This is a genomic window from Arthrobacter sp. Y3221159, from assembly GCF_059089885.1.
This window is the reverse complement of record NZ_JBNHFC010000003.1, coordinates 168414-222106: the sequence shown is the minus strand read 5'-3', so window position 1 is coordinate 222106 and position 53693 is coordinate 168414. Positions and strand designations below refer to the sequence as shown.

General features: G+C 65.8%; 62 protein-coding genes and 3 tRNA genes (2 of these 65 cut by a window edge). 44 read left to right on the top strand and 21 right to left on the bottom strand.

Features of this window, described 5'->3' with window-relative positions; all coding sequences use genetic code 11:
• Window positions 1-191, bottom strand: the 5' end (the start) of a protein-coding gene (locus AC5RT3_RS05200) for a metallopeptidase family protein (protein WP_494010922.1). 238 nt of this gene lie to the left of the window's left edge; 191 of the gene's 429 nt are visible here — the first part of the coding sequence; it begins with the start codon at window positions 189-191; its stop codon lies off the left edge, out of view.
• Between the two features lie 9 nt (window positions 192-200).
• The gene (locus tag AC5RT3_RS05195; RefSeq protein WP_494052158.1) at window positions 201-1193 is read right to left on the bottom strand and encodes a DMT family transporter; all 993 of its coding nucleotides are present in this window, start codon (window positions 1191-1193) and stop codon (window positions 201-203) included.
• A 126-nt stretch (window positions 1194-1319) separates the two neighbouring features.
• On the opposite strand from AC5RT3_RS05195, the gene AC5RT3_RS05190 reads away from it, so the two are divergent.
• Window positions 1320-2003: a DsbA family protein gene (locus AC5RT3_RS05190; protein WP_494052157.1), complete on the top strand. Its 684-nt coding sequence runs from the start codon at window positions 1320-1322 to the stop codon at window positions 2001-2003.
• Window positions 2004-2045: 42 nt separating this feature from the next.
• Here AC5RT3_RS05190 and AC5RT3_RS05185 read toward each other — a convergent pair whose 3' ends face one another.
• Complete coding sequence (locus AC5RT3_RS05185; RefSeq protein ID WP_494123653.1) at window positions 2046-3089, bottom strand: PHP domain-containing protein; 1044 nt, start codon at window positions 3087-3089, stop codon at window positions 2046-2048.
• A 164-nt stretch (window positions 3090-3253) separates the two neighbouring features.
• Here AC5RT3_RS05185 and AC5RT3_RS05180 point away from each other — a divergent pair.
• The 10 genes from AC5RT3_RS05180 to AC5RT3_RS05135 all read left to right on the top strand — a co-directional run bounded on the left by AC5RT3_RS05180 (window position 3254) and on the right by AC5RT3_RS05135 (window position 10195).
• Window positions 3254-3326: transfer RNA gene (locus tag AC5RT3_RS05180), tRNA-Glu, on the top strand.
• A gap of 91 nt (window positions 3327-3417) precedes the next feature.
• Window positions 3418-3491, top strand: a tRNA-Asp gene (locus tag AC5RT3_RS05175).
• A 48-nt stretch (window positions 3492-3539) separates the two neighbouring features.
• Window positions 3540-3615: transfer RNA gene (locus AC5RT3_RS05170), tRNA-Phe, on the top strand.
• Window positions 3616-3841: 226 nt separating this feature from the next.
• Window positions 3842-5692: a BCCT family transporter gene (locus AC5RT3_RS05165; protein WP_494052155.1), complete on the top strand. Its 1851-nt coding sequence runs from the start codon at window positions 3842-3844 to the stop codon at window positions 5690-5692.
• Between the two features lie 461 nt (window positions 5693-6153).
• Window positions 6154-7749, top strand: a complete 1596-nt coding sequence (locus AC5RT3_RS05160; protein ID WP_494052154.1) for a glycoside hydrolase family 68 protein — start codon at window positions 6154-6156, stop codon at window positions 7747-7749.
• 161 nt (window positions 7750-7910) lie between these two features.
• Window positions 7911-8369: an Asp23/Gls24 family envelope stress response protein gene (locus AC5RT3_RS05155; protein WP_494052153.1), complete on the top strand. Its 459-nt coding sequence runs from the start codon at window positions 7911-7913 to the stop codon at window positions 8367-8369.
• On the top strand, window positions 8366-8557 hold the full coding sequence (locus AC5RT3_RS05150; protein WP_494010915.1) for a hypothetical protein: 192 nt from the start codon (window positions 8366-8368) through the stop codon (window positions 8555-8557). The genes AC5RT3_RS05155 and AC5RT3_RS05150 overlap by 4 nt, the downstream gene beginning before the upstream one ends.
• Window positions 8554-8934 carry a hypothetical protein gene (locus tag AC5RT3_RS05145; protein WP_494052152.1) on the top strand — a complete coding sequence of 127 codons (381 nt, stop codon included), beginning with the start codon at window positions 8554-8556 and terminating at the stop codon, window positions 8932-8934. Before AC5RT3_RS05150 ends, AC5RT3_RS05145 begins: the two co-directional genes overlap by 4 nt.
• Entirely contained in the window at window positions 8931-9587 is a 657-nt protein-coding gene (locus AC5RT3_RS05140; RefSeq protein ID WP_494052151.1) for a DUF6286 domain-containing protein, read from the top strand. The genes AC5RT3_RS05145 and AC5RT3_RS05140 overlap by 4 nt, the downstream gene beginning before the upstream one ends.
• Window positions 9584-10195 carry a hypothetical protein gene (locus AC5RT3_RS05135; RefSeq protein WP_494052150.1) on the top strand — a complete coding sequence of 204 codons (612 nt, stop codon included), beginning with the start codon at window positions 9584-9586 and terminating at the stop codon, window positions 10193-10195. The genes AC5RT3_RS05140 and AC5RT3_RS05135 overlap by 4 nt, the downstream gene beginning before the upstream one ends.
• A 5-nt stretch (window positions 10196-10200) precedes the next feature.
• On the opposite strand, the gene AC5RT3_RS05130 is transcribed toward AC5RT3_RS05135, so the two are convergent.
• On the bottom strand, window positions 10201-11991 hold the full coding sequence (locus tag AC5RT3_RS05130) for a glycoside hydrolase family 13 protein (protein WP_494052149.1): 1791 nt from the start codon (window positions 11989-11991) through the stop codon (window positions 10201-10203).
• A 140-nt stretch (window positions 11992-12131) separates the two neighbouring features.
• On the opposite strand from AC5RT3_RS05130, the gene AC5RT3_RS05125 reads away from it, so the two are divergent.
• The 5 genes from AC5RT3_RS05125 to AC5RT3_RS05105 all read left to right on the top strand — a co-directional run bounded on the left by AC5RT3_RS05125 (window position 12132) and on the right by AC5RT3_RS05105 (window position 16801).
• Window positions 12132-13421 (top strand): ABC transporter substrate-binding protein, encoded by a 1290-nt coding sequence (locus tag AC5RT3_RS05125; RefSeq protein WP_494052148.1) that lies wholly within the window; start codon window positions 12132-12134, stop codon window positions 13419-13421.
• 7 nt (window positions 13422-13428) lie between these two features.
• Window positions 13429-14466, top strand: a complete 1038-nt coding sequence (locus AC5RT3_RS05120; protein WP_494010909.1) for a carbohydrate ABC transporter permease — start codon at window positions 13429-13431, stop codon at window positions 14464-14466.
• Window positions 14463-15359: a carbohydrate ABC transporter permease gene (locus AC5RT3_RS05115; protein WP_494010908.1), complete on the top strand. Its 897-nt coding sequence runs from the start codon at window positions 14463-14465 to the stop codon at window positions 15357-15359. The genes AC5RT3_RS05120 and AC5RT3_RS05115 overlap by 4 nt, the downstream gene beginning before the upstream one ends.
• A complete protein-coding gene (locus AC5RT3_RS05110; RefSeq protein ID WP_494123652.1) occupies window positions 15356-15604 on the top strand; it encodes a hypothetical protein in 249 nt (82 codons plus the stop codon). The genes AC5RT3_RS05115 and AC5RT3_RS05110 overlap by 4 nt, the downstream gene beginning before the upstream one ends.
• A 129-nt stretch (window positions 15605-15733) precedes the next feature.
• A complete protein-coding gene (locus AC5RT3_RS05105) occupies window positions 15734-16801 on the top strand; it encodes a LacI family DNA-binding transcriptional regulator (protein ID WP_494052147.1) in 1068 nt (355 codons plus the stop codon).
• Window positions 16802-16844: 43 nt separating this feature from the next.
• On the opposite strand, the gene AC5RT3_RS05100 is transcribed toward AC5RT3_RS05105, so the two are convergent.
• Together AC5RT3_RS05100 and AC5RT3_RS05095 are read right to left on the bottom strand one after the other, a co-directional pair.
• On the bottom strand, window positions 16845-17729 hold the full coding sequence (locus AC5RT3_RS05100; protein WP_494123651.1) for a DUF8083 family protein: 885 nt from the start codon (window positions 17727-17729) through the stop codon (window positions 16845-16847).
• Between the two features lie 34 nt (window positions 17730-17763).
• The gene (locus AC5RT3_RS05095; RefSeq protein WP_494010904.1) at window positions 17764-18570 is read right to left on the bottom strand and encodes an exodeoxyribonuclease III; all 807 of its coding nucleotides are present in this window, start codon (window positions 18568-18570) and stop codon (window positions 17764-17766) included.
• A gap of 170 nt (window positions 18571-18740) precedes the next feature.
• Here AC5RT3_RS05095 and AC5RT3_RS05090 point away from each other — a divergent pair, with 170 nt between their 5' ends.
• Genes AC5RT3_RS05090 through AC5RT3_RS05075 form a run of 4 tightly spaced genes read left to right on the top strand, consistent with a single transcriptional unit; the run spans window position 18741 to window position 23137 of the window.
• Entirely contained in the window at window positions 18741-20240 is a 1500-nt protein-coding gene (locus tag AC5RT3_RS05090) for a CoA-acylating methylmalonate-semialdehyde dehydrogenase (RefSeq protein WP_494123650.1), read from the top strand.
• On the top strand, window positions 20240-21355 hold the full coding sequence (locus AC5RT3_RS05085) for an enoyl-CoA hydratase/isomerase family protein (protein WP_494123649.1): 1116 nt from the start codon (window positions 20240-20242) through the stop codon (window positions 21353-21355). The genes AC5RT3_RS05090 and AC5RT3_RS05085 overlap by 1 nt, the downstream gene beginning before the upstream one ends.
• Window positions 21348-22364 (top strand): 3-hydroxyisobutyrate dehydrogenase, encoded by a 1017-nt coding sequence (gene mmsB, locus AC5RT3_RS05080; protein ID WP_494123648.1) that lies wholly within the window; start codon window positions 21348-21350, stop codon window positions 22362-22364. The genes AC5RT3_RS05085 and mmsB overlap by 8 nt, the downstream gene beginning before the upstream one ends.
• Window positions 22361-23137, top strand: a complete 777-nt coding sequence (locus AC5RT3_RS05075; RefSeq protein WP_494010900.1) for an enoyl-CoA hydratase — start codon at window positions 22361-22363, stop codon at window positions 23135-23137. Before mmsB ends, AC5RT3_RS05075 begins: the two co-directional genes overlap by 4 nt.
• Here AC5RT3_RS05075 and AC5RT3_RS05070 read toward each other — a convergent pair.
• On the bottom strand, window positions 23124-24116 hold the full coding sequence (locus tag AC5RT3_RS05070; RefSeq protein ID WP_494052143.1) for an NAD(P)/FAD-dependent oxidoreductase: 993 nt from the start codon (window positions 24114-24116) through the stop codon (window positions 23124-23126). The genes AC5RT3_RS05075 and AC5RT3_RS05070 overlap by 14 nt on opposite strands.
• Window positions 24117-24181: 65 nt before the next feature.
• On the opposite strand from AC5RT3_RS05070, the gene AC5RT3_RS05065 reads away from it, so the two are divergent.
• Together AC5RT3_RS05065 and AC5RT3_RS05060 are read left to right on the top strand one after the other, a co-directional pair.
• Complete coding sequence (locus AC5RT3_RS05065) at window positions 24182-24766, top strand: helix-turn-helix domain-containing protein (protein ID WP_494123647.1); 585 nt, start codon at window positions 24182-24184, stop codon at window positions 24764-24766.
• Window positions 24767-24839: 73 nt separating this feature from the next.
• Complete coding sequence (locus tag AC5RT3_RS05060) at window positions 24840-25499, top strand: DedA family protein (RefSeq protein ID WP_494123646.1); 660 nt, start codon at window positions 24840-24842, stop codon at window positions 25497-25499.
• Between the two features lie 18 nt (window positions 25500-25517).
• Here AC5RT3_RS05060 and AC5RT3_RS05055 read toward each other — a convergent pair whose 3' ends face one another.
• On the bottom strand, window positions 25518-26024 hold the full coding sequence (locus AC5RT3_RS05055) for a MarR family winged helix-turn-helix transcriptional regulator (RefSeq protein ID WP_494123645.1): 507 nt from the start codon (window positions 26022-26024) through the stop codon (window positions 25518-25520).
• A gap of 68 nt (window positions 26025-26092) precedes the next feature.
• On the opposite strand from AC5RT3_RS05055, the gene AC5RT3_RS05050 reads away from it, so the two are divergent.
• Both AC5RT3_RS05050 and AC5RT3_RS05045 read left to right on the top strand, forming a co-directional pair.
• A complete protein-coding gene (locus tag AC5RT3_RS05050) occupies window positions 26093-27277 on the top strand; it encodes an acyl-CoA dehydrogenase family protein (RefSeq protein ID WP_494123644.1) in 1185 nt (394 codons plus the stop codon).
• A 124-nt stretch (window positions 27278-27401) separates the two neighbouring features.
• On the top strand, window positions 27402-28379 hold the full coding sequence (locus AC5RT3_RS05045) for an SDR family oxidoreductase (RefSeq protein WP_494123643.1): 978 nt from the start codon (window positions 27402-27404) through the stop codon (window positions 28377-28379).
• Window positions 28380-28456: 77 nt separating this feature from the next.
• Here AC5RT3_RS05045 and AC5RT3_RS05040 read toward each other — a convergent pair whose 3' ends face one another.
• From AC5RT3_RS05040 to AC5RT3_RS05020, 5 genes are all read right to left on the bottom strand, one after another.
• Window positions 28457-29242, bottom strand: coding sequence for a MerR family transcriptional regulator (locus AC5RT3_RS05040; RefSeq protein ID WP_494123642.1), 786 nt, complete (start codon window positions 29240-29242; stop codon window positions 28457-28459).
• A gap of 55 nt (window positions 29243-29297) precedes the next feature.
• On the bottom strand, window positions 29298-29633 hold the full coding sequence (locus tag AC5RT3_RS05035; protein WP_494010892.1) for a hypothetical protein: 336 nt from the start codon (window positions 29631-29633) through the stop codon (window positions 29298-29300).
• Window positions 29634-29768: 135 nt separating this feature from the next.
• Window positions 29769-29972, bottom strand: a complete 204-nt coding sequence (locus AC5RT3_RS05030) for a cold-shock protein (protein WP_013599688.1) — start codon at window positions 29970-29972, stop codon at window positions 29769-29771.
• Between the two features lie 132 nt (window positions 29973-30104).
• Entirely contained in the window at window positions 30105-30731 is a 627-nt protein-coding gene (locus tag AC5RT3_RS05025; protein WP_494052136.1) for a response regulator, read from the bottom strand.
• Complete coding sequence (locus AC5RT3_RS05020; protein ID WP_494052135.1) at window positions 30728-31963, bottom strand: sensor histidine kinase; 1236 nt, start codon at window positions 31961-31963, stop codon at window positions 30728-30730. Before AC5RT3_RS05020 ends, AC5RT3_RS05025 begins: the two co-directional genes overlap by 4 nt.
• Window positions 31964-32155: 192 nt before the next feature.
• On the opposite strand from AC5RT3_RS05020, the gene AC5RT3_RS05015 reads away from it, so the two are divergent.
• Both AC5RT3_RS05015 and AC5RT3_RS05010 read left to right on the top strand, forming a co-directional pair.
• A complete protein-coding gene (locus AC5RT3_RS05015; protein WP_494052203.1) occupies window positions 32156-32719 on the top strand; it encodes a GlcG/HbpS family heme-binding protein in 564 nt (187 codons plus the stop codon).
• Between the two features lie 9 nt (window positions 32720-32728).
• Window positions 32729-33418 (top strand): ankyrin repeat domain-containing protein, encoded by a 690-nt coding sequence (locus tag AC5RT3_RS05010; protein ID WP_494052134.1) that lies wholly within the window; start codon window positions 32729-32731, stop codon window positions 33416-33418.
• 67 nt (window positions 33419-33485) lie between these two features.
• On the opposite strand, the gene AC5RT3_RS05005 is transcribed toward AC5RT3_RS05010, so the two are convergent.
• From AC5RT3_RS05005 to AC5RT3_RS04995, 3 genes are read right to left on the bottom strand one after another with little or no spacing between them, the layout of a single operon-like run.
• Entirely contained in the window at window positions 33486-34679 is a 1194-nt protein-coding gene (locus AC5RT3_RS05005; protein WP_494010888.1) for an acetyl-CoA acetyltransferase, read from the bottom strand.
• A complete protein-coding gene (locus AC5RT3_RS05000; protein ID WP_494010887.1) occupies window positions 34676-35347 on the bottom strand; it encodes a CoA transferase subunit B in 672 nt (223 codons plus the stop codon). The genes AC5RT3_RS05005 and AC5RT3_RS05000 overlap by 4 nt, the downstream gene beginning before the upstream one ends.
• 30 nt (window positions 35348-35377) lie before the next feature.
• The gene (locus AC5RT3_RS04995) at window positions 35378-36106 is read right to left on the bottom strand and encodes a CoA transferase subunit A (RefSeq protein ID WP_494123641.1); all 729 of its coding nucleotides are present in this window, start codon (window positions 36104-36106) and stop codon (window positions 35378-35380) included.
• 173 nt (window positions 36107-36279) lie between these two features.
• On the opposite strand from AC5RT3_RS04995, the gene AC5RT3_RS04990 reads away from it, so the two are divergent.
• Window positions 36280-37071 carry an IclR family transcriptional regulator gene (locus AC5RT3_RS04990; protein WP_494123640.1) on the top strand — a complete coding sequence of 264 codons (792 nt, stop codon included), beginning with the start codon at window positions 36280-36282 and terminating at the stop codon, window positions 37069-37071.
• Window positions 37072-37174: 103 nt separating this feature from the next.
• On the opposite strand, the gene nadE is transcribed toward AC5RT3_RS04990, so the two are convergent.
• Window positions 37175-38029, bottom strand: a complete 855-nt coding sequence (nadE, locus tag AC5RT3_RS04985; protein WP_494010884.1) for an NAD(+) synthase — start codon at window positions 38027-38029, stop codon at window positions 37175-37177.
• Between the two features lie 74 nt (window positions 38030-38103).
• On the opposite strand from nadE, the gene pyrE reads away from it, so the two are divergent.
• The 4 genes from pyrE (at window position 38104) to AC5RT3_RS04965 (ending at window position 41430) form a co-directional block, all read left to right on the top strand.
• The gene (pyrE, locus tag AC5RT3_RS04980; protein ID WP_009357201.1) at window positions 38104-38688 is read left to right on the top strand and encodes an orotate phosphoribosyltransferase; all 585 of its coding nucleotides are present in this window, start codon (window positions 38104-38106) and stop codon (window positions 38686-38688) included.
• A gap of 152 nt (window positions 38689-38840) precedes the next feature.
• Complete coding sequence (locus AC5RT3_RS04975) at window positions 38841-39608, top strand: GAF and ANTAR domain-containing protein (protein WP_494010883.1); 768 nt, start codon at window positions 38841-38843, stop codon at window positions 39606-39608.
• A gap of 100 nt (window positions 39609-39708) precedes the next feature.
• Window positions 39709-40320: a hypothetical protein gene (locus AC5RT3_RS04970; RefSeq protein WP_494123639.1), complete on the top strand. Its 612-nt coding sequence runs from the start codon at window positions 39709-39711 to the stop codon at window positions 40318-40320.
• A 69-nt stretch (window positions 40321-40389) separates the two neighbouring features.
• A complete protein-coding gene (locus AC5RT3_RS04965) occupies window positions 40390-41430 on the top strand; it encodes an alpha/beta fold hydrolase (RefSeq protein WP_494123638.1) in 1041 nt (346 codons plus the stop codon).
• Here the strand turns inward: AC5RT3_RS04965 and AC5RT3_RS04960 are convergent.
• Entirely contained in the window at window positions 41427-42254 is an 828-nt protein-coding gene (locus tag AC5RT3_RS04960; RefSeq protein ID WP_494010880.1) for an HAD-IIA family hydrolase, read from the bottom strand. The two genes, AC5RT3_RS04965 and AC5RT3_RS04960, sit on opposite strands and share 4 nt — an antisense overlap.
• 53 nt (window positions 42255-42307) lie before the next feature.
• Here AC5RT3_RS04960 and AC5RT3_RS04955 point away from each other — a divergent pair, with 53 nt between their 5' ends.
• From AC5RT3_RS04955 to AC5RT3_RS04945, 3 genes are all read left to right on the top strand, one after another.
• Window positions 42308-42982 carry a TrmH family RNA methyltransferase gene (locus tag AC5RT3_RS04955; RefSeq protein ID WP_494010879.1) on the top strand — a complete coding sequence of 225 codons (675 nt, stop codon included), beginning with the start codon at window positions 42308-42310 and terminating at the stop codon, window positions 42980-42982.
• Between the two features lie 153 nt (window positions 42983-43135).
• Window positions 43136-44155, top strand: a complete 1020-nt coding sequence (fbaA, locus tag AC5RT3_RS04950) for a class II fructose-bisphosphate aldolase (RefSeq protein WP_494123637.1) — start codon at window positions 43136-43138, stop codon at window positions 44153-44155.
• A complete protein-coding gene (locus AC5RT3_RS04945) occupies window positions 44156-44575 on the top strand; it encodes a DUF3151 domain-containing protein (RefSeq protein ID WP_494123636.1) in 420 nt (139 codons plus the stop codon). It begins immediately after the preceding gene.
• Window positions 44576-44649: 74 nt separating this feature from the next.
• Here AC5RT3_RS04945 and AC5RT3_RS04940 read toward each other — a convergent pair whose 3' ends face one another.
• Window positions 44650-45282: a uracil-DNA glycosylase family protein gene (locus AC5RT3_RS04940; RefSeq protein WP_494010876.1), complete on the bottom strand. Its 633-nt coding sequence runs from the start codon at window positions 45280-45282 to the stop codon at window positions 44650-44652.
• Between the two features lie 323 nt (window positions 45283-45605).
• Between AC5RT3_RS04940 and AC5RT3_RS04935 the strand changes: the two genes are divergently transcribed.
• The 6 genes from AC5RT3_RS04935 to AC5RT3_RS04910 all read left to right on the top strand — a co-directional run bounded on the left by AC5RT3_RS04935 (window position 45606) and on the right by AC5RT3_RS04910 (window position 50984).
• On the top strand, window positions 45606-46661 hold the full coding sequence (locus AC5RT3_RS04935) for a M14 family zinc carboxypeptidase (RefSeq protein ID WP_494052122.1): 1056 nt from the start codon (window positions 45606-45608) through the stop codon (window positions 46659-46661).
• Between the two features lie 245 nt (window positions 46662-46906).
• Window positions 46907-48196 (top strand): adenylosuccinate synthase, encoded by a 1290-nt coding sequence (locus tag AC5RT3_RS04930; RefSeq protein WP_494052121.1) that lies wholly within the window; start codon window positions 46907-46909, stop codon window positions 48194-48196.
• A gap of 274 nt (window positions 48197-48470) precedes the next feature.
• The gene (locus tag AC5RT3_RS04925; RefSeq protein ID WP_494123635.1) at window positions 48471-48821 is read left to right on the top strand and encodes a YegP family protein; all 351 of its coding nucleotides are present in this window, start codon (window positions 48471-48473) and stop codon (window positions 48819-48821) included.
• Window positions 48822-49114: 293 nt separating this feature from the next.
• A complete protein-coding gene (locus tag AC5RT3_RS04920) occupies window positions 49115-49666 on the top strand; it encodes an RNA polymerase sigma factor (RefSeq protein ID WP_494052119.1) in 552 nt (183 codons plus the stop codon).
• Complete coding sequence (locus AC5RT3_RS04915) at window positions 49663-50496, top strand: hypothetical protein (RefSeq protein WP_494123634.1); 834 nt, start codon at window positions 49663-49665, stop codon at window positions 50494-50496. Before AC5RT3_RS04920 ends, AC5RT3_RS04915 begins: the two co-directional genes overlap by 4 nt.
• Window positions 50497-50558: 62 nt before the next feature.
• The gene (locus AC5RT3_RS04910; RefSeq protein WP_494052117.1) at window positions 50559-50984 is read left to right on the top strand and encodes a CoA-binding protein; all 426 of its coding nucleotides are present in this window, start codon (window positions 50559-50561) and stop codon (window positions 50982-50984) included.
• A 25-nt stretch (window positions 50985-51009) separates the two neighbouring features.
• On the opposite strand, the gene AC5RT3_RS04905 is transcribed toward AC5RT3_RS04910, so the two are convergent.
• Window positions 51010-52038, bottom strand: coding sequence for an isopenicillin N synthase family dioxygenase (locus tag AC5RT3_RS04905; protein ID WP_494052116.1), 1029 nt, complete (start codon window positions 52036-52038; stop codon window positions 51010-51012).
• Between the two features lie 45 nt (window positions 52039-52083).
• Between AC5RT3_RS04905 and AC5RT3_RS04900 the strand changes: the two genes are divergently transcribed.
• The 4 genes from AC5RT3_RS04900 to AC5RT3_RS04885 are packed head-to-tail and all read left to right on the top strand — an operon-like array spanning window position 52084 to window position 53676.
• Complete coding sequence (locus AC5RT3_RS04900; RefSeq protein ID WP_494052115.1) at window positions 52084-52500, top strand: MmcQ/YjbR family DNA-binding protein; 417 nt, start codon at window positions 52084-52086, stop codon at window positions 52498-52500.
• Window positions 52497-53051: a DUF1990 domain-containing protein gene (locus AC5RT3_RS04895; RefSeq protein ID WP_494052114.1), complete on the top strand. Its 555-nt coding sequence runs from the start codon at window positions 52497-52499 to the stop codon at window positions 53049-53051. Before AC5RT3_RS04900 ends, AC5RT3_RS04895 begins: the two co-directional genes overlap by 4 nt.
• The gene (locus tag AC5RT3_RS04890; RefSeq protein ID WP_494123633.1) at window positions 53048-53368 is read left to right on the top strand and encodes a putative quinol monooxygenase; all 321 of its coding nucleotides are present in this window, start codon (window positions 53048-53050) and stop codon (window positions 53366-53368) included. Before AC5RT3_RS04895 ends, AC5RT3_RS04890 begins: the two co-directional genes overlap by 4 nt.
• A 14-nt stretch (window positions 53369-53382) precedes the next feature.
• Window positions 53383-53676: a DUF503 domain-containing protein gene (locus AC5RT3_RS04885; protein WP_494123632.1), complete on the top strand. Its 294-nt coding sequence runs from the start codon at window positions 53383-53385 to the stop codon at window positions 53674-53676.
• Window positions 53677-53681: 5 nt separating this feature from the next.
• On the opposite strand, the gene AC5RT3_RS04880 is transcribed toward AC5RT3_RS04885, so the two are convergent.
• Window positions 53682-53693: the final stretch of an SGNH/GDSL hydrolase family protein gene (locus AC5RT3_RS04880; RefSeq protein ID WP_494052112.1), read on the bottom strand. Its footprint extends 804 nt past the window's final position; 12 of the gene's 816 nt are visible here — the last part of the coding sequence; its start codon lies off the right edge, out of view — the gene reads right to left on this strand; its stop codon occupies window positions 53682-53684.

Below are 53693 nucleotides of genomic sequence, written 5' to 3'. Positions count from 1 at the left end.
CCCGGTCCGGGCACGTAATCGTCTTCGATGAAGACGGCCACGTTGTCCATGGCACGGGCAAGCTTCTCCGGGATGCTGTCCAGGGCATCGGACACTGCGGCCTCGAATTCATCCGCGGACATCCGGAAGCCCAGCGGCTCATGCGGACCGTCGGGAATGATTGGAAGGCCGGGCGGAAGGCTGGGAGGCATACTCCGACTTTAGCGCCGACCAGGCTCCGTGGACTCCGTCCCTGAACGGCTCCGGCGGCGGGTCAGCCCTACGCCCAGCAGGCAGATGACGCCGCCCGCCAGACCCCAGGCCGTGGGGATCTCGCCGAGCAGGAGCCAGGAAATGAGCACGGTGGCTCCGGGAACCAGGTAGGTGGTGGCCGCCAGCTTGCCGGCGTCCACGAGCGAGAGGGCGTAGGCCCACGTTGTGAAGGCGATGGCAGTGGGGAAGATGCCCAGGTACACCAGTCCGGCCGTGGCTCCGGGCGGCGCGGCCTGCACCTCGGACGCCAGTTGCCCGGCAAAAGGCAGGCAGCACACCGCCCCCACCAGGATTCCGAACCAGGTGGCCTGCGCCGCGGGGATTTTCCGCAGCACCGGCTTCTGGATGATCACGCTGACCGCCGCGAGCACGGCGGAAAGGAGGCACAGCGCAACCCCCGCCAGGTCCGCCGTCGCGCTTTCCCCTGTGCCGGTCGCGGGTCCGGCTGCCTGGCCGGACCCCAGCGCGATCAGCGCCACCCCCGCAAAAGCCACCGTGCTGCCGATCAGCAGCCACCGCGGAAAGCCCTCCTTGAGGAAGAGGCCGGCCATGATGGCCACCAGGATAGGGCTGACGTTGATGAGCAGGGCGCTCGTGCCTGCATCAAGGACATGCTCGGCGGCGTTGAGCGCCACGTTATAGCCGCCGAACCACATAACCCCGTAGGCCAGGATGGGCCACCACTCGTGCCCCCGCGGCAGCTTCCGGCTCTTCAGCAGTTGCGGCAGCACCAGGAAGGACAGTACGACGGCGGCAACCGCCAGCCTGCCAAGCGTCAGGGATCCGGGGGAGAAGTGCGGCCCGATGGCCCGGATGCCCACGAAGGCCGAGGCCCAGAACACCACCGTGACCGCCATCGCTGCCACGCCCAGGGCCTTGGCCGGGGAGGCTGCCGGAAGGGACTCGGAATTGTGTTTGCGGGCGGGGACGGTTGAGGGCATGGAGCCAATGTATCGGGACCGGACAGCCCGGGGCTGGCGGAAATCGGCCATGTCTAGGCAACTTCCTGCCAATCTTGCAGAGCCCTTGAGCGGGCGCGGCCGCCGCCCTCGGCTAGGATGCGGATTATGGTCTCAAGCCCTGCTCCGCCCCGCGATAAGGCACGCCTCGTCAGGACAATCATTTGGATCGTGCTGGCCGTCATCGTGATTGGCGGGGCCGTCTGGTTCGCGCTTTCGGTAGCTGGGAAGCAGCAGCAGGCGGCGCCCCCTGTGGCGGGCGCGGAACAACTGGTCCGGGCGGACAGCCACCGGCTCACCACCCCGGCGGTTGAGAAGGCCCAGCTGGTGGAGTTCCTCGACTTCGAGTGCCCGTCCTGCGGTTCCATCCATCCCGTGGTGGAGGAGCTCAAGGCGGAGTTCGGGGACCGGATCACGTTCGTGCACCGGCACTTCCCGCTGTCGATGCACCCGAACTCGGGCCAGGCCGCCCTCGCTGCCGAGGCCGCCGGGCAGCAGGGCCAGTACCAGCAGATGGCCAACAGGCTTTTCGAGACCCAGCCCCAGTGGGCCGGCAGCCAGCAGTCCCAGGCACCGCTGTTCCGCACCTACGCGGAGGCGCTGGGGCTGGACCTGGCCCTGTATGACGCCGCCGTCGCCGACCAGCAAACGGAGGAGCGGATCCTGGCGGATATCGCCGACGGAGAGGCACTGGGAGTCAGCGGCACCCCAACCTTCTTCCTGAACGGCGAAAAGCTGGTTCTCTCCACCAAAGCGGACTTCCGGCAGAAACTCGCTGACGCCGTCGAATAGCGGCGCACTGGATTGTTGCGCTGCCGCTCCAGGGGCCCGCGGCTACTTCGTCGCGGCCCACTCCAGCAGCCGTTCCACCGGCCAGGTGGTGATGATGCGGTCCTGCGGGACGTCGTTCCGCGCAGCGCGCTCGGCGCCGTACTGAAGGAAATCGAGCTGGCCGGGCGCATGCGCGTCGCTGTCGATTGAGAACAGGCAACCGGCCTCCAAGGCGAGCTGGATCAGTGGATCAGGCGGATCCTGCCGCTCTGGCCGGGAGTTGATTTCCACTGCCACATTGTTCTCGGCGCAGGCGGCAAACACTTCCTTGGCATCGAACTCCGACGGCGGGCGGGTACCCCGCGAGCCCTCCACCAGCCGGCCGGTGCAGTGGCCAAGCACGTTCGTATGCCGGGCCTGGATGCCGCCGAGCATCCGCCGGGTCATGGTTTTCCGGTCTGCGCGCAGCTTTGAGTGGACGCTGGAAACCACGATGTCCAGGCGGTCCAGCAGCTCCGGGTCCTGGTCCAGCTCGCCGGATTCCAGGATGTCCACCTCGATCCCCGTCAGCAGCCGCACCTTGCCCTCCGGCTGCCCGTTGGGCGTGGATTGCCCGTCGGCGTTGATCGCAGCCACCACATCGAGTTGCCTGATGAGCCGCTCCGCTGACAACCCGTTGGCAATGGTGAGGTTGGGCGAATGGTCGGTCAGCGCCAGGTACTCCCGCCCGAGCACCCCGGCGGCCGCCACCATCAGCTCTATGGGGGAGCCGCCGTCGGACCAGTCGCTGTGGCTGTGCAGGTCCCCCCGGAGGGCGCTGCGAAGTTCGCCGCCGCCGGAGGCCAGCGGCTGGGCGCCCTTTTCCCGCAGGTCGGCCAAATAGTCGGGGACACCGCCCGCCACCGCCTGCTGTATGACCTGGTAGGTCCGGTCGCCGATGCCCTTCATGGATTTCAGCCGGCCGGTCCTGGTCCGCTCGGCCACTTCTGCAGCCGGCAGCGGGCTGATGGCCGCGGCTGCTTTCCGGAAGGCCTGGACCTTGAAGGTGGCAGCGCGTCCGCGCTCCAGCCAGAAGGCAATTTCATTGAGCGCTGCAACGGCATCCATCAGTCCATCTTCACCTGTTCGCCCTGTTCAGGCACGGGGTTTTTGGCCGATTTTGGATTATCAGGAACTAGGCCCTATAGTTTTAGAGTCCAGTTCGGAGAACGCAAAGGACAAAGACGGAAAGCCTCGCTTTACGCCTTTTATTTTGCTCCGAACCGGTTCTGGCCCCCATCGTCTAGCGGCCTAGGACACCGCCCTTTCACGGCGGCGGCACGGGTTCGAATCCCGTTGGGGGTACGCAAGGAACTGGTCAAGCAGACTAAAAAAGTCTGGTAGGCTGGAAGCCTTGAAAAAAGCGGTAGAGATACTGCAAAAGCAAGAAAAGCAAGGCCCTGTAGCGCAGTTGGTTAGCGCGCCGCCCTGTCACGGCGGAGGTCGCGGGTTCAAGTCCCGTCAGGGTCGCTCTGATTGTTGGAAGCAATTCCGGCTCTCATGGTGACTAGTCACCTAGGCTCTGTAGCTCAGTTGGTAGAGCGTTCGACTGAAAATCGAAAGGTCACCGGATCGACGCCGGTCGGAGCCACCACTGGGAAGCATCAGTTCTTCGGAGCTGGTGCTTTTCTCATTTTCCGGGCCTACAGTTGTAAGGCCCGCACCAGGCACGTCTCGATCCCGGCATCAAAACCCCCGGGGCCAGCGCTTCTCCGGCCCTGAGCCTCTTTTGATGCCGTAATGCACCGCCGCGGACACGCGGCGCCAGCACAAGAGAACACTAGTCTGAGCGCCATACAGCGCATAAGGAGAAACAGGGAATGTCCGCCTCACCTGGCACCAGGACCATCAGCCAACCACCCGGGGAAACACCGCCGGCCGTGAAGGAGGAGGCGGGGCATCAACCCCGTGCCGGCGGCTCGAAACTGGCGCGGTGGGTCTTCTGGCCGGCAGCCGCCGTCATCGTCATATTTGTCCTGTTTGCCACGATCTTTCCGGCGGCCGCCACCGATCTCTTCGCATCCGTCCAGGGCAACGTCATCAGATGGTTTGGCTGGTACTACGTGGCAGCCGTTGCTCTTTTCGTTGTGTTTTCCCTGTGGATCGGCCTCAGCCGCTACGGCGATATCAAGCTGGGCCACGATGACGACGAGCCAGAGTTCTCCGTGATGTCCTGGTTCGCGCTGCTCTTCGCGGCGGGCATGGGCATTGGCCTTGTCTTCTTCGGTGTGGCGGAGCCCCTGAATCATTTTGCCGCTCCCAGGCCCGGTGTTGAAGGCTCCCCGCTGGAGCTCGCCCAGCAGGCCATGACGCAAACCTACCTTCACTGGGGCCTTCATGCCTGGGCCATCTACGTTGTGGTGGGCGTATCCATCGCCTACGCAGTACACCGCAGGAACCGCCCCATCTCCATCCGGTGGACGCTTGAGACGCTCCTGGGCCGCAGGCGCGTTGCCGGCGCGTGGGGCAACCTGATCGACATCGTGGCCCTGGTGGGGACGCTGTTCGGCGTCGCCACGTCGCTCGGCCTGGGCGTCCTGCAGATCTCGGCAGGCCTTGAAGAGGCAAACATCCTCCAGGCCACAACCATGACGCAGATCGGGTTGATCCTCTGCATCATTACCCTGACCATCATTTCGGTCGTGTCGGGCGTAGGCAGGGGCATGAAATGGCTCTCCAACACCAACCTGGTCCTGGCTGGGCTGCTGATGCTGGTTGTGCTGTTTACCGGCCCCACACTTTTCCTGATGCGTGAGTTCGTGCAGTCAATCGGGCACTACTTCCAGAACGTCGTGGGCCTAACTTTCAATACTTTGGCTTTCTCCGGCGCAGAGGGTGAGGCTTGGCAGGCCGCCTGGACCACCTTTTACTGGGGCTGGTGGATTTCGTGGGCGCCGTTCGTGGGTATCTTCATCGCCCGCATTTCCAAAGGCCGCACCGTCCGGCAGTTCGTCGCAGGCGTCCTCCTGGTACCCACCGCCCTGGGCTTCCTGTGGTTCTCCGTCCTTGGCGGTGCCGCCATCCACCGGGAGCTGTTCGGTGCCGGAGGCCTTATCGGCGACGACGGCAGCGTGGACACCGAGGGTGCGCTGTTCAACCTGCTGGGAAGCCTTCCCGGCGGGGTTGTCCTCACCTTAGGCGCAATTCTCCTGATCGCCATTTTCTTCATTACATCGGCGGATTCCGGCGCCCTTGTGATGGGCATGATCTCAACCGGCGGAGACGTGGAACCGAAGAACTGGCTGCGCGTCTTCTGGGCGCTGTCGGCCGCTGCCGTTGCCATTACCCTGCTCCTGGCCAATGGCCTGCAGGCGATCCAAACCGCGGCCATCCTCACCGCCGTGCCCTTCAGCGTGGTGATCATCCTGATGAGCATTTCCACGGCCAAGGCCTTCCACCGGGAACATCAGACCCTGATGCGCGCACAACGCAAGTTGGCCCGGGACCAGATGACCGCCCACGTCACCGAGCAGGTCCAGGATTCCATGCACGATTCCGTGCAGGAGCATTACCAGGAGCACGTTGCTGAACAGATTCAGGAATCCGTGCAGGAGCATTACCAGGAGCACCTGGCGGACCAGGTCAGCGAGGCCGTCCAGGCGCAGTTGACCGAGCGTTTGGCTACCGGCGAGGTTCCGCAAGTAAAGGCACCGGGAACTCCCAAGACATAGCCCCGGCTTCCTGGCCTGGCCGGTTCCGCAACTGTGTCCGGCCAGGCTCCCTTGTGCGGGTTCGCACGAGTCGCAATGTGGCTGCGCTCACGAATATTCGGCCAGTGCAGGACCACCTCGAATTAAATTGCCGGTCATATGTAACATTTGACGGCTTGCAAGGGATATGCCACGCGCGCGCAGTGGAAAATGTAAGCGCTTGCACAACGGGGCGGAACTCGGTTTTCGACGCCGCGAAACACGGTTTGAAATGCCGTGAAAGGCCTGCCTAGCGTGGAGACCGGCCCGGATATCCCCGGTATCACCACGGGCCGTATCTGGGACACCACCCACGTCCCGCCCCTCGACACGACGGCGTCCTCGATGACGCCTGCAAAGTTGTCGAGGCTCGCCGGAGTGCGGGGGACCAGGGCATCCGCCCGTCTTCCACGAACAGTTTCAACTCCGCGAGAAGAGCAAAAATGCACAAGCACCCCCAAGCACCCCGGATGCTGCGGTGGCGGTCCGCCGCCGCAGCACTGGCAACAGCCGTGGCTGCCTCGACCTTCCTTGCCGTCCCGTCGGCGCAGGCCAACGAGCCTGCCGATCCGCCGGCCGCCGAGCAGATGCCGGCACCCACCCCGGGGTTCCCTCTCCCCACGGAACACACCCAGCAGGCCTACGATCCGGCGTCGGACTTCACCTCCAAGTGGACCCGCGCGGACGCCAAGCAGATCATGGCGCAGAGCGATTCCACCGTGGCTCCGGGTGAGAACTCCATGAGCCCGGATGTCACCATGCCGGAGATCCCCGAGGATTTCCCCACCATGAATGACGACGTCTGGGTCTGGGACACCTGGTCCCTCACGGACGAGCACTCGAACCAGATCAGCTACAAGGGCTGGGACGTCATCTTCTCCCTCGTGGCTGATCGCCACGCCGGGTACGGCTTCGACCAGCGCCACTGGAACGCCCGGATCGGCTATTTCTTCCGCAAGACCAACGCCGACCCGGCCAAGGACAAGTGGAACTACGGCGGCCACGTCTTCGCTGACGGCGCCTCGATCGGCAATACCGAGTGGTCCGGCTCCACCCGCCTGATGCAGGGCAACCACGTCAACGTGTTCTATACGGCAACAACGTTCTACGACGTGGCTGAGCGGAACGCGGGCCGCGGCGGGATCGCCCCGGACGCGGCAATCGCCAAGGCCCTGGGCAAGATCCACGCAGACGAGAACGGCGTCACTTTCGACGGGTTCCAGCACACCAAGCTGCTTGAACCGGACGGCAAGATGTACCAGACCAAGGAACAGAACCCCGGCTTCGCCTTCCGCGATCCGTACACCTTCGCGGACCCGGCACACCCCGGCAAGACCTTCATGGTCTTCGAAGGCAACACCGGCGGCACCCGTGGGGAATACCGCTGCAAGCAGGAAGACCTCGGCTACCAGCCAGGAGACCCCAACGCCGAAAACCTGAATGAAGTCAACAGCACCGGCGCCTACTACCAGACCGCCAACGTGGGCTTGGCCGTGGCGGACAACAAGGACTTGACCAAGTGGTCCTTCCTGCCGCCAATCCTGTCCGCAAACTGCGTCAATGACCAGACTGAGCGCCCCCAGATCTTCATCCAGAACGAGAACGGCAAGAACAAGTACTACCTGTTCACCATCAGCCACCAGTTCACCTACGCGGCAGGCATGCGCGGCCCTGACGGTGTCTACGGCTTCGTGGGCGACGGTGTCCGTTCCGACTACCAGCCGATGAACAACAGCGGCCTGGCCCTGGGTTCACCGACTGACCTGAACCTCCCGTCCGAGTCCCCGGAGGCGCCCACCCCCAACCAGAACGGCCGCCAGTTCCAGGCTTACTCGCACTACGTGCAGCCCGGTGGCCTGGTGCAGTCGTTCATCGACAACGTCAACGGCGTCCGCGGCGGATCCCTGTCGCCGACGGTGAAGATCAACTTCAAGAACGGTATCTCCCAGGTTGACCGCAGCTTCGGCCAGAACGGTCTTGGCCCCTTCGGTTACCTGCCCACCAACGTCAAGGTGGGCGGCCAGGGCCACTACAAGTAGGCCGCGGCACAAACCCAAACGCCGCTGCTTCAGCGGCACCGCCCAGGCGGGGATGCTCTTGGGGGCATCCCCGCCTGGGTCCTTTAACTACTGTCCCCCAGTTAACAGCGCAGCACCGCAGGCTAGGGATAGGGTTGGATCAACAGAAGGGGGAGTGCCTGATGGAATACCAGAACCCACAACCCGAGCCGGGCATCCGCAGCGGCGCCGCGCCGGTTCCTGTCCCGGCGCCCGGGCTGGGACGGACCGTGATTTCGGAAACCGCCGTGGCCAAGGTGGCAGGGATCGCCGCCCGCGCTGTTCCCGGCGTCTACTCCCTGGGCACGGTCCCGTCCCGCGCCCTGGGGGCCATCCGGGACGCCGTAGGCAGCTCCGACCATGCGGCCGGGGTCCGTGCCGAGGTGGGAGAAACCCAGGTAGCAGTGGATATCAGCCTCGTGGCCAGTTACGGCACGCCGCTGCATGCCCTCGCCAACCAGGTGCGCGCCGCCGTCTACCGGGCGGTGGAGGAACTGGTGGGGCTCCAGGTCATCGAGGTGAACGTCGAGGTCACCGATGTCTACGTACCGCCTCCCGTTAAGCCGGCCACCGGAACCCCTGAAAGGGAGGCACTGCTGTGAGCCTGACACTGGCCGGTGCCGCCATGGGCGCCTTCGTGGCCTTCATGTCCCTCCAGTTCGGGCTATGGGGGTTCCTGGTATCCCTGCTCTTCATGGCCATCGGGGCACTCCTGGGCCGCGCCGCCGAGGGGAAGCTGGACCTCCGCGGCGTCCTCGATGCCATCATCGGCCGGCGCTCATCATCATGAGCACGCCCGCCTCGGCGACGCGGGCACAGGTGCTCAGTGGCCACAACCGCATCAGCACGCAGGCGCTGACGAGCCTTGCTAAGGCGGCGGCTGCAGCGGCGTTTGACGTTGACGCCCAGGACGTCCGGGCAGACTGGACGGACGACGACGGCCAGTTGGCTTTATCTCTTGTCACGCCCATCAGCATCCCGCCTCTAAAGACAGTCGTCCTGGATCCGGCGCGGGTGGAGAGGTTCGGCGGTTCCATCTGGGACCGGACGGTCCAGGCCAAGTCCCGCATCCTGGAGACCGTTACGGAGCTCAGCGGTGCCAGGTTGAGCAGGGTGGACATCCGCATCAGCGGCGCAAAGATCAGTGAAGGAGGCCGGGTCCGGTGAGCAGCAGGGTGGACGCCGCGGCCGGGCGGTCCCGGGGTGAGGAGGGCCGCCGCGACGAGGGGCGGGGCCTGGACATGCGCCGCGTGGCCTACCGCGAAACGCACTCCACGCGCGCCGCGGTGGCCATCGTCGCTGCCGTGCTGGTCATTGTGCTGGCGGCCTACGGACTCCTGGAAGCAGCGGTGCACGCTATCGGCCAGCCTGCCTGGCTTATCGAGCCGCAAGTGGCTGCGCAACGCATTGTGGAGCTTCCCGCCGGGATTTCGCCGCTGCTGCTCGGCGCCGTCGGCGCGGTCCTTGCGATGGCCGGCCTTATCTTCCTGCTTAACGGGATACTCCCGGGGCGGCGGGCGCGGCACCTCCTCTCGGGTGCCGGACAGGCTTCCGGAGGCTCGGTCGTCGTGGTTGACGATGAAGTCATCGCCTCATCGCTTGCCCGCCGTGCCCGGCTGGCGGCAAACGTGGCGCCGGAGCAGGTGATGGTGGTTGTTTCGCGGCGCCAGGTCCTGGTGAATGTCAGGCCCACGTCCGGCGTGCCGGTGGACGATGGGACAGTCCTCACCGCCGTCCAGGACGAGCTGGACCAGATGGGGCTGGAGCCGTCGCCCGAAGTCCGGGTCCATGTAACGCCGACGGGAGTGATTGGGGCATGAACAGCACGCCAAGCCTCCTCAACCGGATCCTCCTCACTGTCCTGGGGCTGGTGCTCCTTGCCGTCGGCGTCCTGCTGATGCTGCTGGCAACTGTCCCGCCCGTGGCCGCCTGGTGGCAGTCCTGGTCCCCGGGGATCTGGGCCGGGATCAACCAGGTCTTCAACGCCACCAGGTTCCCGGGGCGCACCGAAAGCTGGCTCTGGATTGTGGTGGCCCTGGTCCTGCTGCTGCTGATCGGGCTGATGGTGGCCTGGATCGCCCAGCAGGGCAAGGGCCGGTCCAACCTGTTGGCCGCCGAATATGATTCGGGCGATGTTCCCGGTGACGTCCGCATCGGCGGGGGAGTGGCGGAACAGGCCCTCAAGCATGCGCTGGCAGGGCGGCCGGACCTTGCCGGTTCCACGGTAGCAACCTATGACGTCAAGGGCTCACCCGCGTTGAAAGTCCGGCTGCTGCCGCGCCAGGGCGTGGCGCCGCACCTGCTGGCAGCCGAGGTCACCGGCCTGCTCGCCGCGCTCGAAACGGTTGTTGGCAAGGAAACACCGGTCCTCGTCCATATCGGGGCGGGGGCACGGACGCGCTTCGGCCGTGCCGAGCGCGTCCGCTGATCACCCTACTCCCGCTCCAGGTAGACAGCGCAGTCGACCGGAACCTCCCGCACAGCAGCCAGCTCTTCGGCGGGAACAGGTCCGCTGGCCAGCGCCACCCGGTATCCCGCCGGGATGGGAGCGGATGCAAATCCCATGTTTGCGAGGACCAGGACATCCCCGTTGCGGAACGCCAGCAGCCCGGCGTCCGGAGCGTGGATATCATCCCACTCCAGCGTGCCCAGGCCCAGCCTGCGCCCGGAGCGGAAGGCAAGGGCAGCCTTGTAGAACTCCAGGGTGGAGCCCTCCTCTCCCTCCTGCTGGTCAGCCGCGAGGGGGCCGAAACTGTCCGGCTGCGGAAGCCATGGCCGTGCCGGGCTGTGCGCGGACGAGAAGCCGTAACCGGGCAGGTCGGCGGCCCAGGGCAGCGGCACCCGGCAGCCGTCCCGGCCAATCTCAGCACCGTTCGTCCGGAAAAATGTGGGGTCCTGCCTGGCGCCGGCCGGAAGCGTGGTGTGTTCCGGCAGCCCCAGTTCCTCGCCCTGGTACAGGTAGGCGGAACCGGGCAGCGCCAGGGAAACCAGCGTTGCGGCCCGGGCGCGGGCCAGTCCCAGGGCGGAGTCCGGCTGCTCATCATCCGCGGCCAGGCCTTTGGGAAAAGTAGTGGGGTCGGAAAGCCCGAACCGGGTGGGGTGCCGGACGGTGTCATGGTTGCTCAGCACCCAGGTGCACGGCGCCCCCACTGAGGCGGCGGCCGCCAGGGACGCCTCGATTGCGGCCGCCATGCGCTCGGCATCCCAGCCCGCCAGAAGGAAATCGAAATTGAAAGCCTGCTGCATCTCATCCGGCCGCACGTAGCGGGCCAGCCGTTCCGCCGGTTCCACCCATGCTTCGGCCACCATCATCCGGTCGCTGCCGTACTCCGCCAGCACCCGGTGCCAGTCACGGTAGATGTCGTGCACGCCCTCCTGGTCGAAGAAGGGCGACGGCGGGTAGACCGGGGAGACGGCACGGTGCGGTTCCTCGACGTCGGTATGTGCCCCCGGTGCATCACCAGGCGGCAGCGTCAGGCTGTGCGTTCCTTCCACCATGGCCGCCGCGCCGTCCCAGTCGGGAAGGCCCTTTTCCTTGACCATGCCGTGCGCAACGTCCACCCTGAAACCATCCACGCCGCGGTCCAGCCAGAACCGGAGGACGGAACGCATCTCCTCGTGGACCTCGGGGTTCTCCCAGTTGAGGTCGGGCTGCCTGGTGTCGAACAGGTGGAGATACCATTCGCCGGGCGAACCGTCCGGCCCGGCCACGCGGCTCCAGGCCGGCCCGCCGAAGATCGACTTCCAGTTGTTGGGTGCGCGGTTGCCGTCACTGGACCCCGGCACGCTGTCCTTGCCGGGGCGGAAGATATAGCGGTCCCGCTCGGGGGAGCCGGGCGCCGCCTTAAGGGCCTCCTGGAACCATGCGTGCTCATCGGACGTGTGGTTGGGAACCAGGTCCACGATGACCTTCAGGCCCCGGCTGTGGGCATCCTGCAACATTGCATCGAAGTCGTCGAGGGACCCGAACAACGGGTCCACCTGCCGGTAGTCCGCCACGTCGTACCCGCCGTCGGCCTGCGGCGACTTATAGAAGGGGGACAGCCAGATGGCGTCCACTCCCAGCTTCTCAAGATACGGCAGGTGTTCCATCACACCGCGCAGGTCACCCATGCCGTCCCCGTTTCCATCTGCGAAGGAACGCGGGTAGATCTGGTAGACGACGGCGTCTGCCCACCATTCCGGCCGGGTGTGACCGAAGGCGGGAACGGCCAGGTTGGACATTTGGTTCCCCTCAGATAACTTTTTGATGTAAACGCTTGCATTGCACGCAGCAACCTTACTAGTGTGACAGTCACCACATCAACCTCACCTAGCAAGCGCACTGCCGACTTACTTGTCACTCAGCGAGGAGCTTCAAGCCAATGAAAACCCCTAGATTCCTTCTTCCGGCCGCCACTGCCGGTGTCCTGGCTCTGACCCTGTCCGCGTGTGCGGGCGGGGGCGGCGGAACCACGGGTGGCGGCGGCGGCGGCGACGCCGAAGCCAACCTCGAGGGCCGCGGTCCCATCACCTACGTCCAGGGCAAGGACAACAGCAATGTGGTCCGCCCGCTCCTCGAGAAGTGGAATGCTGCGCATCCGGATGAACAGGTGACGTTCAAGGAGCAGACAGACCAGGCAGACCAGCAGCACGACGACCTGGTCCAGAACTTCCAGGCGAAGAACGAAAACTATGACGTCGTCAGCGTCGATGTTGTCTGGACTGCAGAATTCGCCGCCCGTGGCTGGCTCCAGCCGTTGGAAGGTGACATGGCCATCGAAACGGACGGCATGCTTGAACCCACCATCGAAGCAGGCTCCTACCAGGACAAGCTCTACACCGCCCCCGTATCCTCTGACGGTGGCATCCTGTACTACCGCAAGGACCTTGTTCCGGAAGCTCCCAAGACCTGGGACGAAATGATGGGGATGTGCTCCATCGCCAAGGAAAACAACATCGGCTGCTACGCGGGCCAGTTCAAACAGTACGAAGGCCTCACGGTCAACGCTTCCGAAGCAATCAACTCCGCCGGCGGTTCCGTCCTGGATGACGACGGCAAGCCGAGCCTGACCACGGACGATGCCGAGAAAGGGCTGAACAACCTGGTGGAGGCTTTTGAAAACGGCAACATCCCCGCCGAAGCCATCACGTACCAGGAAGAGGAGAGCCGCCGTGCGTTCCAGGAAGGCAAACTGCTGTTCCTCCGCAACTGGCCTTACGTCTACAACCTGGCCACTACCGAAGGTTCCTCGCAGGTGAAGGACGTGCTGGGTATGGCTGCACTTCCGGGTGAGGATGGCCCCGGCGCTTCTTCGCTTGGCGGACACAATGCCGCCATCAGCGTCTACTCAAAGAACAAGGCCACGGCCCGTGACTTCGTGAAGTTCCTGGTCGAGGAAGAGCAGCAGAAGTTCTTCGCCACCCAGGGTTCGCTCGCTCCGGTCCTTGCCGATCTTTATGAAGACCAGGAACTTGTTGCCAAGCTGCCGTACCTGCCAGTCCTGAAGACCTCCATCGAGAACGCGGTACCGCGTCCGGTCACCCCGTTCTACCCGGCCGTCACCCAGGCTATCCAGGAGAATGCCTACGCCGCCCTGAAGGGTGAAAAGTCCGCTAAGGACGCGCTGTCCGACATGCAGAAGTCCATCGAGTCCGCCGGCGCAGGATCGTAGCTCAATCATGGCAACCGAACTAGGCCCGACGCCGGCAACCAAGCCGGCGTCGGGCGGCGCCCCGGTCCATCATGGACCCAAGGGCGTCGGAGAAGACAACCAGATTTTGAGCCAGGGCAAGTGGGCCACGTGGCTGCTTGCCCCTACCATCATCGCGTTGGCCATTGTGATCGTTTATCCGATCATCAGCGCTATCGTGATGTCTTTCCAGAAGGATGCAGGCCTGGACCCGGCCACCGGTTTGTTCACCGCAGGTGGCCCTGCGGGCATCCAGAACTATGTGAACTGGCTGGGCCAGCAATGTGCCGCTCCCGGCGGCGGCACTGTAGCCTGCCCCCCCGGCACCTTGGGTGGCCAGTTCTGGACCGCTACCGGGACCACGTTCCTTTTCACGGTCATCACCGTCACCTTTGAAACAATCCTTGGTTTCTGGATGGCGATGATCATGGCCAGGACCTTCAAGGGCCGTAGCCTGGTCCGCGCGGCCGTGCTGGTGCCGTGGGCCATCCCCACCGCCGTAACCGCCCAGCTGTGGCTGTTCATGTTCGACTTCAACGGCATCGTCAACAAGCTGTTCAACGCCTCCATCCTCTGGACGGGCAGTGAATGGCCGGCCAAATGGGCAGTCATCATTGCTGACACCTGGAAGACCACACCGTTCATGGCGCTGTTGATTCTGGCGGGTCTCCAGATGATTCCGGCGGATGTTTACGAGGCCGCAAAGGTGGACGGCGCCAGTGCCTGGCAACGGTTCAAGCTGATTACGCTTCCCTTGGTGAAGCCAGCCCTGATGGTGGCCATCCTGTTCCGCACCCTTGACGCGCTGCGTATGTTCGACCTTCCCTACATCCTCACGCAGGGTGCCAACAACACCACCACGCTGTCCATCCTGGTGATCAACCAGATCAGGCAAGGCTTCAACTCGGCAGCCGCATTGTCCACCATCACGTTCCTGATCATCTTCCTGGTGGCGTTTATCTTCGTCCGCTTCCTTGGAGCCAACGTCGTGGAGCAAAGCGGAGCAACCGGTAAGGGGAAGAAATGACAACCTCAACCGCCTCCACTGATCTGCGGACGCAGCAGGACAGAGGCCGCAAGATTGCGCAGAACCGGGAGAAGTGGGCAAGTGCCCGGACGTACATCAGTGCTGCAGTCATCCTGATCTGGTGCCTTGCACCGGCTTACTGGATGGTGGTGACGGCCTTCCGCGAAGTGGGTTTCACCTACGACACCACGCCTTGGCCAACACATGTAACACTGGACAACTTCACCACCGCGTTCGATACCTCGTTCGGCAACAGATTCGGCCAGGCGCTGCTTAACAGCGTTTTCATCGGCGTCATGGTGACTGCGATCTCGCTGCTCATTGGTGTCTTTGCCGCATATGCGCTGGCCCGGTTGAACTTCCGGTTCAAGTTCCTGGTGCTGGGCTTCATCCTGGGCGCTTCCATGTTCCCGGGCGTTGCACTCATCACCCCGCTGTTCCAGCTGTTCACCAACATTGGCTGGATGGGTACTTACCAGGCGCTGATCATCCCTAACATCTCCTTCGTCCTGCCGCTGACCGTCTATACGCTGACTTCCTTCTTCCGTGAAATGCCGTGGGAGCTTGAGGAATCGGCGCGCGTCGATGGCTGCACCCAGGGCCAGGCGTTCCGTAAGGTGATCATGCCGCTGGCCGCGCCAGCAATCTTCACGACGGCGATCCTGGCGTTCATTTCCTCCTGGAACGAGTTCCTGATCGCCAGCCAGCTGTCCAACGAGGCTACGCAACCGGTGACGGTTGCCATCGCCAGCTTTGCCGGGGCACAGCCCAACCAGATTCCATACACGGCCATCATGGCTGCGGGCACCATCGTCACCATTCCGCTGGTGATCCTGGTGCTTGTGTTCCAGCGCAAGATTGTGGCCGGCCTGACGGCGGGTGCAGTCAAGTGACAGGCGATGCTTCCCGCTCCCGCTCCACGGGGGCGGGAAGCGACCGCAGGCGCGTCCGGTCCGGCGAGGACTTTGACATCATCATCGGGTTCCTTGGTTTTTGGGCCCTGGTGCTGCTGGTGGTCACCATCTGGATGGAAGTGACTGCGCAGCCCGCACTCGGCTGGGCCTTGGGGCTGCTGGCCACGCTCCTGGCGCTGTACGGCATGGTCCGTTTGCGCCGGAAGCTCCCCGAACGCAGGTAGCCGGCGGAAGGCCATTTCCGTCACGGTTTTAACGCTGCATGGCCGGAGAGTGCGAAGATACGAAGGCTCGGGGGGCCAGCGCAGGGCGAGCGGCAGCTTCAAGCTGCATGGAGTTATTGAGGGGACACGGTGGCACGCACAACAGAAAGATCCCAAAGGGGCGGCCACTCAGGAGTCAGCATCGAGGACGTTGCGGCAGCCGCCGGTGTCTCGACTGCCACAGTGTCCCGGGCCGTCCGTGGCCTGCCCCGCGTGTCGCCGGCCACCCGCGAACGGATCCTTGAAGTAGCGGGGAACCTGGGCTACGTGGCCTCTTCTTCCGCGTCCGGGCTGGCTACCGGCCGCACCAAGACCATTGGCGTGCTGGCCCCGTTCGTCAGCCGCTGGTTCTTTTCGAAAGCCATTGAGGGGGCGGACCGGGAGCTCCACGCCCGGCAATACAACCTCTCCCTGTTCAACCTCGGCGGCCACGGCAGCAACCGGGAGCGGCTGTTCAGTAAAACCATGGTCTACAAGCAGATTGACGCCCTGCTGGTCCTCTGTATGGCGCTGACCCATGAAGAGCTGGACCACCTGCAGAAAATCGACATTCCGCTGGTGGTGGTGGGCGGACACGTCGAGGAGTGCGCCTACATCGGCATTGACGACTACGCCGCCGCCTCCACAGCCGTGCGGCACCTGATCGACCTGGGCCATCGCGATATCGCACTGCTCCACGGCGACGACGAGACGGACCTGAACTTCGACGTTCCCAGGGTCCGGATCCTCGCCTTCAAGGATGTTATGACGTCCGCCGGACTGCCCACCCGCCCGGAGTGGGACGAATGGGGCGACTTCACGGTCCGCAGCGGGCAGGAGGCCTTCCGCCGGCTGTGGGCACGTCCCGGTGCCAAACCCACAGCCATCTTCTGCGCCTCCGACGAGATGGCCATGGGCGTCATCTTCGAGGCCCAACGCATCGGCGTCCGCGTGCCGGAGGAACTGTCCGTCGTGGGGATCGACAACCACGATTTTGCCGACGCCATGGGGCTGACCACCGTGGGGCAGCGGCCTGACGAACAGGCTGAGCTGGCCACCAAGATGCTCCTTGACGAACTGGACGGGGAGGTGGGGTCGGTGCAGTCCGCCGTCGCACCGCATGAACTCATCGTCCGGCGGACCACCGCGCCGCCCCCGGCCAAGCGTTCCGCCGCATGATTCCGGCGTCCTGACAAGGGCCCATTCCGGGACGTGACGAAGGTCAGGATGCGCGTGCCAACTGCCGGATGGGGATCCAGCGGGAGGCCAGGCGCCGGTAGGCTGCCGCAGCTCCGGTCATGTCGCCCTCCGCGAGGCATTCGATGCCCAGCCGAATGTCCATGGGGGAATCGTCCGGATACACCTTGTCCGCCACGGCACCGTAGTCCAGCTCCACCATCGATTCCACATCGAACTGCTCCAGCCACTCGGTGAGCTGGGCCAGGTCGTCCAGCATGTCCAGGTCCGGGGCCGCCAGGGCAAGGTTGGCAACCGCGTAACGGGCACGTTCCAGGGCGTCGGTGATCGATGCCCACACCCGGACCGTGAGGATCCGGCCGGCTGCCTCCACCACGTCCTTGTGGTCCGACTCCATGAACAGCGAAAACCAGCTGAACGGGATCCCCCAGGTTGACGCCCGGGTATGCACCCGGATGGAACCGTCGCGGGCCTTGACCTGGTCGATCCGTTCCTGGTGCTTGTCCCGCTGTTCCTCGGGGATCAGCAGTTCCGCAAGCGGGCCGTGGATTCCCTCCATCAGGGCGTTGGCCGCCAGGCCTGCACGGAGGACCAGCTGGCTGGGACAGTACAGCAGCACCGGCTCGGCGTCAGCGCCGTCGTCGGCCGCTCCGCCCTGGGGAGCCGGGGCCGTGGTGACCCGCACCAGGTCGGTGCGTCCGGTGGGAAACGGGTCCCCGCCTGAACGGGTGATGCGCCCCAGCGAGGCGAGCAGTTCGGCGTTTTCGACGGCGGCACGCGAGGCTGTGCGTGCACCAGCCGCCTGGATCGCGGCGCGCTGCTCTTCCGGGAACGCGTCCAGCGGTTCGTAGACCCGCAACGTGGAGGAAAAAGGCAGGCCTGCCTGGCCCCGGTAGAGGTTTCCCGTCATCGCGGTCTCCTTATCTGGGTCCAGGTGGCCGTCATCAGTCCGCCAGTTCCACCAGCACGGGGGCGTGGTCCGAAGCGCCCTTGCCCTTGCGTTCCTCGCGGTCAATGGAGGCACCGGTAACCCGGCTGGCCAGAGCGGGGGAGGCGAGGACGAAGTCGATGCGCATGCCTTCCCGCTTGGGGAAGCGCAGCTGGGTGTAGTCCCAGTAGGTGTATACGCCGGGGCCGGGAGTGTAGGGGCGCACCACATCGGTGAAGCCGGCGGATTCAAAGGCGTGGAAAGCGGCACGCTCCGGTGGGCTGACATGGGTGTAGCGGTTGTTCACGAACAGGTCGATGTCCCACACGTCCTCATCGAACGGTGCGATGTTCCAGTCGCCCATCAAAGCCACCTGGGCCTGCGGGTTCTCGGCGACCAGCCCCTGCGCGTGCGTCTTGAGGCTCTCCAGCCATTTGAGTTTGTAGGGCATGTGCTCGTCATCCAGCGACCGGCCGTTGGGAACGTACAGGCTCCAGATCCGGATGCCGGCGCAGGTGGCGGCCATGGCCCGGGCCTCCTGCACGGGGTCCTTTCCGGCCTTGCCGAACGAGGGCTGGTCAAGGAAGGTGCGTTCGACGTCCTCCAGGCCCACCCGGGATGCGATGGCCACGCCGTTCCACTGGTTCACACCGAAGTGGGCCACCTCGTAGCCCATCCGCTCAAACAGTTCCCAGGGGAAGTTATCGTCCTTGCACTTGGTTTCCTGGATGGCAAGGACGTCGCAGTCGCTGCGCTGAAGCCAGGCTTCGACGCGGTCAGCGCGGGCACGGAGCGAATTTACATTCCAGGTAGCTATCTTCACAGTTCCTAACTTACCGTGGCTGCACTGCAGCAGGTAAAGCAGGGCGGGGCGTTCCGAAGTACCCGCGGGCGGGGTGTCCGGCTAATGGAACTTAGTTGGAAGTCCGAGTATATTCGCAACCAGAGATGACCTGAGCCACAAAACCGGAACATTGCGAAGGAGCATCAGCCATGGTGCGCGAGCTGTCCCATTACGTCGGAGGCCGGCATGCGGAGGGGAGCTCCGGACGGTTCGGGGATGTCTTCGACCCCTGCACCGGTCGCGTCCAGGCCCGGGTTCCGCTGGCGGGCCGGGATGAGGTGCAGGACGCCATAGCCGCCGCCGGGAAGGCGCAGCCTGCGTGGTCGGCCATGAACCCCCAGCGGCGGGCCAGGATCCTCCTGAAGTTCGTGGACCTGGTGAACTCGCAGATGGACGAGCTGGCGCGGCTGCTGTCCGCCGAGCATGGCAAGACCCTTGCCGACTCCAAGGGGGATATCCAGCGCGGCCTGGAAGTGGTGGAGTTCGCCGCCGGCGCTCCCCACCTGGTCAAGGGCGAGTTTTCCAGTGACACCGGGGCCGGGATCGACATCCATTCGCTCCGCCAGCCGCTCGGCGTCGTGGCCGGCATTACGCCGTTCAATTTCCCGGCCATGATCCCCCTGTGGAAGTCCGGCCCGGCCCTGGCGGCGGGCAACGCCTTCATCCTCAAACCCTCTGAGCGGGACCCCTCGGTACCGCTCCGGCTGGCGGAACTCTACAGCGAGGCGGGCGTGCCGGACGGCGTGTTCAGCGTGGTCAACGGGGACAAGGAAGCCGTGGACGCCATCCTCGAAGACCCGCGGATTAAGGCGGTTGGCTTTGTTGGTTCCACCCCCATTGCCCGGTACATCTACGCGACGGCGGCCGCGCACGGGAAACGGGCCCAGTGCTTCGGCGGAGCCAAAAACCACATGGTGGTCATGCCGGATGCGGACCTGGACCAGGCCGCGGATGCCCTGATCGGTTCCGGTTACGGCTCCGCCGGCGAGCGCTGCATGGCCATCTCCGTGGCAGTCCCGGTAGGCCGGGAGACCGCGGACCGGCTGGTGGAAAAACTGCAGGAACGGGTCAAGGAACTCCGGGTGGGCTCCAGCATGGCGCCGGACTCGGACTTCGGCCCTGTGGTGTCAGCCGCTGCCAAGGAACGCATCGAGGGCTACATCGGGGCGGGCGTGGACGAGGGCGCCACCCTCCTGGCCGACGGCCGCGGATTCACTGTGGAAGGCTACGAGGACGGCTTTTGGGTGGGCCCCACGCTCTTCGACCATGTCACCCCGGATATGACGGTGTACCGTGAAGAGATTTTCGGGCCCGTCCTGAGCGTGGTCCGCGCGTCCGGCTACGAGGAAGCGCTGCGGCTCTGCACTGACAACCCGTACGGCAATGGCGTCGCCATCTTCACCCGTGACGGCGACGCTGCCCGGGACTTCGCCACCCGCGTGGACGTCGGCATGGTGGGCATCAATGTCCCCATCCCCGTGCCATTGGCCTACTACACCTTCGGCGGCTGGAAGGCGTCCGGCTTCGGCGACCTGAACCAGCACGGCGCGGACGCCTTCCGGTTCTACACCAAGACAAAGACCGTCACCACACGCTGGCCCTCCGGAATCCGGCAGGGATCCAGCTTCATCATGCCGGAAGGAAGCTGATGACGGAACGTGCGCCGGACGGACCGGAGGTGCTGTTCGAGCGGCGGGGCCCGCTGGCGGTGATCACCCTGAACAGGCCGCGGGCAGTCAACGCACTTACCGCCGGCATGGTGGGCATGATTCTGCATCAGCTCACGGCGTGGGCGGACGACGACGGCGTGGCCACCGTCCTGGTCCAGGGCGCCGGAGAGCGGGGCCTCTGCGCAGGCGGGGACATCGTGGCCATCTATGAGGACATCCCGTACGGCGGCAAGCGGACCGCGGACTTCTGGCAGGCCGAGTACCGGATGAACTCCCTGATAGCGCGCTACCCCAAACCGTACGTGGCCCTCATGGACGGCCTCGTCCTTGGCGGCGGGGTGGGCATTTCCGCCCACGGCTCCGTCCGCGTGGTCACCGAGCGGACCAGGACAGGGATGCCGGAAACCACCATTGGCTTCGCCCCCGACGTCGGCGGGACTTTCCTGCTCGCCCGCGCGCCGGGGGAGACGGGAACCCACGCGGCGCTGACAGGAGCGCACCTGGACGGACCGGACGCCCTGTACCTGGGCCTTGCCGACCATTACGTCCCGTCCACCCGTTTGCCCCACCTGGTGGCATCGCTCGAAAGCGAAAGCCCGGTAGACGCCGTCGGACGCTGGGCCGGGGACGCCCCGCCCTCCGCCCTGGCGGGCCAGCGGGAGTGGATTGACGCCTGCTATGCGGAACCGGATGCCGGGGACATTGTCCGCCGGCTCCGTACCTGGCATGGCCACGGCTCGGCGGAGGCCAAGCAGGCCGCGGATGCGATTGAGGCAAAATCGCCAACCTCGGTCAAAGTGGCGCTGGACTCGGTGCGCCGGGCCCGGGGCCTGACGCTGGATGAGGCCCTCGCCGAGGAATACCGCGTGGGCCTGCGCTTCCTCTCCGGCCCTGACTTCCGGGAGGGCATCCGCGCCCAGGTGGTGGACAAAGACCGTACTCCGCGCTGGCAGCCGCCCACACTCGGCGAGGTACTCCCGGAGCATGTGGCCCGTTTCTTCCAGCCGCTGGACGGCGGGGAACTGGACCTTGGCACAGCGTTGGACAGGGGCACAGCGGCAGACCTGAAGTTAAAGGAGACGGACCATGCCTGACAAGTACACCGTGGCGTTCCTGGGCCTGGGACACATGGGCATTCCCATGGCCGCGAACCTGGTCACGGCAGGGCACGCCGTGGCCGGCTACGACGTGGTGCCTGCCGCGCTGGAGGCCGCCCGGGCAAGGCAGATTCCGGTGGCAGCCGGCGCCACCGAGACGCTCGCCGGTGCCGACGTGGTGCTGACCATGTTCCAGAGCGGCCAGCAGGTGCTCGACGCATACCGCGGGACCGGTGGCCGGCCCGGCCTGTTGGCGGCAGCTGCCCCGGGGACCATGTTCCTGGACTGCTCAACCATCAACGTTGACGAGGCACGCGAGGCGGCCCGGCTGGCAGTCGAGGCAGGACACCGCTCCGTTGATGCCCCCGTTTCCGGTGGCGTGGTGGGAGCCGAGGCGGGAACCCTCACCTTCATGGTGGGCGCGGAGGAAGCGGACTTCGAGGCTGTCCGGCCCCTGTTGGAGGTGATGGGCAAACGGGTGGTGCATTGCGGTGCCCACGGCGCCGGCCAGGCGGCCAAGGTCTGCAACAACCTCATCCTTGGCGTATCGATGATCGCCGTCAGCGAGGCCTTCGTCCTGGGGGAGAAGCTGGGACTCAGCCACCAGGCGCTCTTCGACGTTGCATCGGCAGCCTCCGGGCAATGCTGGGCACTGACCACCAACTGCCCCGTCCCCGGCCCTGTCCCCACCAGTCCGGCCAACCGCGACTACCAGCCAGGGTTCGCCGGCGCGCTGATGGCCAAGGACCTCAACCTTGCCGTCAACGCCCTGCACAGCACCGGCGTCACCGGGCGGATGGGGCAGCTGGCAGCCGAGATCTACGATACTTTTTCCGCGGAAGGCGGTGCCGGCCGGGACTTCTCGGCGATCATCACCGACATCCGGGCAAAATCCGCCGCCGGAGCACCGGCGGCACCAGGCGCGGCTGCGCCACCAAACACCGCCGAGTCCGGCACAGCAATGAAAAAGGCACCAACAGCGCACGACGACGGGAGTCCTGAATGACGGAGTACGCCAACATCCTGGTGGAGCAGCAGGGGCGGGTGGGGCTGGTCACCCTCAACCGGCCGCAGGCGCTGAATGCGCTGAACAAGGCCACCATGGAGGAATTGGTCGCCGCCGTCAGCGCGATGGATTCGGACCCCGGAGTGGGGGCCGTGGTGATTACAGGATCGGGCAAGGCCTTCGCCGCCGGAGCCGACATCAAGGAGATGGCGGCCCAGGGCTACATGGACATGTACGCGGCCGACTGGTTCCGCGGATGGGAGGACCTCACCCGGCTGCGCATCCCCACCATCGCCGCCGTATCGGGGTTCGCCCTGGGCGGCGGCTGCGAGCTGGCGATGATGTGCGATCTCATCATCGCCGGCGACAACGCCAAGTTCGGCCAGCCCGAGATCAACCTGGGGGTGCTGCCCGGGATGGGCGGGTCGCAGCGCCTGACCCGTGCCCTGGGCAAAGCCAAAGCCATGGACCTGATCCTGACGGGCAGGTTCATCGGTGCCGAAGAGGCCGAACGCAGCGGCCTGGTGTCCCGGGTTGTCCCCGCCGAGGATGTGGTGACGGAATCCCTCAAAGCCGCGGAGGTCATCGCATCCAAGTCCAAGCCGGTGGCCATGGCGGCTAAGGAAGCCGTGAACGCCGCCTTCGAAACCGGGCTCGCGCAGGGCGTCCTGTTCGAGCGCCGGCTCTTCCACTCCCTGTTTGCCACCGAGGACCAGAAGGAAGGCATGGCGGCGTTCACGGAGAAGCGCCAGCCGGCTTTCAAACACCGGTAAGGGCCTGCGACTCCCGGTAGGTGGCGAGGTCGCGCTCCATTTCCTCCGCCATCAGATGGTTGTTGATGGCGACGGCGGTCCATGCGGCTGATGCGGCCGACGCCAGCACCTGCGCCTTCATGTCCGTGACGTTGCCAGCGGCCCAGACGCCGGGAACCGCCGTGGCGCCGTCGGCAGCCGTCTCAAGGTAGTCGCCGATTCCCATCGGGTGCGGTGACGGGGACAGGCCAAGGCCGGTAAATGCCCGGACACGGGCGGAGGTCCGTGCACCCACCACCAGGGCGTCAAGGGCAACCTCCGGACCGCCTGCCAGTGCCACCCCGCGCAGGGCGTCGCCTTCCACCCGGAGGGTTTCCACGGCGCCGGCAACCACCCTGACGCCCCGCGCTGCCAGCTGTTCGAGTTCCGGTTCCGAAGGGTTGGTGCGCTCGTTGAGGAACAGGGTGATATTGCTGCTCCACTGCCGGAACAGCAGGGCCTGGTGCACGGACCACGGCCCGTTGCCCAGGACGCCGATCGCCTGGTCCTGCACCTCCCAGCCGTGGCAGAACGGGCAGTGCAGCACGTCCTTGCCCCACCGCTCCCGCAAGCCGGGAATCTCCGGCAGTTCGTCCACCAGGCCGGTGGCAACCAGGAGCCGCCGGCCGCGGATCTGCCTCCCGTCGTCGAGCGTTATCCCAAAGCCCTGCCGCACGTCGCCGGTGGCGGCAATTGCCTCACCGCGGAGGATCACCCCGCCGTAGCCCTCCACCTCGGCACGTCCGGCGGCCAGCAGGGCTGCCGGGCTGATCCCGTCACGGGAGAGGAAGCCGTGGACGCCGCGCGCGGGCGCGTTGCGCGGATCGCCGCTGTCCACCACGGCCACGGAACGGCGGGTGCGGCCCAGCATCTGGGCTGCACTGAGGCCTGCGGCACCGCCGCCGACGATAATGACGTCATAGAAGGGATCACGGGGGCTTGAATGCGTGTTTTCAGTCATGCGTCCATGGTCCGATCATGCCTTGAGTTCCGCAAACAAGTTTGCCGTTATGGCAAAATGGACGGATGGATGAAAACCTCGACGACGTCCTGGCGGCCGTGGGCCCGCGGCTGAAGGCCCTTCGGGTCAGCCGGGACGTCACGCTGACGGCGCTGGCGGAGGCCACCGGAATCTCGGTCAGCACGCTGTCCCGGCTCGAAGCCGGCCAGCGGCGCCCCAACCTCGAACTGCTCCTGCCCCTGGCCAAGGCGTACCAGGTGCCGCTTGATGAACTGGTGGGAGCGCCGGAGACGGGCGATCCGCGTGTGCACCTTCGCCCCATCGAGGCGCGGGGGATGACCATCATTCCGCTGACCCGGAAACCGGGCGGTATCCAGGCCTACAAGCACATCCTGCCGGCCGGACGGCTGGAGGAACCCAGTCCGCAGGTGCATGAAGGCTACGAGTGGCTGTATGTCCTGAACGGGAGACTGCGCATGGTGCTGGGCAGCCAGGACCTGGTCCTGGGGCCGGGCGAGGCGGCGGAGTTCGATACCCGCATCCCCCACTGGTTCGGCAGGGCTGACGGCGGGGCGGTGGAATTCCTCAGCCTGTTCGGCACGCAGGGCGAACGGATGCATGTGAGGGCAAAGCCCGCCTCCAAGAGATAGGGGGGTTTGCCGGGCTGTCAGGTTTCCCCTAGCCCCGTAAGGTAGACAGGACCGCAGGAAGTTTGCAGCGGAAATGGGGGAGAAGCAGATGCGGGTACCGGCGGCGGGTGCGGCGGACGGACTTGGCGGCCTTGTTGGCGTTGCTGCGCAGGCAATCGACAGGCTGGGGGAATGGGGTGTGGGAGCCTTCACCCTCGCCGAAACGGTACTGCCACCCATTCCGAGCGAGGTGATCCTTCCGCTGGCGGGCTACCTTGCCAAGCAGGGGGCCCTCAATCTGTTCCTCGTCTTTGCCGCCAGCCTGTTGGGCGCCTACGCCGGTGCGCTGTTCCTCTATTGGCTGGGTGCGAAGCTTGGGCTGGAACGCTCCATCCGCGGGCTGTCCAAACTTCCCCTGGTGGACCGGGAGGATTTCGAGCATGCGGCTGAATGGTTCCGCCGCCATGGCCGGTCTTCCATCTTCTTCGGCCGGCTCCTTCCGGGTGTCCGCAGCCTCATTTCGTTGCCGGCCGGGGCCTCCGCCATGCCGCTGGGAACCTTCAGCCTCTACACGCTCGCCGGAAGCGGGTTGTGGAACGGTGCCCTGATCGGACTGGGGTACGCCCTGGGCACCCAGTACCGGCTTATCGAGCAGTACTCCCGGTTCCTCAACTACGCGGTGTACGGGGCACTGGCCGTCACAGTGGTCCTGCTGGTTATCCGGAGGGTGAAGCGGGCCAAGGCGAACCGCTGACCGGCTGCTCCCCCGCATTCAGTCCGCGAAGTCGCCCGCATTCCTGCGGAAGTCATCCAGGATCCGGATCAGGAGGTCCACGTCCCCGGGGCTGAATCCGGGATCACTGAACACCTCACTGTTCAACGCCGCCGTGGAACGTTCTGCCAGGCTGCGCCCCTCGCCGGTGAGGGCGATCAGCGTGGTGCGGCCATCCGTCGGGTGGGGGGAGCGTGCCACCAGCCCGGCGCGTTCGAGCCGGTCCACGGCGTTGGTGACCGACGTCGGATGGACCTGGAGCAGGGCGCTCGCCTTCTTCATGGGCAGGGATCCCTTCCGCGTAAAACTCAGCAGCGCCAGGAGCTCATAGCGGGCAAACGTGAGGCCGAACGGCTTGAGGGTGGCTTCAATCCTGGCAAGGAGGATCTGCTGCGTCCGCATGACGGCGGTGATGGCCGCCATGGGCGCGGCAACTTCTGCCCACCCGTGCTCCTCCCAGTTGCGCCGGGCCTCGGCGATGGGATCGCGGGGCAAATGCGTGCCCATACAGCCCCTTTCCGGAAAATCCTGTGAATATACTAGGACATCCAACGGTTTGGCGAGGGAGGAATTCCGTGCAGCCCCAGGAACATGGCGGCAGGCCGCCCTTTCCGGACGCGGACCTGCTCCATGTGGTGGAACTCCTTCCGCCTGCAGAACGGCAACGTTATGCGCGGACCCGGGAATTTCTGCAGGCATCCGTCCGGCCGGCATCCCTCGGCTACTGGAACCGCGAGGAGTTTCCGTTCGGCCTGCTGCAGGACATGGCCGGCCACGGACTGGGGGCCCTTCAGGTGGATGGCAGCTCCGCCCTGTTCAAAGGGCTGATGTACGCGGAGCTGGCCCGCGCCGACGTCTCCCTCTCGGCGGTTGCCGGCATCCACAATGAGCTGATCGTGGGCATGATCAGCCAACTGGGCTCCGAGGAGCAGAAGAGCCGCTGGCTGCCCGGGCTCAGGAGCTTCACCGCACTGGGGGCCTTCGCCCTGACCGAGCCCGGCCACGGTTCGGACATCTCCCGGGGCCTGGAGACCTCCGCCACGCTCGAGGGCGGCGAGTGGGTCCTCAACGGGGTCAAGCGCTGGATCGGCGCCGGGACCATCGCCGATTTTGCCCTCGTCTGGGCGCGGGACCAGGCCGACCAGGAGATCAAGGGCTTCATCGTGGAGACCGGCCGTCCCGGCTTCACAGCTACCAAAATTGCCAACAAAATTCGACTGCGCATCATGCAAAACGCGGACATCACGCTGGAGGATGTCCGGATCCCGGCCGGCAACCTGCTCCCCGGGGCCGCCCACTTTGCAGCCGCCCAGGGCCTCCTGCGGGATTCCCGGGCGTGGGTGGGCTGGCAGGCCGCCGGCATCCAGTTCGCCGCGTTCGACGTTGCCCGGGACTATGCGCTGGGCCGGCACCAGTTCGGCCGTCCCCTCGCGGGATTCCAGTTAATCCAGCAGCAACTCGCTGACATCCTGGGCAACGCTTCGGCATCCCTGGCACTGATGGTTCAGCTGGCGCGGCTCCAGGAGGAAGGCCGGCTGGAGATGGCGCAGGCTGCCATGGCCAAGGCCACCACCACGCGGCTGGCCCGGGCAACAGTTGCGATGGGACGGTCCCTGCTGGGCGGCAACGGCATCAGCGGTGACTACGGCATGGCCAAGCTGTTCGGTGATGCTGAGATCCTCTACACCTACGAAGGCAGTTACGAGATCAATTCACTCCTGGTGGGGCGGGCCGTCACCGGGATTTCCGCCTTCACCTGAGCCCCGCATGTGCTTGCGTGCCGACCAGCGGGCGTTGTCCCGGGCCACCACCCTCGCTAGCATCGAAGAGGTAAGCCTACTTACTGTTGGTCTGCTCCCTTGGGGATGCGGGAAGGGAAGCCCGATGCGCGTCAAGAACTCCGTCATTGTGATCACCGGTGCATCGAGCGGCATTGGCCGGGCCACAGCGCTTCGCTGCGCATCCAAAGGCGCCTGCCTGGTCCTGGCCTCGCGCGGTACCAAAGCCCTTGAGGCGGTGGCCCGGGAATGCAGGAAACGCGGGGCGAAAGCCATTGCCGTAGCCACCGACGTGACGGATCCGGCAGCGGTGGACAACCTGGCCGCCCGTGCCGTGGCGGAGTTCGGACGCCTCGACGTATGGGTCAACAACGCAGCAGTGGGCGCATTCGGCCGGCTCCTTGACATTCCAGCCGCGGATTTCCAGCGTGTCCTTGACGTGAATATTTCCGGCTACGTGAATGGTGCGCGCGCTGCCCTGGCCCGGCAGGCTGCCCAGGGTTCGGGGGTCCTGGTCAATGTTGCTTCAGTTGTTGGCGAAACCCCATTGCCCTACTCCGCAGCGTATTCCGTCACCAAGGCGGCGGTCCGGTCCCTCAGTGTCAGCCTGCGCTCGGAACTGGCACTTGAAGGACTGTCCGGGGTGCACGTGTGCACAGTCCTGCCTGCCACCATCGACACCCCGTTCTACCAGCACGCTGCCAACTACACCGGCCGGCGCGCACGTGCCCTGCCCCCGGTCTACACGCCGGAACGCGTGGCCAGGGCAATCGTCAACGTCATCGAGCACCCGCGCCGCGAAACCGTGGCGGGAGGTCCCGTGGCACGCCTGCTGGTCCTGCAGCACAAGGTCACGCCGAAACTGGTGGAAGCGTCCATCGCCCGCCAGGTGGACAAAAAGCAGCTGCCCCGCGGCAAGCCCGCCTCTGTCACCCCGGGAAACCTGCACCGTACTTCGGAATCAATCAGGAAAGGCTCCGTGACCGGCGGCTGGCATGGCCGGAGTAGGACGGCCCGGCGCAGGTTCTTCACCGCGGCGGCAGTGGCTGGCGCCGTGATGGCCGCAGGCAGGCTGCGGGGATGACGGTCCCCGGACGGGTGCTCCGGGAACAGCTGGCCCCGGCCACACGGCCGCGATTCCCGAAAGGGGAGCAAGCCCTGTTAAAGGTTCTTGTCCGCGTAGGCGTGCAGGGCGTCCCGCACGAAGCCTGCGCCGGCCTCTCCGCCATAGTTGGCCGCAAACCGGGCGTCCGCAACGTACATGTCTGCGAGCCCGGTGACGTAGCCTTTGACGTCTCCGCCGCTTTCCGCGGCCGGGGTGCCAGGGATGGACGTCAGCCATTCAACGTGGCGCCGGGCAAGATCCTGGGCTTCGGGGCTGCCGGGACGGACACCTGATCCGGCCGCGGCCAGCCAGTCCTTCCCCAGCCGTTCAGAGCGTGACTTCCACTCCCTTTTCTCCGCTTCGTCCATGCCCCGCCACCACGAGTCTCCCTTCGCATAGGCGTCCTTGCCCCATCGCTCCTCAACCTCGTCCTTGTACTGTGTGTGGTCGAAGCCGTCGAACATTGCTTCTGCCATGAGTTCTCCTCCTCCTTTAACCGTTTCGAGTGTTTGCCGGACGGACGCGATCTGGCGGGACAGCCGGTCCTGCTCCTGCCGCAGCCACTCCAGGTGGCGGGTCAACGCCTTGACGGCGTCCGTCTGCTGCTGGAAGACCTCAGCTATGGCGGGCAGCCCCAGGCCCAGTCCGCGAAGGAGCAGGATCCGCTGCAGTTGCAGGAGGGCGGCGCCGTCGTAGTGGCGGTAGCCGTTGCTGCCCACCCGGCTGGGCTTGAGCAGCCCGATGTCGTCATAGTGCCGAAGGGTGCGGCTGGTGGTGCCGGCCATCCTGGCGACGTCCTGGATGGACCAGTCCTTCGCTGCTTCCGCCGTGGTTTCTTCCATGGTCCGAGCGTAGGGGTTGACGCAGCGTCAAGGTCAAGGGGCGGGCGGGCCAGGTTCAGCGGGCGCGGCGGTTCCGGGGTGACCGGGTGCGGGCCTGGGCCACCAGGCGGCGGAAAGCGAGGATGAAGACGGCTTCGATCAGGAGCATCAGGCACACCAGCAACCACTGCTCCCGGGCAACAAAAACAATGCAGCCGGTCAGCGCCAGGACCGTGCCCAACGCCAGGGTGTACGTTGCGAAGCCGACGGCAACCCGGGCGCTGCGCACTCCCGTGCGGAACCCGAAACCGTGCGGTTCACCGCCGGGGTATCCGGGAACACGGTCCGGCGCGGCAGGTCCCAGGGCATCAAATTCTTCCCAGGGATCCTTGTCCTGCGCTTCTGCGGCCATGCTCCAATTATCCCAAAAAGGGGTTCCCGGAGGGGCCGGGCCGGGAGGCCTCATAAAACAGCGGCCCCTCCAGCTTTCGCTGGAGGGGCCGCTGGACGGGTGCTTCCGGTGCAGGCGCCGGAAGTTGCCCAAGCCTTAGAGGGGGCGGATGTTCTCTGCCTGCGGGCCCTTGGGGCCCTGGGTCACATCGAATTCGACCTTCTGGTTCTCGTCCAGGGAGCGGTAACCGCTGCTGGCGATTGCCGAGTAGTGGGCGAAAACGTCAGCGGACCCGTCATCGGGGGCAATGAAGCCAAAACCCTTTTCGGCGTTGAACCATTTAACTGTGCCTGTTGCCATGGCTGCATTCCTTCATGTGACTCTGATTCTCTCCCCGGGCATCAGCCCGAAGTGTGCGGAGAACGTCCCCCGCTGCTCCCCAACGTACGGGGACAACGGCCTCTGTGCAAGGGGTGGCCCGGCATGGCGTGCTCAACGCATGCCTTCACGGCGGATCGCGGTGGCTATCGCAGCCGCCCTGGTCTCCACTCCGAGCTTGGCATAGATGTGGGCGAGGTGGGTCTTGACGGTGGCTTCGGAGATGTAAAGGCGCTGGCCCAGTTCCCTGTTGCTGAGCCCCTCAGTGAGGAGGCTGAGCAACTCGGCCTCCCGCGGGGTGAGGATCTCGTCCGGGTTGCGCAGCTGCTGGAATAACCGGGACGCCACGGGCGGGCTCATGACGCTTTTGCCCTGCACGGCTCCGCGGATGGCAACGAAGATTTCCTCCGGCGCGGCATCCTTCAGGAGATAGCCCATGGCGCCGGCGTCCACGGCGCGCACAATGTCCGCATCGGAGTCGTAGGTGGTGAACACCAGGATGGCCTGCCGCTTGTTGAGCCCGCGGATCCTGCGGATGGCCTCGATGCCGTCCATGCCCGCACCCATGGCCAGGTCCATCACCACCACAGCGGGGGAGTGCTCGCGCACCTGGACCAGGGCTTCCTCGCCGGAGGCGGCCTCTCCCACCACCGCGATGTCCGGCTGGGTGCCGAGCAGGGCGCGGAGCCCGCTGCGGACCACCAAATGGTCGTCCACCAGCAGGACGGTGATGGCGCTCATGCTTTACCCCCCGCGCCTTCGCCCACGGCTGGAGCCGCGGGCAGCTGGGCGGCCACGATGGTCCCTTGACCGGGTGAGCTTTCCACGGAGAAGGTACCGCCAAGCTGTTCCACCCGCTGGCGCATGGCCCTCAGACCGTACCCTCCGGCGTCCGACGGCGGTGCTGCCGCCGCCGGATCAAACCCGGCGCCGTCGTCGTAAATGTCCAGGGTGACGGCCTCCGGAAGGAATCCCAGGGTCACGGTGGCGGCAGTGGCTGACGCATGCAGCTTGATGTTGGAGGCGGAGCTTTGCACGACGCGGAGCAGGGCATGGCGGACCTCCCCGGACACGTGCCGCGGTTCGCCGGTCACCAGGAGCCGGGTCTGGGGCACGTACTGCCTCGCGGCGACGAGCAGGGCTTCGGGCAGGGGGGACCCGTCCAACCCGGGGGAGGCCAGTTCGTGGACGAGGCTGCGGGTTTCGGACAGGTTGGTGCGCAGGAGCCCGGCTGCCTGCCGGAGTTCGTCCCGGGCGGCAGGGCGTGGCCAGGCCCGTCCGGCGGCCTCGAGCAGGAGCAGGCTGCTGGCCAGTCCCTGGGTGACGGTGTCGTGGATTTCCCGTGACACGCGTTCGCGTTCGGCAATGGTGCCCGCGCGGCGCTCACTGGCGGCCAACTCGCCCTGCGCCCGCGAGACTTCAGCGTGCAGGCGGCGCTGTTCCTCGGCGTCGTGCTGGATGCGGTCGTAGATCAGTGTCAGCATCAGTCCCACTGCCAGCGGGCCCAGGAGCATGGCGAGGTCCGTGCCGTCGCTCATCCGGAACAGCCCCGCTGCCGTGGCTGCCGCCGTGGTGCCTGCCGCCAGGTAGGCGGCGGTTCCGGCCAAAGCGCTGCGGCAGAGGAAGAAGAGCGCGAACGAGCACCAGGCAAAGCTCGGGGCCGCGACCACCAGCACCGCCCAGACAGCCACCAGGGTGAACATCCACGGCATGCCCGGCCTGCCCCGCGCCGCGAGAACGGCCACGGCGGCATAGAGCAGGCTCGCCGCGGCAGCCAGGCCCAGGATCAGCAGGTTGTCGGCGGGGCTGTGCCGCATGACGTAGCGCACCAGCGAGGCCACCAGGAGCACCGCGAATCCCAGGTGCACTGCGGTGCCGATGCTGCCCAGGCCGGTGCGGGGTGTATCCCGCCGGGGCGGGGTTCCCGGGGCGGCAGCGGTGGCCGGGGCAGTGCCGGCGGCTCGGGTAGGCATGGGATGTCCCGTTCTGGCTGGTGGGAAACGCTACCTTCCATGCTATTGCCCCCGCCGATGCTGGTCTCTCAGCCATTTGGCTGATACGGCTGGCTTTTGGGTGGAGGCTTCAGCAGACGAAGGCCCGATGCCCGTCGCCGCCGCCCCCGGAAGGATTGGTGCGTACCCACCATGACCGTCCTAGGAGACACCGTGAAGAAGTCGCACAAAGCCTTCGCCGCCGCCGCTGCCGGCGCCCTCGTCCTGACCGCCGGAGCTACGGCGGCAGCCAACGCCGGAACCAGCCCCGCACCGGCAGCGGTCCCCGCCGTCGACGTCCAGCCCGTGCCCGAAACGGTGGTGCAGCAGAACCGCATCAGCGTGGGGGCATCGGCCACAGCCGTCAGCGCAGCCCTGGCCAAATGTCAGGCGGACAGGCTGCCCTTCGTCACCGTCGCGCTGGTGGACCGGTTCGGCACCGTCCAGGCGCTGCTCCGCGGTGACAACGCCGCCGAACACACCATCGAAGCGGCCAAGCAGAAGGCGTATACCGCTGCCGCCTTCGGTGCCCCCACCAGTGAACTGGCCAAGCGCATCAACGGCACCGGCCCTTCCATCGCCGACCTCCCGGGTACCCTGTTCCTGGCCGGCGGCGTCCCGCTGAAGGTCAACGGCGTCTCGGTGGCGGGCATCGGCGTCGGCGGTGCTCCGGACGGTGCGCTGGATGAAGCCTGCGCCTCGGCAGGGGCTGATGCCATTGCCGGCACTGCCAAGTAGGCTCCGCGTATGAGGCGATTCCGGATTGCCGTGATGCTTGCCGCCGGCGGGCTGTTGCTCAGCGCCTGCCAGGCCGGTCCGCCGGAGCCGCAGGCGGTTGACTCTGCGTCCGCCCCCGCCCCCTCCAGCCCCCTGCCCGCTCCCGGACAGCCCCCGACGGCGGCGCCCTCCCCGCCGCCCCCACCGGCCCTGTCCGCCGGGGAACAGGCGCAGCTGGACCAGGAACTGATCGCAGCCGCCAAGGCCAACAACGCCCCGCTGGTGGCCTCGCTGATCGGGCGGGGCGGGAACGTCAACGCCAAGGACGCCATCCAGGATTCCGCGTTCCTCTATGCCGGAGCCGAAGGCTTCAACGAGGTCCTCCGGCTGACGCTGGCGGCGGGTGCGGATGTTGCCAGCACCAACCGCTACGGCGGGACGGCACTGATTCCCGCGAGCGAGCACGGGCACGTGGAGACGGTGCAGATCCTGATCGCGGCCGGGGTGCCGGTAAACCACGTCAACAACCTGGGCTGGACGGCCATGCAGGAAGCCATCCTGCTCAACAACGGTGGCCCGCGCCAGCTGGAAGTGGTGCGCCTGCTCCTGGACGCCGGTGCGGACCCGGACATCAGCGATCCGGAGGGCCGTACTGCCCTCCAGAACGCGGAGCGGCGGGGGTTCGCGGAAATCGCGGCCCTGATCCGCTCCCGCAGCTAGAGTTTTTGTCCAGATACGGCGGCTTCCGGGCCGCGTAAGTCGCCATATCTGGACAAGACTCGAAGGGTTAGAGGGCTTCGAGGATGCTGACGTAGTTGGCGATGCCCACGCCGCCCATGTTCTGGACCGCGGCGCGGCGGGGGCTATTCAGTTGCATGTCGCCGGCGGTGCCGGTGAGCTGCATGGCGGCGAGGACGTGCTGGGAGACGCCGGTGGCGCCCACGGGGTGGCCCTTGGATTTGAGGCCGCCGGAGACGTTGACGGGCAGCTTCCCGTCCTTGAACACCCAGCCCTCTTCCAGGGCGCGGACGCCCTGGCCGGGGTCGGTGAGGCCCATGGCCTCGTACATGAGCAACTCGGCGATGGTGAAGCAGTCGTGGACCTCCGCGAAGTCAAGGTCTGCGATTCCGACGCCGGCCATTGCCAGGGCGCGCTGCCAGGATACCCGGGTGGCTTCGAAGGCCACGGGGTCACGGCGGGAGGCGGGGAAGAAGTCGTTCGCCTGGCCGAACCCGGCCAACCGCACGGGCGAAGCCGCACCGCCCGTAGGTGATGTGGACAGGACGACGGCGGCGGCGCCGTCGGATACGGGGGAGCAGTCCGTGCGGCGCAGGGGATCAGCCACCATGGGATTCCTGTCCGAGACAGTGCGGCAGAACTCCTCGCCCAGGTCCTTGCGGAGCTGGGCGTAGGGGTTGTCCACGCCATTGCGGTGGTTCTTGGCCGCGATGGTGCCCAGCACGTCGCCGAGCTTGCCTTGGGGGTCGTAGCGTTTGGCGTAGTGCTTGGCCACGTCGGCGAACAGCCCGGTGAAGCCTGTGGTGGAGGACTTGCCCGCCATGTCGTAGTCGGCGCCCAGCAGCCCGGCGCCCACCACGTCGGCTCCGGCATGGGTCATCTTCTCCGCACCGATCACCAGGACGGTCCTGGCGGTCCCGGCGAGCAGGGACTTGGTGCCCTGCTGGAACGCGGCGGAGCCGGAGGCGCAGGCGTTCTCCACCCGGGTGGCGGGAACGTTGGCGAGGTCGGGGGAGACCTGCAGTGCCAGCGACGACGGGAAGGCCAGGGGCACCATCCCCGAGTTGAACTGGCCCACGTAGACCTCGTCCACCTGTCCGGGATCGATCCCCGCGGTGTTGATGGCGTCGGTGGCCACCTGCACGATCAGGGACTCCAAGGTGTCGCCGGTGAGCTTGCCGAACTTGCTGTGCCCCCATCCGGTGACGAGGATGTCCTTGCCGAACTGTTCCTTGAGGCTCATGCGATGGCTCCTTCGCGCTCGAGGGCGATGTCGAATTCCGCGCCGGTCTTGTCGTGGATCTCGCTGAGCGTCACGTCCGGAGCGAGGCGGGTGAGCGTGAGCCGCCGCCCGCCGTCGTCCTTCTTCACCAGGTCGAAGACGGCAAGGTCTGTGATGATGCGGTCCACGCAGTCCAGCCCGGTAAGTGGCAGCGTGCATTCGCTGACGATCTTTGGGGTGCCGTCTTTGGCGTTGTGTTCGGTGAGGACCACGACCCGGGGTGTGCCGGCCACCAGGTCCATGGCACCGCCCATGCCCTTGACCATCTTGCCGGGGATGGTCCAGTTGGCCAGGTCGCCGGTGCCAGAGACCTGCATGGCGCCGAGGATGGCGACCTTGACGTGCCCGCCGCGGATCATGCCGAATGAGGTGGCGGAGTCGAAGATGCTGCCGCCGGGCAGGACGGTGACGGTCTGCTTGCCTGCGTTGATCAGGTCAGCGTCCTCTTCGCCCTCGTAGGGGAACGGGCCCATGCCCAGCAGGCCGTTTTCGCTCTGCAGGACCACGCGGATGCCGTCGGGCAGGTTGTTGGCCACCAGCGTGGGGATGCCGATGCCCAGGTTCACGTAGTCGCCGTCGTTCAGTTCCTCGGCCGCGATGGCGGCCATTTCATCCCTGGTCCAGGCCATGGGTTTCTCCTTTGAAAAAGTGGTGGGTGTTCAGACGGCCAGCGCTTCAGCGGCGGGCTCGGTGCGGGGCCGGACGGTGCGCTGTTCGATGTCCTTGGCCCGCGCGGTGGCCTGCACCAGGCGCTGGACGAACACGCCGGGGGTGACGATGTGGTTCGGGTCCAGGGCACCGGGCGGGAGGATGACCTCGGCCTCGGCAATGGTGAGCTTCCCGGCGGTGGCCACCACGGGGTTGAAGTTGCGTGCGGTGTAGCGGTAGATGAGGTTGCCGCCGGTGTCGGCGGTGTGGGCGTGGACCAGCGCGACGTCGGCCACGATGCCGCGCTCCTGGACGTACGTTTCGCCGTCGAACACCTCGTGCGGCTTGCCCTCGGCAACCAGGGTGCCGACGCCGGTCCTCGTGTAGAAGGCGGGGATACCGGCACCGCCGGCGCGCAGCCGCTCGGCCAGGGTGCCCTGCGGGGTGAACTCCACCTCGAGCTTTCCGGCGAGGTACTGCTCCGCGAACAGCTTGTTCTCGCCCACATAGGACGCGATGACTTTGCGGACCTGGCCCGCTTCAATCAGGATCCCCAGGCCCTTGCCGTCCACGCCCATGTTGTTCGAGACCACCGTCAGGTCCTTTACCCCGGAATCCCGCACGGCCTCAATCAGGTCGGAGGGAATACCGCTCAGGCCGAACCCGCCCACGGCCAGGGTCATCCCGTCCTCAAGCGTGCCCTGCAGGGCCGCAGCGGCCGCGGGGTGAAGTTTGCTCATGGTTTCTCCTCGTTGAGCGTCGGCGTGTCCACTTTATGGACCAATGGTTGTGCCTTCGAGGCTAAAGAGGCTGATTGGGGGTGTCAAGAGGCGGAATCTGGTCAAAAACGTGCGCATCTACACTGTGGACGGTAGGCTTCTGCGTGTCCATATTATGGACGAAAGGAGCAGGAATGGGTGCAGTTCAGGTGCAGGGAGCGCAGGTGGTCAGCAGGATCGCCGGATTGTTACGCCTGGTGTCGCGCAGTGCGGAGGGCATGCCGCTGGCCGGCCTGGTCCGCGAATCCGGGCTGACCCGGCCCACGGCCCATCGGCTGCTGACCTCCCTTGCGGGCGAGGGACTGCTGGACCAGGATCCAGCATCCGGCAACTGGGTGCTGGGGCCGGAAGTCCTTTTGATGGGGTCGGTCGCCTCTGCCCGGTTCCCGCTGGAGGACATTGCGCGCCCCAGCCTGCGCCGGCTCGCTGAGGCCACCGGGGAGAGTGCCTTCTTTTCCGTCCGCCGCGGCACGGAGACCGTCTGCCTGCTGCGGGAGGAGGGCAGCTTTCCGGTCCGGTCTTTCGTCCTCCATGAGGGCGTCCGGTTCCCCCTGGGTGTGGCCTCCGCCGGCACGGCCATCATGGCGTTCCTGCCTGAGGCCGAGCAGGAGGAGTTGCTGGCGGACTGGACAAAGCATGCGGGCACCTTCGCCGCAAACCACACGGAGCAGCTTGTCCGCGAGAACCTGGCCCATACCCGGTTGCAGGGCTACTCAGTGAACCCCGGCCTGGTGCTTGAAGGCAGCTGGGGGATGGGCGCGGCCGTGTTCGACCGGTCAGGCCGGCCCGCCTGGGCCCTGTCCCTGACGGGGATCGAGCCCCGGTTCCGGCCGGACCGCCAGGAAGAGCTGGGCGCGCTGCTGATGGCGGAGGCCCACCGGATTACCCAGCAATTGGGAGGCGACGGCGGCCGGCTGCTCCGCTGAGTCTCCCCGCCTTTGCCGCAAAATGACGACGGCGCGCCCGCCTCTTGGTGCGGCGCGCCGTCGTGCTTCCTCAAAGATGGGGAATATCAGCGGCGGTGGCTGGCTACAGTCCGGTGCGTGCCTCTTCGGGACCCTCGCCCTTCCACCAGGTGTCGAAGATACTGACGGGCACAGTGCGCTTGTGCCGGGTACGCAGGTACTTCTGTTCGATGCGTTCCGCGACGTCCCCGGGAACGTCCCGGCCCTCCAGGTAGTCGTCGATCTGGTCGTAGGTCAGGCCCAGCTCGTCTTCATCCGTGCGGCCCGGCTGGTCGTCCAGGAGGTCTGCGGTGGGTACCTTTTCCCAGATCCGTGCAGGGGCGCCAAGCTCTGCCAGCAGGGCGCGGTTTTGCCGCTTGTTCAAGCCGAACAACGGAAGGATGTCCGCGCCGCCGTCGCCATATTTGGTGAAGAATCCGGTGACGGACTCCGCGCCGTGGTCGGTGCCGATCACCAGGTAGTTGTGCTCGCCTGCCAGTGCGTACTGGGCGATCATGCGGGTCCGGGCCTTGGTGTTTCCCTTGTGGAAGTCGGAAATTTCGCTGCCCACGGTCTTTTCGAACTCGTCCTCGAAACCGTCAACGGCGGCGGAAATGTTGAAGGTCCATTCCGTCTTGGGCCTGATGAAATCAAGGGCGGCCTGGGCGTCCTCCTCGTCGTGCTGGACACCGTAGGGAAGGCGCACCGCCACGAAATTGGCCTCCACGCCCTCGGCCTCCAGCTCGTCCACAGCCAGTTGGGCGAGCTTTCCGGCCAGGGACGAATCCAGGCCGCCGGAAATGCCCAGGACAAATCCCCTGGTCTGTGTTGCCTTCAGGTAGTCCTTAAGGAACGTGACACGCTTGCGCACCTCCCCGGCGGGATCGATCCGGGGCTGTACGCCCATTTCCTTGATGATGGTGGCCTGGAGTTCGCGCATGTGCTCCAGCCTAGCCAGCGGCGTTGACAGTGCTCAAGCATGTCCACCGGCCTGTCCCGACTAAACTGGAACCCATGACTTCCCCCAGTGAGACTGCAGTGGATGCTGCAGCTGCCCGTGCCCGCCTGCTCGAACTGATCAAGGAACTTGCCGTGGTCCGCGGCAAGGTGATCCTCTCCAGCGGAGCGGAGGCTGACTACTACATCGACCTCCGCCGGATCACACTGCACCATGAGGCATCCAAGCTGGTGGGCCAGGTAATGCTTGCGCTTGCCGACGACGCCGGGATCGACTTCGAATGCGCCGGTGGCCTTACCATGGGGGCTGACCCGGTGGGGACGGCCGTGATGCATGCAGCCGCCGACGCCGGCCGAGCCGTTGACGCCTTCGTGGTCCGCAAGGCGCAGAAGTCCTACGGCATGGGCCGCCAGGTGGAAGGCCCGTCCGTGGAAGGCCGCAAAGTCCTGGTCCTGGAAGACACCTCCACCACCGGCGGCTCCGCCCTGACGGCCGTCGAGGGCGTCCGCAACGCCGGCGGCAATGTTGTTGCGGTGGCAGTGATCGTGGACCGCGATACCGGAGCCAAAGAAAAGATTGAAGCCGAAACCGGTGTTCCCTACCTGTTTGCGTTCAGCAAGGACGAGCTGGGACTTTCCTAGCCGCAGCCGTCGACCCCGCACGCCGGAGGGCGGCGGGGGTCAGCTGTAGCAGCGTTCCGTGGACTGGGGCTGCACCCTTTGTTGGATGACCGGATGAGGCTGGCCTATCATTTGCCATAACCCCTTAACTCCCCGTACGGAGAACTTGCCCCATGCTCCCCTCTGAACAGCCCTTGAACACCAACGAGCAGATCCAGAACCTCATCCTGGACAGTGCCGATTTCGAGGACTTCCTCAACGAGCTCGCGCGGTTCTCCGCGCACCAGGTGGCAGGCGATGGAGAAGACGCCCTCTGTGGTATTACCCTTCTGCGTGACCGCAAGGCGGCCACCATCGGCTGGAGCAGCGACTCGGCGCGGGAAGTGGACGAGATCCAGTATTCCCTGGCACAGGGCCCCTGCCTGACTGCGGCCGAGGAGGAGCGTGAGGTCCACGTGCCGGACCTCCTTCAGGAGAACCGCTGGGGTCCCGACTACGCGAATGCGGTGGCCTCGCATGGCCTCCGGTCCGTGCTGTCCCTGCCCTTCAACCTGCAGGGCGAAGCCAAAGCGGCGCTCAACCTGTACTCGGACGTTCCGCGCAAGTTCGATGAAAAGGCTGCCGCGAAAGCCCGCGGCTACACCCGGGAGATCTCCCAGGCCCTGCGGCTGGCGGTGCGGTTCTCGCTGCATACGGACAGTGCGGCAAACCTCCGTGCCACGCTGGAGTCCCGCACTATCATCGATATCGCCGTGGGAATCGTGATGGCCCAGAACCGGTGCAGCCAGCAGGCGGCAGTGCAGATCCTCACCGAGGCTTCCAGCAACAGCAACACGAAACTGCGGGATATTGCGCGGTCCCTGGTTGATTCAGTGGGTGGCAGCGGCACCCGGACGCATTACCAGGAGCCAAGCCAAAGGCAGTCCGACCGGACTGCCTGATGCCCGGCGATGTTACTGGCGGGTTGTGCCCGGCTCGGACTCGGGGTTACGCTTACCGAGGTTGAGCCGTCGGCCATAGACACCCTTTTTTGGAGTACCTATGGACCGCGCACTGAACGCCCTCGTTAATCTCGACGTCCCCGCCGATACCGTGCGGATCGATGTCCGGGGGAGCCTGAACCACGAGTCACGCCCCGACCTTGTGCACATCATCCGCCGCGTCCGGCGTATGGGCATCCGCTCGCACATCCGGGTTGACCTTTCCCGGGCTGCGCTGGTGGAGTCCGCGGCACTGGCGGGACTGCGGAGCGACCTCAACGCCATGGACATCACCGCGCTGGCAGGAATTGACGGTGCCGGCGTATCCCTCCAGGTCTCCACACCCACTGGCAGTTGGGCATCTCCTGCAGGTCCGGCGGGCCGGACTTTTCCTCTTCCCGACGACGACTCCCTCCTTCCTGACGTCAACCGGGACTTCCTGGGCGTCCCGGCTGCCCGGCTGGAGGAGCTGTTCTGCCGGTCGCTGCAGGAATACTCGGGTGAAGAGCTCCTTGCGGCCAGCGACACCCTGTTCGCCCTGCTGGACAACCCCAGGGCACTCGCAGGCTCGGACCTCCTGGGCCGCTACAACGACATTGGCCGGGAAATCCTCCGGCGCCGGCAGCATCCGGAAGCGCCGTCAACCGCGGCAGAGGGCCGGACAGCCATCTGACCCGGCGTCACTGAATGGTTACACCCCGCTGCTTGCGGCGGTGTCTTCGGTTGTGCCTACGGTAGAGGCGTGCCGTATGAGGGGGAGGTAAATCCGCAGGACCGGCGCGGGTCTTCCGCGGCCCGCCTGCTGGCGGAAGCGGCTGCCCTGAAACGCTTTTCCCGGCGCACGTTCCTCACTGGTGCCGGCGCCTCAGGATTGCTGGCGGCGGACATGCTCCTCACCCGGGAGGTCCAGTCGCAGCGCCGGACCAATAGGATCCTGCCCGTAACGGACAACTTCGCAGATGCGTACTATCCGGACGCCAGCTGGTTCCTCTTCCCCGGCTACAAAACCAGCTGGGAAGAAGCGCAGTGGATACTGAACTCCCTGCGCGGGTCCCTGAACAAGCGGGCCCGGCTGGCCGCCGTCGGATACTCCAACCAGGGGCTGGATATTGATCGGGTGGTGATCGCAGTGATCGAGTACGTCCGCGCCCAAAAGCTCACCAAGCTCTTCTTCTACGGGCACAGTTTCGGCGGCATGGTGGCAACCCAGGTGGCCGCACGGCTCCTGGAGCTCCACGGCGTGGAGGTGCAGTTCATCGTGCTGGACTCCAGCCCGTACAGCAAGCATGACGTCCTTGACCAGAGCTGGTTCGATGGCGTGGTGTTCCTCTACGAGCGCGGCTTCCGGTTCCCGTCCGCCCTCCGTGGCGGCTACGAACTGGGCGAACGCGTGATCCACAAGGACGAGCGCAGCTGGCGGCAGATCCTGGACCAGACGGTGGAACAGCTGTCACCGATCGCCCCGTCCAGCGTGCTGGTCCAGACGGAATCCGCCTACATCTACTACTTTGACGGGTCCCGGTTCGCAGGCCGGATCGGCAACGCCAAGATGGCCTACATCGGGAACCCGAGAGACCGCACCGTGCGTTACCAGACCGCAGCCGAGGCCTGGGCCGTGGCGTTCAAGGACAACATGGTCTCCACCGACCTGCAGACCACAGATGCAGCCCCCGCCCACGCCAGCCCCGGCTGGAACCCCAACGTGTACAACCCCATCCTGGAGGAACTGATGAACGGCTTCTTCCCGCTGCCCCGGGGCGGGTCCAGGGTGAGTGTGTTCTAGAGCTGGTTTTTCAGGTCCGCCACCGAGTTCAGGACCTGGTTGGGCCGGAACGGGTAGGCGCCGATGTCATCCCGTCCGGTGATCCCCGTGAGGACCAGGACGGTATGCAGGCCCGCCTCCATGCCCGCGATGATGTCCGTGTCCATCCGGTCCCCGATCATGGCGGTGGTCTCGGAGTGCGCATCGATCTGGTTCATGGCGGAACGGAACATCATCGGGTTTGGTTTGCCGACGATGTACGGTTCCCTGCCGGTGGCCTTGGTGATCAAAGCTGCGATTGCCCCCGTTGCGGGCATGGGGCCGTCCTTGGACGGGCCGGTGGCATCCGGGTTGGTTGCGATGAAGCGGGCACCGGCGAGGATCAGCCGGATGGCGGTGGTAATGGCCTCGAAGGAATAGGTGCGCGTCTCGCCGAGCACCACGAAGTCCGGGTTCTGGTCGGTGAGGATGAAGCCTGCCTCGTGGAGCGCCGTCGTAAGCCCTGCCTCGCCGATGGTGTAGGCCCTGTTGCCGGCTTCCGAACGCACCTGGTCCTTGAGGAACTGCGCGGTGGCCAGGGCCGAGGTCCAAATGTTCTCCTCGGGGACCTCCAGGCCGGAGGAACGCAGCCGGGCGGCAAGGTCGCGCGGGGTAAAAATGGAGTTGTTGGTCAGCACCAGGAAGCGCTTGGATGTGTCCACCCACCGCTGGATCAGTTCAGCTGCACCCGGGATTGGCTGGTTCTCGTGGACCAGGACGCCGTCCATGTCCGTCAGCCAGCACTCAATGTCCTGGCCGCTGCGGTAAACCGCCGGGTTGCCTACTACCTGGTCTGCTTCTGCCACGCTTGCCTCCGCCGGTTGATGTTTGGTCCAGTGGTCCAGTCTAGTGTTGAGGGGTGAACCAAACGCCCGGCACGCCTGACCCCGCCAACCCGCAGCCCGAGGAGGCCGGGGCACCCAAGGCGGAAGTCGGCGTCGGACCCTGGGAGGGCGACCTGCCGGAAGGCGACCACTGGGACCCGGACCTGCTGGCCGACGGCGACCGCCGCAACGTGCTGGACAAGTACCGCTACTGGAAGCACGAGGCGATCGTGGCGGAACTGGATTCCCGCCGGCACAACTTCCATGTGGCCATCGAGAACTGGCAGCACGACCTCAACATCGGCACGGTGGTGCGGACCGCCAACGCGTTCCTCGCCAAAGAGGTCCACATCATTGGACGACGCCGGTGGAACCGGCGCGGCGCCATGGTCACCGACCGCTACCAGCACGTCCGCCACCATCCCACCGTGGAGGACTTCGTGGCGTGGGCGCAGGACGAGGGCCTGGCGATCATCGGAATCGACATCTTCCCCGACTCCGTGCCCCTGGAAACCTACGAACTGCCCAGGGACTGTGTGCTGGTTTTCGGCCAGGAAGGTCCGGGCCTCACGCCCGAGGTCCACGCTGCGGCCGAGGCCACGTTGTCCATTGAACAGTTCGGCTCCACCAGGTCCATCAACGCCGCCTCCGCAGCAGCCATCGCCATGCACGCCTGGGTCCGCAGGCACGTCTTCAACCAGCATGTGTAGCGGGCAGCGGGGCACGTAATCCCAACTCGCTGGAGTGTTACCGAGGGCTGACCCGAATCGCCTGGGCTGTGGCGGATATCGCTAGGATGGTGCTAGCCGTAAAGCGGTCTACGGGTTACCAGCCCTCAGACGAAACTCAGCATAGGAGTCAGCATGCCCATTGCAACCCCAGAGATCTACTCCGAAATGATCGACCGCGCGAAGGCAGGCGGCTTCGCTTACCCGGCGGTGAACGTGACCTCCTCGCAGACCCTGAACGCCGCACTGCGCGGTTTCGCCGAGGCTGAGTCCGACGGCATCGTCCAGGTTTCCACCGGCGGTGCCGCCTACTGGTCCGGCGCCTCCACCAAGGACATGGTTGCCGGTTCCCTGGGCTTCGCGGCCTTTGCCCGCGAGGTGGCCAAGAACTACAACGTCAATATCGCGCTGCACACCGACCACTGCCCCAAAGACAAGCTGGACGGCTTCGTCCTGCCGCTGCTGGCCGCCTCCGAGGCTGAGGTCAAGGCCGGCCGCAACCCGCTGTTCAACTCCCACATGTGGGACGGCTCCGCCGAGACCCTGCAGGAGAACCTGCGCATCGCCCGCGAGCTGCTCGAGCGCACCGCCGCCGCCAAGATGATCCTCGAGGTTGAAATCGGCACAGTGGGCGGCGAAGAGGACGGCGTTGAGAACGAGATCAACGAAAAGCTCTACACCACGGTTGAGGACGCCCTGGCCACCGTCGAGGCGCTGGGTGCCGGCGAGTACGGCCGCTACATCACCGCGCTGACCTTCGGCAACGTCCACGGCGTGTACAAGCCCGGCGGCGTCAAGCTCCGCCCGGAGATCCTCAAGGACATCCAGGCCCAGGTGGGCGCGAAGATCGGCAAGGAAAACCCGTTCGACCTGGTGTTCCACGGCGGCTCCGGCTCCTCGGACCAGGAAATCGCGGACGCGGTCTCCTACGGCACCATCAAGATGAACATCGACACCGACACCCAGTACGCGTACACGCGTCCGGTGGCCGACCACATGTTCAAGAACTACGACGGTGTCCTGAAGGTGGACGGCGAAGTGGGCAACAAGAAGACCTACGACCCCCGCGTCTGGGGTGCCTCCGCCGAAGCCGGGCTCGCAGCCCGCGTGGTGGAAGCCACCAAGCAGCTCGGCTCGGCCGGAAAGACCTTCTAAATGTCGGACGAGTTCCGCAGGAACCTCATGGGTCCGGAGCCCACGCTCCTGCCCGCCGAGACCGAGGTGTACCAGGATCTCGCCCTGGGCCAGGAAGCTGTGGACCTGGTGGCGAAGAACCCCACGTCCTCGCTCCTGTGGGCCATCCTGGCCGAAGAGGCGTGGGCAGAAGGGCGCACCATCGACTCCTACGCCTACGCCCGGGTGGGCTACCACCGCGGGCTCGACGCGCTGCGCCGCAACGGCTGGCGCGGCGCCGGCCCCATCCCCTGGGAGCATGAGCCCAACCGCGGGTTCCTGCGCGCCCTGTACTCGCTGGGGCGGGCCTCGGCAGCCATCGGCGAGCCGGAGGAGCCAGAGCGCATCGAGAAGTTCCTCAAGGACTCCGATCCCGCGGCCAAGGCAGCTATCGAAGGCTAGCAAGAAAAGAACGGCGGCGGGCGGTCACCTTCTCCAGGAAGGTGACCGCCCGCCGTCGTACGTCCCGGGTGGGGTTAGCTGGATTTTTGCAGACCCGTCCGGGCCATGGCGTCGGCGTAGGCGACGCGCATGTCCTCCAGGTATTCCGCCTGGCGGGCCGGGGAACCGGCAAACGCGCGGCCGCTGAGGGAGCGCACCTTGTAGGTCTTGAGCCCCCGGCGCCACAGGAGGGGCACCTCGGTCTTCAGCAGCAGGTTTGCCAGGCGGTTGGCCTCGGTGCCATGGGCCACGATCACGGATGCGCGGGGGACCAGCGCCAGGAATTTGAGCAGCGGCTTGAGGCCGGACTGGATCTGGTCCGGAGTGAACTTCCCGTTGGCCTCGCCGGGGACGTGCCACGGGTGGACGTTCCACGGCATCACGAACTCCGGGCGGAGGCCCAGCTTCCACTGGATCCCGAGCATGCGGGTGGCGGCGTCCTGGTCGCCGGCGGTGATGAAACCTGACGGATCTGCTTCACCGATGTTCGAGAACAGGCTGATGATGCGGCATTCTTCGACGTCGTGCATGGGATCGACGTAGGGAACCGTGGTGCCGGGCCTGGTCTCCTGCAGGGAATCGCACAGTTCGTTGACGGCGGCGACGTTGGGCTCGTAGCGGCGGCTCAGGAGTTGGTCATGGAATGATTCGGGGGCCAGTGCTGTCATGTACTGCTGGGTCTCCTGCGGGGATTGGCGGTGCGTCCGCCGGCGGAGTCGGGCGCGAGGAGGCGCGGCGCATCAGCGGCGGTAATTGGGGGTGGGCCGGTTCCTGGCCGGCCTTGTCCAGTCTACCAAGCCCCGCGAAGCGAAACGCCGGTGGTCCCGCTTTGCGGCAAAAGGAAGCAATCCCGACAAACCTCGACAAGCAGCTGTCGAGGTTTGTCGAATTGATTGACAGAAACCGTTTACCTTGGTTGGCTGTTGTCACAGTCGCAATGGGGGGCATGGCGGCTGGACGCACCTAATGCACTCGAAAGAGGTAACGCGCTGTGAAAAAATCCTTGAGGGTCCTTGCTGTGTCCGGAGCGCTGGCACTCGCCGTCGTCGCGGGACCGGCCCCGCTGGCTCAGGCCGTGGGCGAAGGCCCCAACTATGACGGCAACGGACAGATCACCACCTCCAAGCTGGCCACCTATGACCAGATGGTTTCCTTCCTGAAGGACCAGGACGCCAAGCAGCAGGCGATGGAGCTGGAAGTCATCGGGCAGACCGTCAAGGGGCGGGACATCCACCTGGTCAAGTACATCTCGGACCCGGCCAAGCCCACCATCCTCTACCTCACGCAGCAGCACGGCAACGAACAGCTCACCACCGAGGGCGCGCTGGAATTCGTCAAGCACCTGGGGACGGGCAAGTCAGGGGACCTCCTGGCCGGCGTCAACATCCTGATCGTTCCCATGCTGAACGCCGACGGAGCCATGGGGGACGTGAACTTCCCGCTTGACGACTATGTTGCCAAGGGTGACCGCAACCTGACCCGCTACAACGCCGAGGGCGTGGACCTGAACCGCGACCATGTGGCCAAGGTCCAGCCCGAAACGCAGGCGCTGCACAACAATGTAATGCGCAAGTACGACATCGATTACATGATCGACCTGCACCACCAGGGCACCCGGAGCGAGCGTGACGGCGAACTGGTTTCCGGCTCCATCCTGTACCCCACCACCCCCCACGCGGACCCCGCCGTCGTCGAAAGGTCCAAGCAACTGGGTGCCGTGGTGTTCGACAACGTTGACTCCACGGGCTGGGGCCACCTGGGCAAGTACCAGGGCGGCAGCGCCGAAATCATCAGCCGCAACGGCATCGCCGTGGAGTACGGGATTGCCACCCTGCTGTTCGAGATGCGCGGCATGTCCGACCACTACGCGGACGGCGTTGCGCTGGGCCTTCGCAGCAACGGCTACCTGATCAAGCAGACGGTCACCACCCTGACATCCACCGCGGCGGCCATCGCGGACGGTTCAATCGCCGACGCCGACACCTCCTTCTGGGACAGCCTCGCCGAGCAGACCTCTCGGCCGGGCGGGGAAGCCGACGACGAGTAAGGCATAAGCCCGCCCGCCATTGCCCTCCTTTACCTTCCGTAAAGGAGGGCGGTGGCCAAACGAGGGGACAAGGAGTGCCATCCGCTAAACTTGGGTGGTAAGGGCCCCGGGGCCATCGCGCCGCAGTTCCGTCCGCGGGACAATGCACGCCGGTCCACTCGGGGCATTCTCATGAACGGCGCTGCCCCAGGACTGCCACGATGTGGCGGGCTACTGGAGAGCCCGAACGAATGGGGGAGGATCCCATGCCAGCAATTGTGATCGTAGGAGCCCAGTGGGGCGACGAAGGTAAAGGCAAAGCCACCGACCTGCTGGGCGGCCGCGTCGATTACGTCGTCAAGCCGAACGGCGGCAACAACGCCGGGCACACCGTCGTCGTAGGCGGTGAAAAGTACGAACTCAAGCTGCTCCCGGCAGGCATTCTCAGCCCCAACGCGGTTCCCATCATCGGCAACGGCTGCGTAGTGAACCTCGAAGCACTGTTCCAGGAAATTGACGGCCTGCAGGCGCGCGGCGCCGATACCTCCAAGCTCCGCGTCTCCGCCAACGCCCACCTCGTCGCCCCGTACCACCAGGTCCTGGACAAGGTGACCGAACGTTTCCTCGGCAAGCGCGCCATCGGCACCACCGGCCGCGGCATCGGCCCCGCCTACATGGACAAGGTGGCCCGCCTGGGCATCCGCGTGCAGGACGTCTTCGACGAATCCATCCTCCGCCAGAAAGTGGAAGGCTCACTGCGGCAGAAGAACGAACTCCTGGTCAAGGTCTACAACCGCCGCGGCGTGGTGGTGGACGAGATCGTGGAGTACTTCCTGTCCTTCGCCGAGCGGCTGCGCCCGTTGGTCATCGACAGCACCCTGGTCCTGAACACCGCCCTTGACGAAGGAAAGGTGGTCCTGATGGAAGGCGGCCAGGCCACGTTCCTGGACGTCGACCACGGCACCTACCCCTTCGTCACTTCCTCCAACCCGACCGCAGGCGGCGCCTCGGTGGGCTCGGGCATCGGCCCCACCCGCATCTCCCGGTCCATCGGCATTATCAAGGCCTACACCACGCGCGTCGGCGCCGGCCCGTTCCCCACGGAGCTCTTCGACGACATGGGCCTGTACCTGCAGAAGACCGGCGGTGAGTTCGGCGTCAACACCGGCCGCCCCCGCCGCTGCGGCTGGTACGACGCCGTCCTGGCCCGCCATGCCTCCCGGGTCAACGGTTTCACGGACTACTTCGTCACCAAGCTGGACGTCCTCACCGGCATCGAGCAGATCCCCGTGTGCGTGGCCTACGACGTCGACGGCGTGCGCCATGACGAGATGCCGATGACGCAGACCGAGTTCCACCACGCCAAGCCGATCTTCGAGTACTTCGACGGTTGGACCGAGGACATCACCGGTGCCCGCACCATGGCTGACCTGCCGGACAACGCGCGCAACTACGTCCTCGCCCTGGAGAAGCTTTCCGGCACGCGTTTCTCCGCCATCGGCGTGGGACCTGACCGGGACCAGACCATCGTGGTGAACGACCTCATCAACGACTGATCCCCCAGCACAGCCAGTCCTGAGGCGGCGGCGGACCACCATTCCTGGGTCCGCCGCCGCGGCATTTAAGCCGCATTTGAGGTGGCAGGCAATTTACACAGGGTTAACCGTCCCGGTCTTGTAGGGCAGCGGGCGCGGGCCGCAAACTTTTCTAATACTTGGTGTACCGATCACCTGCAGTTCCACATAATCCGCGGGAAGATCGCAGCGATGCGTGCGTGCCGGCCGGCACGAGGGCATCGCCAGCATGATTCCCCTCTGGAAGGATGTCGCTATGGCCGGGAACTTCGAAGTGTTTGTCGACGCGGACTCGCTGTACAGGTTCCGGCTACTGGGGCCCGACGGAACGGTAATGGCCGTCTCCCAGGCGTTTAAGGACAAGCACGCCGTCAAGGCAGGTATCGATGCCGTCCGTGAATGTGCCGGCACCGGATTGGTGACCGATCTTTGCCCGGCCGGGACAGTTTCCCCACCGGCGCCTCGTCCTGTCCACGAGGCTGCGCCGGCTGCTTCGCAAAGCGACTGCGGGCCACGTGCCGCCGCGAGAGTGCACATTTCCAGCCTTGCCAAGGGTCCGCGCCGGCTGTCGGCGGCCCCGCATTGGACCCGCGCCCTGACACCATAAAACACTTCCAAAAGTTTTTTAAGGTTTTTCTGGATCCGCGTAACCCTCCCGCCCGCCCCGGCGATTACCTTTATGTAGCGCCGGCCTGGAACTTGTCCCCCATCACGTTCCAGGCCGGCTCTTCCCTTTTCATCCGGCGGCAGGGGCAGCTGCTACTACCGGAACCGGTGCCGCCGTGGCGGTCCCGGTGAAGCGGTTACTGAGGGGTAAAGTTGGCCGGGGACAGGGCATTCCGTCTTGCTTGGTCTGTACTCTAACCAGCGTCCCCCTCTTTGACTGAAAGCACTACGTCCGTGACTGATGCACTGACAGACGAGGCGCTCCGGGACCAGTCCCGGCAGCCCGCCGTTTACAGCCTCGTGTACCGGACATACGCGTCACAGGTCCTGGGCTACCTTACGGCCCGTGGAGTCGAAGATCCGGAGGCGGCAATGCAGGAAGTGTTCCTCTCCGTCCTGCCCCGGGTGGGCTCCGTGCATGGCGGTGCGGCAGGGCTTCGCACTTTCATCTTCTCGGTGGCCCACGCCCGAATGGTGGACGATCACCGCCGCCAGAGCCGCACTCCTGCGCACCTTACGTTTGAGCCGGACCTCGACCACCGGGAGCATGCGTCGGCCGAATCCGAAGCACTGGAACGCATTTCGCCGCAGGAAGTCCTCCGGCTGCTTGATGGCCTCCCCGATGACCAGCGGGAGGCCCTCTCGCTGCGCCTTGTTGCCGGGCTCACGGTGGAGCAGGCAGCGGAAGCAATGGACAAGAGCGCCGGCGCCGTCAAGCAGCTGCAGCGGCGGGCGCTCCTCAAATTGCGGGACCTCTCGGCAGTGAAGGAGTACCTCAAGCCATGACCCCCCACGTTTCCGGCCTGCCCGCGCTGGTCGATGACATGCTCGTCGAGGCCGGACATGCCGAAGATGCGGAACTCCGCGCCGCCCTTCTCACCCTGGGAACCCTGGCATCCCTTCCTGCGCCCGCGCCGTCGGGGGAACTTGCCAAGCTTTTGGCCGGCGACATCACCTCCGGTGCGCCGGACGATGAACTCGCCCGCCGCCGTCGCCGTCGCATCCAACGGCCCACCGTGCTGGGGCTTGCCCTCGCAGCGGGCATGGCAACAGGGATAGGCGGAGTCGCTGCCAGTTCCCCGGTGGCTATGCATGCCGGCAGCTCCTCGGTGCAGGAGCTGCTCGACGATTGGCGGCCGTCCTGGAGCATTGCGGTCCAGGCTGCCTCCGGATTCCCGCAGCCGGACACCCCAGGTGTGGATTCCGCCTCGGCGGCAGTTGACCCCGGGACTGACGGACCCGCTGTCCCTGCCACTGTTTCAGGCGGGCAGCCTGCCGGGCAGCGACCTGCTCCCCGCCAGGTACCGGGGACACCCGGCCCGGAGCAGCAAGCGCCGCAGGCAAAGGGCGACGTTTCCAACGGCGGCCGGCAGGACAACCCGCAGGCGCCAGACCAGGACCGTGGCCCCTCAGGAAGCCCGGCCACCGACCTCCCCGGCGCCGGACAGTCCCGCGGAGACAGCTTCCCCGGCGAGGAAAAGCTGGCAGGGGAAGGCAGCCTCGCCGGGGATGCGGTGAAGCCGCGGGCGGAAGCAGCAGAGCCGGTGAACGGCGCCCCTGCAACCGCAGGCAAGCAAGCACCTGGCGACAACTGGCGGCAGAAATTCAATCGGTGACAGTCACGGGAATACTGACCGGCAGCCCCGGCGACCAATGGACACGCAGGTAGGCTAAGCCCATGGGCCAAACTAACGATCCAGCTGTCATCGAACGGCTGATGCGGACGAAGGGCCGTTGGGCCATCGTGGGCCTCACCACCAACGAATGGCGCGCCGCCTACGACACATCACTGTTCATCCGCGACCGGCTGGGGATGGACATTATCCCGGTCAACCTGCCCGGCGACCCGGTGCACGGCGAAGAGGGGTACCGCAGGCTCAGGGACATTCCCCCTGAAAAGCACCCCATCGACGTCGTGGACTGCTTTGTGAACTCCCAGCGGGTGGGGGCGGTGGTAGACGAGGCGATTGCCGTGGGGGCGAAGGCAGTTTGGCTTCAGCTTGGCGTGATCGACGAGGACGCGGCGGCGCGGGCCAAGGCAGCGGGCCTGGATGTGGTGATGGACGTCTGTCCCGCGCAGGTGGCCTGGCAGTTCAACCTTTGACCCCTGCCGGCGGTTGAAGTGCAGCCTAGCGCTTCATCAGCTCCGGATAGTGCCGTTCGGTGACATCCGGGTGGGCGCGCATCCGGCCCTTGAGCATATTCATCCCGAAGGATGACAGCAGGGGGTTCGCCGGATCATCGGTGATGCCGCGCGCAGCCGCCCTGAGCTCCGGCGGCAGTGGGACTGGGCCGATGACGGCGTCGAGCCGGGGCGACCAGAAGAACGGCACCGAGTAGCGGTCCACCCCGGGCGGAGGCGCCTGGACCCGGTGGATGGTGGCAGCAAGGTACCCCTCCGTGGCCACTTCCAGCATTTCGCCCAAATTGACCACCAGCGCGCCGGGGATGGGTTTCACCGGTATCCATCCCGTGGTGCCGGGCGGCTGTACTTCCAGCCCACCCACCTCGTCCTGCAGCAAGAGGGTGACGAAGCCGTAGTCTGCGTGCGAACCTACCCCCTGGTCGCCGGCCTCCTCCACAACGCCGCCAACGTAGTGGACCAGCTTGCCCATCCAGGCCGGGGAATCACGGAACGGCTCGTCAAAGTAGTCCTCGGGCAACTGGAGTGAGACAGCAATGGCACGCAGGAGCTCCATGCCTACCGAGGACATCAGCTCGGCCCATGCCATCGCAGCCGGCTTGAGCTCCGGAAAGGACTCGTCCGGCCACAGGTTGGGGCCCTGGAGCAGCCAATATGGCTCGTCCGGCGGATAGTCGCTGACCGGCTCGCGCTCGGGGGAGTAGTCGATCTGCTCGCGCGCGTCCGCCTTTCCCTGGGTCACCTCAGTGCCCATGCGCGTGTACCCGCGGAAATGGGGCGACAGCCGGTTGTCCAGCTTCAGTCGTTCCTCAAGGGGAAGATTAAAGAAGCGCCTGATGACGTCCAGGAGGTGGTCCGCCTGCCCGGGCGCCCCGCCGTACCCCGTGACCTGGAAGAAACCGACGTTGTGGGTGGCGTGCCGCAGCTGCTCGATGAATTCCGGACTGAAAGACCCGTAGGGCTGCCGTGCGGTGCTTAGGTCCAGAACAGGAATGCTGCCCTGATCGTCTGACATCCTCGCAGACTAGCACCGCTGCGGCCTGCTTTATAGGCTGGCTTCATGGACCCCGACGCGCTACGGATAATCTGCCTGTCCTTCCCGGGCGCCTACGAGGATTACCCGTTCGGGCCGGAAACAGCAGTATTTAAGGTCATTGCCCGCAGCGGCGGCGGAACTGCCTCCGGGGGCAAGCTCTTCGCCTTGTCCTCGATGGACCTCCGGGACTTCTACGTGAACCTCAAATGCGAGCCGTCACTGGCCGTCCAACTGCGTGCTGCCCACCCGGAGATCACGGGTGCCTGGCATATGAACAAGACCCACTGGAACGGCGTACGCCTGGACGGGGCACTGCCGGATGACATGGTCCGTGACATGGTGGAAGACTCCTACGACCTGGTGGTGGCGGGCCTCAACCGGAAGCAGCAGGAACAGCTGGGGTGGGCGCGCCTGTCCGGTGCCGACGGGGCAAAGCAGTGACCGGGAAGCCCTTGGTGAAGGGCGCCCTGAACTACCCCGGTGTGGGGAGCACTGAACGTGGTACAGCTCCAGCAGGATTCACGGGCGTCCTGGAAGAAGCCCGCCTGGGCGCCGGCATGGATGTCTACCGGCGCGTCGCGCAAGGCATCCTGGCCTGGGAGCTGCACAGGCGGGCGGGGCTGCGGGTCCGGGCCGACTCACCCGCAGTGCTGCCCGGGGCCCGGGTGGTGAGCGGGTTCGGTGCGGGGCCATTTCGCCTCAACGCACCATGCGAGGTGGTCTGGGTCCATGAGCCTTCCCCGGACGGCATGCCGCAGTCGGCCGGTTTCGGCTACGGGACCCTGCCGGGGCACCCTGCCCGCGGCGAGGAGTCCTTCGAGGTGGAAATCAACAGGGCCGGTGAGGTGTTCCTTCGGATCCGGGCCTTCAGCAAGCCCGGCAACTGGTTCTACGCCGCGGGCGGACTGGTGACCAGGGCCGCGCAGCGCTATGTGACTTCCCGGTACATTGAAGGGGCACGAACACTCGCCGCGGAAGGAACTTCCCAGTGATCTTTATCGTCGTCAAGTTCAAAGTGAAGCCCGAATGGTCGGAGCGCTGGCTGGGCCTGGTGGAAGGCTTCACGAATGCCACCAGGGAGGAACCCGGAAACCTCTGGTTCGACTGGTCCCGCAGCGTGGACGATCCAAACGAGTTCGTCCTGGTGGAAGCCTTCAAGGACGATGCCGCGGGTGACCACGTCAACAGCGTCCATTTCAAGCAGGCCATGGCTGACATGCCGCAGGCGCTCGCCGAAACCCCCAGGATCATCAGCCGCCAGCTCGACGGCGACGGCTGGGACCGGATGGGTGAGCTCACCATCGAGTAGGAAGGCCCGGACCTGTGTGGATCGGCTGGATCGAATTCGACATCCTCCTGGGCGACGTCCACAGCCTGAAGGGGAAACGGTCCGTCGTCAGGCCCCTGCTCGCCGAACTCAAGCGCCGCTTCGATGTCTCGGTGGCAGAAGTGGGCGACCATGGCCAGTACCGGCGCTCAAAGGTTGGCGTTGGCCTTGTGGCCGCGGACCGGGCGCACCTCGTTGAGGTGCTCGACGCCGTCGACCGCTTCGTTGCCGGGCGCCCTGAAATCGAACTGCTTAGCGCCCGGCAGCGGGAGATCCACAGCGAGGACTGACGCGGCTACCAGGCCGC

Excerpts from the sequence above, each read along its gene's own strand:
- AC5RT3_RS05160 (WP_494052154.1), top strand. The coding sequence starts at position 6,154 with ATGCACAAGCACCCCCAAGCACCCCGGATGCTGCGGTGGCGGTCCGCC.
- AC5RT3_RS05155 (WP_494052153.1), top strand. The coding sequence starts at position 7,911 with ATGGAATACCAGAACCCACAACCCGAGCCGGGCATCCGCAGCGGCGCC.
- AC5RT3_RS05040 (WP_494123642.1), bottom strand. The coding sequence starts at position 29,242 with ATGGAAGAAACCACGGCGGAAGCAGCGAAGGACTGGTCCATCCAGGAC.
- AC5RT3_RS05070 (WP_494052143.1), bottom strand. The coding sequence starts at position 24,116 with ATGACTGAAAACACGCATTCAAGCCCCCGTGATCCCTTCTATGACGTC.
- AC5RT3_RS05045 (WP_494123643.1), top strand. The coding sequence starts at position 27,402 with ATGCGCGTCAAGAACTCCGTCATTGTGATCACCGGTGCATCGAGCGGC.
- AC5RT3_RS05165 (WP_494052155.1), top strand. The coding sequence starts at position 3,842 with ATGTCCGCCTCACCTGGCACCAGGACCATCAGCCAACCACCCGGGGAA.
- AC5RT3_RS05185 (WP_494123653.1), bottom strand. The coding sequence starts at position 3,089 with ATGGATGCCGTTGCAGCGCTCAATGAAATTGCCTTCTGGCTGGAGCGC.
- AC5RT3_RS04975 (WP_494010883.1), top strand. The coding sequence starts at position 38,841 with ATGCTCCCCTCTGAACAGCCCTTGAACACCAACGAGCAGATCCAGAAC.
- AC5RT3_RS05130 (WP_494052149.1), bottom strand. The coding sequence starts at position 11,991 with ATGTCCAACCTGGCCGTTCCCGCCTTCGGTCACACCCGGCCGGAATGG.
- AC5RT3_RS05100 (WP_494123651.1), bottom strand. The coding sequence starts at position 17,729 with ATGACGGGAAACCTCTACCGGGGCCAGGCAGGCCTGCCTTTTTCCTCC.
- AC5RT3_RS05115 (WP_494010908.1), top strand. The coding sequence starts at position 14,463 with ATGACAACCTCAACCGCCTCCACTGATCTGCGGACGCAGCAGGACAGA.
- AC5RT3_RS05195 (WP_494052158.1), bottom strand. The coding sequence starts at position 1,193 with ATGCCCTCAACCGTCCCCGCCCGCAAACACAATTCCGAGTCCCTTCCG.
- AC5RT3_RS05135 (WP_494052150.1), top strand. The coding sequence starts at position 9,584 with ATGAACAGCACGCCAAGCCTCCTCAACCGGATCCTCCTCACTGTCCTG.
- AC5RT3_RS05010 (WP_494052134.1), top strand. The coding sequence starts at position 32,729 with ATGAGGCGATTCCGGATTGCCGTGATGCTTGCCGCCGGCGGGCTGTTG.
- AC5RT3_RS05030 (WP_013599688.1), bottom strand. The coding sequence starts at position 29,972 with ATGGCAACAGGCACAGTTAAATGGTTCAACGCCGAAAAGGGTTTTGGC.
- AC5RT3_RS04925 (WP_494123635.1), top strand. The coding sequence starts at position 48,471 with ATGGCCGGGAACTTCGAAGTGTTTGTCGACGCGGACTCGCTGTACAGG.
- AC5RT3_RS05120 (WP_494010909.1), top strand. The coding sequence starts at position 13,429 with ATGGCAACCGAACTAGGCCCGACGCCGGCAACCAAGCCGGCGTCGGGC.
- AC5RT3_RS05005 (WP_494010888.1), bottom strand. The coding sequence starts at position 34,679 with ATGAGCCTCAAGGAACAGTTCGGCAAGGACATCCTCGTCACCGGATGG.
- AC5RT3_RS05075 (WP_494010900.1), top strand. The coding sequence starts at position 22,361 with ATGACGGAGTACGCCAACATCCTGGTGGAGCAGCAGGGGCGGGTGGGG.
- AC5RT3_RS04915 (WP_494123634.1), top strand. The coding sequence starts at position 49,663 with ATGACCCCCCACGTTTCCGGCCTGCCCGCGCTGGTCGATGACATGCTC.
- AC5RT3_RS05190 (WP_494052157.1), top strand. The coding sequence starts at position 1,320 with ATGGTCTCAAGCCCTGCTCCGCCCCGCGATAAGGCACGCCTCGTCAGG.
- AC5RT3_RS04905 (WP_494052116.1), bottom strand. The coding sequence starts at position 52,038 with ATGTCAGACGATCAGGGCAGCATTCCTGTTCTGGACCTAAGCACCGCA.
- AC5RT3_RS05125 (WP_494052148.1), top strand. The coding sequence starts at position 12,132 with ATGAAAACCCCTAGATTCCTTCTTCCGGCCGCCACTGCCGGTGTCCTG.
- AC5RT3_RS05090 (WP_494123650.1), top strand. The coding sequence starts at position 18,741 with ATGGTGCGCGAGCTGTCCCATTACGTCGGAGGCCGGCATGCGGAGGGG.
- AC5RT3_RS05000 (WP_494010887.1), bottom strand. The coding sequence starts at position 35,347 with ATGGCCTGGACCAGGGATGAAATGGCCGCCATCGCGGCCGAGGAACTG.
- fbaA (WP_494123637.1), top strand. The coding sequence starts at position 43,136 with ATGCCCATTGCAACCCCAGAGATCTACTCCGAAATGATCGACCGCGCG.
- AC5RT3_RS05060 (WP_494123646.1), top strand. The coding sequence starts at position 24,840 with ATGGGGGAGAAGCAGATGCGGGTACCGGCGGCGGGTGCGGCGGACGGA.
- AC5RT3_RS05145 (WP_494052152.1), top strand. The coding sequence starts at position 8,554 with ATGAGCACGCCCGCCTCGGCGACGCGGGCACAGGTGCTCAGTGGCCAC.
- nadE (WP_494010884.1), bottom strand. The coding sequence starts at position 38,029 with ATGCGCGAACTCCAGGCCACCATCATCAAGGAAATGGGCGTACAGCCC.
- AC5RT3_RS05055 (WP_494123645.1), bottom strand. The coding sequence starts at position 26,024 with ATGGGCACGCATTTGCCCCGCGATCCCATCGCCGAGGCCCGGCGCAAC.
- AC5RT3_RS05035 (WP_494010892.1), bottom strand. The coding sequence starts at position 29,633 with ATGGCCGCAGAAGCGCAGGACAAGGATCCCTGGGAAGAATTTGATGCC.
- AC5RT3_RS04900 (WP_494052115.1), top strand. The coding sequence starts at position 52,084 with ATGGACCCCGACGCGCTACGGATAATCTGCCTGTCCTTCCCGGGCGCC.
- AC5RT3_RS04995 (WP_494123641.1), bottom strand. The coding sequence starts at position 36,106 with ATGAGCAAACTTCACCCCGCGGCCGCTGCGGCCCTGCAGGGCACGCTT.
- AC5RT3_RS04970 (WP_494123639.1), top strand. The coding sequence starts at position 39,709 with ATGGACCGCGCACTGAACGCCCTCGTTAATCTCGACGTCCCCGCCGAT.
- AC5RT3_RS04990 (WP_494123640.1), top strand. The coding sequence starts at position 36,280 with ATGGGTGCAGTTCAGGTGCAGGGAGCGCAGGTGGTCAGCAGGATCGCC.
- AC5RT3_RS05025 (WP_494052136.1), bottom strand. The coding sequence starts at position 30,731 with ATGAGCGCCATCACCGTCCTGCTGGTGGACGACCATTTGGTGGTCCGC.
- AC5RT3_RS05085 (WP_494123649.1), top strand. The coding sequence starts at position 20,240 with ATGACGGAACGTGCGCCGGACGGACCGGAGGTGCTGTTCGAGCGGCGG.
- pyrE (WP_009357201.1), top strand. The coding sequence starts at position 38,104 with ATGACTTCCCCCAGTGAGACTGCAGTGGATGCTGCAGCTGCCCGTGCC.
- AC5RT3_RS04910 (WP_494052117.1), top strand. The coding sequence starts at position 50,559 with ATGGGCCAAACTAACGATCCAGCTGTCATCGAACGGCTGATGCGGACG.
- AC5RT3_RS04930 (WP_494052121.1), top strand. The coding sequence starts at position 46,907 with ATGCCAGCAATTGTGATCGTAGGAGCCCAGTGGGGCGACGAAGGTAAA.
- AC5RT3_RS04945 (WP_494123636.1), top strand. The coding sequence starts at position 44,156 with ATGTCGGACGAGTTCCGCAGGAACCTCATGGGTCCGGAGCCCACGCTC.
- AC5RT3_RS05065 (WP_494123647.1), top strand. The coding sequence starts at position 24,182 with ATGGATGAAAACCTCGACGACGTCCTGGCGGCCGTGGGCCCGCGGCTG.
- AC5RT3_RS04940 (WP_494010876.1), bottom strand. The coding sequence starts at position 45,282 with ATGACAGCACTGGCCCCCGAATCATTCCATGACCAACTCCTGAGCCGC.
- AC5RT3_RS05020 (WP_494052135.1), bottom strand. The coding sequence starts at position 31,963 with ATGCCTACCCGAGCCGCCGGCACTGCCCCGGCCACCGCTGCCGCCCCG.
- mmsB (WP_494123648.1), top strand. The coding sequence starts at position 21,348 with ATGCCTGACAAGTACACCGTGGCGTTCCTGGGCCTGGGACACATGGGC.